At 61.1% G+C, this 57,671-nt stretch carries 43 protein-coding genes and 7 pseudogenes (2 of these 50 cut by a window edge); 26 read left to right on the plus strand and 24 right to left on the minus strand.

Annotation, left to right across the window (positions count from 1 at the left end; translation table 11 throughout):
• The 6 genes from JT360_RS06740 to JT360_RS06765 all read left to right on the plus strand — a co-directional run.
• A protein-coding gene (locus JT360_RS06740; protein ID WP_214470761.1) for an adenosine kinase crosses the window boundary here: on the plus strand, window positions 1-728 show its 3' portion. The gene continues 286 nt to the left of window position 1, outside the view; 728 of the gene's 1,014 nt are visible here — the last part of the coding sequence; the start codon falls outside the window, past its left edge; it ends in the stop codon at window positions 726-728.
• Between the two features lie 65 nt (window positions 729-793).
• Complete coding sequence (gene tdh, locus JT360_RS06745; protein ID WP_214470762.1) at window positions 794-1,828, plus strand: L-threonine 3-dehydrogenase; 1,035 nt, start codon at window positions 794-796, stop codon at window positions 1,826-1,828.
• A gap of 1,694 nt (window positions 1,829-3,522) precedes the next feature.
• Window positions 3,523-4,209: a response regulator gene (locus JT360_RS06750; RefSeq protein ID WP_024505585.1), complete on the plus strand. Its 687-nt coding sequence runs from the start codon at window positions 3,523-3,525 to the stop codon at window positions 4,207-4,209.
• A 26-nt stretch (window positions 4,210-4,235) separates the two neighbouring features.
• On the plus strand, window positions 4,236-5,702 hold the full coding sequence (locus tag JT360_RS06755; RefSeq protein WP_502703040.1) for a type II and III secretion system protein family protein: 1,467 nt from the start codon (window positions 4,236-4,238) through the stop codon (window positions 5,700-5,702).
• 12 nt (window positions 5,703-5,714) lie between these two features.
• Complete coding sequence (locus tag JT360_RS06760; RefSeq protein WP_127319504.1) at window positions 5,715-6,275, plus strand: CpaD family pilus assembly lipoprotein; 561 nt, start codon at window positions 5,715-5,717, stop codon at window positions 6,273-6,275.
• A gap of 82 nt (window positions 6,276-6,357) precedes the next feature.
• Complete coding sequence (locus JT360_RS06765) at window positions 6,358-8,229, plus strand: acyltransferase family protein (RefSeq protein WP_126080682.1); 1,872 nt, start codon at window positions 6,358-6,360, stop codon at window positions 8,227-8,229.
• A 483-nt stretch (window positions 8,230-8,712) separates the two neighbouring features.
• On the opposite strand, the gene JT360_RS06770 is transcribed toward JT360_RS06765, so the two are convergent.
• A complete protein-coding gene (locus JT360_RS06770) occupies window positions 8,713-9,852 on the minus strand; it encodes a porin (RefSeq protein WP_214470763.1) in 1,140 nt (379 codons plus the stop codon).
• A 682-nt stretch (window positions 9,853-10,534) separates the two neighbouring features.
• Here JT360_RS06770 and JT360_RS06775 point away from each other — a divergent pair.
• Complete coding sequence (locus tag JT360_RS06775) at window positions 10,535-10,891, plus strand: hypothetical protein (protein ID WP_024505577.1); 357 nt, start codon at window positions 10,535-10,537, stop codon at window positions 10,889-10,891.
• Between the two features lie 467 nt (window positions 10,892-11,358).
• A pseudogene (gene hemN, locus JT360_RS06780) lies at window positions 11,359-12,685 on the plus strand (oxygen-independent coproporphyrinogen III oxidase).
• A 234-nt stretch (window positions 12,686-12,919) separates the two neighbouring features.
• Here the strand turns inward: hemN and JT360_RS06785 are convergent.
• From JT360_RS06785 to JT360_RS06830, 10 genes and pseudogenes are all read right to left on the minus strand, one after another.
• Window positions 12,920-14,563 carry an MFS transporter gene (locus JT360_RS06785; protein WP_024505576.1) on the minus strand — a complete coding sequence of 548 codons (1,644 nt, stop codon included), beginning with the start codon at window positions 14,561-14,563 and terminating at the stop codon, window positions 12,920-12,922.
• A gap of 173 nt (window positions 14,564-14,736) precedes the next feature.
• Window positions 14,737-15,719, minus strand: a pseudogene (bioZ, locus tag JT360_RS06790) (3-oxopimeloyl-[acyl-carrier-protein] synthase BioZ).
• Window positions 15,716-16,981, minus strand: a complete 1,266-nt coding sequence (locus JT360_RS06795) for an adenosylmethionine--8-amino-7-oxononanoate transaminase (protein WP_127248564.1) — start codon at window positions 16,979-16,981, stop codon at window positions 15,716-15,718. Before JT360_RS06795 ends, bioZ begins: the two are co-directional and overlap by 4 nt.
• Complete coding sequence (bioD, locus tag JT360_RS06800) at window positions 16,981-17,616, minus strand: dethiobiotin synthase (RefSeq protein ID WP_214470764.1); 636 nt, start codon at window positions 17,614-17,616, stop codon at window positions 16,981-16,983. Before bioD ends, JT360_RS06795 begins: the two co-directional genes overlap by 1 nt.
• Window positions 17,613-18,752, minus strand: a complete 1,140-nt coding sequence (locus JT360_RS06805) for an 8-amino-7-oxononanoate synthase (protein ID WP_127319498.1) — start codon at window positions 18,750-18,752, stop codon at window positions 17,613-17,615. Before JT360_RS06805 ends, bioD begins: the two co-directional genes overlap by 4 nt.
• Window positions 18,749-19,717, minus strand: coding sequence for a biotin synthase BioB (gene bioB, locus JT360_RS06810; RefSeq protein WP_245463568.1), 969 nt, complete (start codon window positions 19,715-19,717; stop codon window positions 18,749-18,751). Before bioB ends, JT360_RS06805 begins: the two co-directional genes overlap by 4 nt.
• Before the next feature lie 174 nt (window positions 19,718-19,891).
• Window positions 19,892-20,773 carry a carboxylating nicotinate-nucleotide diphosphorylase gene (gene nadC, locus JT360_RS06815; RefSeq protein WP_024505570.1) on the minus strand — a complete coding sequence of 294 codons (882 nt, stop codon included), beginning with the start codon at window positions 20,771-20,773 and terminating at the stop codon, window positions 19,892-19,894.
• A gap of 1 nt (window position 20,774) precedes the next feature.
• A complete protein-coding gene (locus JT360_RS06820; RefSeq protein ID WP_127330663.1) occupies window positions 20,775-22,316 on the minus strand; it encodes an L-aspartate oxidase in 1,542 nt (513 codons plus the stop codon).
• Window positions 22,313-23,287, minus strand: a complete 975-nt coding sequence (nadA, locus tag JT360_RS06825) for a quinolinate synthase NadA (RefSeq protein WP_095486074.1) — start codon at window positions 23,285-23,287, stop codon at window positions 22,313-22,315. Before nadA ends, JT360_RS06820 begins: the two co-directional genes overlap by 4 nt.
• A gap of 62 nt (window positions 23,288-23,349) precedes the next feature.
• Window positions 23,350-24,312 (minus strand): NUDIX hydrolase, encoded by a 963-nt coding sequence (locus tag JT360_RS06830; protein ID WP_127319931.1) that lies wholly within the window; start codon window positions 24,310-24,312, stop codon window positions 23,350-23,352.
• A gap of 171 nt (window positions 24,313-24,483) precedes the next feature.
• Here JT360_RS06830 and panB point away from each other — a divergent pair, with 171 nt between their 5' ends.
• The 4 genes from panB to JT360_RS06850 all read left to right on the plus strand — a co-directional run bounded on the left by panB (window position 24,484) and on the right by JT360_RS06850 (window position 27,765).
• On the plus strand, window positions 24,484-25,320 hold the full coding sequence (gene panB / locus JT360_RS06835; protein ID WP_127319929.1) for a 3-methyl-2-oxobutanoate hydroxymethyltransferase: 837 nt from the start codon (window positions 24,484-24,486) through the stop codon (window positions 25,318-25,320).
• On the plus strand, window positions 25,317-26,225 hold the full coding sequence (panC, locus tag JT360_RS06840; RefSeq protein WP_024505565.1) for a pantoate--beta-alanine ligase: 909 nt from the start codon (window positions 25,317-25,319) through the stop codon (window positions 26,223-26,225). The genes panB and panC overlap by 4 nt, the downstream gene beginning before the upstream one ends.
• 95 nt (window positions 26,226-26,320) lie before the next feature.
• Complete coding sequence (locus JT360_RS06845) at window positions 26,321-27,040, plus strand: LuxR family transcriptional regulator (protein ID WP_024505564.1); 720 nt, start codon at window positions 26,321-26,323, stop codon at window positions 27,038-27,040.
• 92 nt (window positions 27,041-27,132) lie between these two features.
• Window positions 27,133-27,765 carry an acyl-homoserine-lactone synthase gene (locus JT360_RS06850; RefSeq protein WP_024505563.1) on the plus strand — a complete coding sequence of 211 codons (633 nt, stop codon included), beginning with the start codon at window positions 27,133-27,135 and terminating at the stop codon, window positions 27,763-27,765.
• A gap of 366 nt (window positions 27,766-28,131) precedes the next feature.
• Here the strand turns inward: JT360_RS06850 and JT360_RS33500 are convergent, their stop codons facing one another.
• Window positions 28,132-28,380, minus strand: coding sequence for a DUF6074 family protein (locus tag JT360_RS33500; protein ID WP_032899751.1), 249 nt, complete (start codon window positions 28,378-28,380; stop codon window positions 28,132-28,134).
• 599 nt (window positions 28,381-28,979) lie between these two features.
• On the opposite strand from JT360_RS33500, the gene JT360_RS06860 reads away from it, so the two are divergent.
• Window positions 28,980-29,450, plus strand: a complete 471-nt coding sequence (locus tag JT360_RS06860; RefSeq protein WP_245463567.1) for a Crp/Fnr family transcriptional regulator — start codon at window positions 28,980-28,982, stop codon at window positions 29,448-29,450.
• 295 nt (window positions 29,451-29,745) lie between these two features.
• Entirely contained in the window at window positions 29,746-29,985 is a 240-nt protein-coding gene (locus tag JT360_RS06865) for a hypothetical protein (protein WP_127319927.1), read from the plus strand.
• Window positions 29,986-30,174: 189 nt separating this feature from the next.
• On the opposite strand, the gene JT360_RS06870 is transcribed toward JT360_RS06865, so the two are convergent.
• Window positions 30,175-30,564 (minus strand): hypothetical protein, encoded by a 390-nt coding sequence (locus JT360_RS06870; protein ID WP_024505560.1) that lies wholly within the window; start codon window positions 30,562-30,564, stop codon window positions 30,175-30,177.
• 704 nt (window positions 30,565-31,268) lie between these two features.
• Here JT360_RS06870 and JT360_RS06875 point away from each other — a divergent pair.
• The 3 genes and pseudogenes from JT360_RS06875 to JT360_RS06890 form a co-directional block, all read left to right on the plus strand.
• Window positions 31,269-32,258 (plus strand): annotated as a pseudogene (locus tag JT360_RS06875) (cation:dicarboxylate symporter family transporter); the annotation flags it as partial.
• Window positions 32,259-33,676: 1,418 nt separating this feature from the next.
• Entirely contained in the window at window positions 33,677-34,678 is a 1,002-nt protein-coding gene (locus JT360_RS06885) for an ArdC family protein (RefSeq protein ID WP_127319925.1), read from the plus strand.
• 185 nt (window positions 34,679-34,863) lie between these two features.
• Window positions 34,864-36,232, plus strand: a protein-coding gene (locus JT360_RS06890; RefSeq protein WP_127382146.1) for an IS1182 family transposase whose coding sequence is annotated in 2 segments (ribosomal slippage) — window positions 34,864-35,784 and window positions 35,786-36,232 — 1,368 coding nt in all. Because the reading frame shifts where the segments join, the coding sequence is not laid out codon by codon here.
• A 156-nt stretch (window positions 36,233-36,388) separates the two neighbouring features.
• Here JT360_RS06890 and groL read toward each other — a convergent pair.
• From groL to JT360_RS06905, 3 genes and pseudogenes are all read right to left on the minus strand, one after another.
• Complete coding sequence (gene groL, locus JT360_RS06895; RefSeq protein ID WP_214470765.1) at window positions 36,389-38,044, minus strand: chaperonin GroEL; 1,656 nt, start codon at window positions 38,042-38,044, stop codon at window positions 36,389-36,391.
• A 65-nt stretch (window positions 38,045-38,109) separates the two neighbouring features.
• Window positions 38,110-38,403, minus strand: a pseudogene (gene groES / locus JT360_RS06900) (co-chaperone GroES); the annotation flags it as partial.
• Between the two features lie 63 nt (window positions 38,404-38,466).
• Complete coding sequence (locus JT360_RS06905; protein WP_063169239.1) at window positions 38,467-38,814, minus strand: hypothetical protein; 348 nt, start codon at window positions 38,812-38,814, stop codon at window positions 38,467-38,469.
• A 992-nt stretch (window positions 38,815-39,806) separates the two neighbouring features.
• Between JT360_RS06905 and JT360_RS06910 the strand changes: the two genes are divergently transcribed.
• The 4 genes from JT360_RS06910 (at window position 39,807) to JT360_RS06925 (ending at window position 41,792) form a co-directional block, all read left to right on the plus strand.
• Window positions 39,807-40,130, plus strand: a complete 324-nt coding sequence (locus tag JT360_RS06910) for a DUF736 domain-containing protein (RefSeq protein ID WP_127318499.1) — start codon at window positions 39,807-39,809, stop codon at window positions 40,128-40,130.
• A gap of 179 nt (window positions 40,131-40,309) precedes the next feature.
• Complete coding sequence (locus JT360_RS06915; protein WP_127318497.1) at window positions 40,310-40,579, plus strand: helix-turn-helix transcriptional regulator; 270 nt, start codon at window positions 40,310-40,312, stop codon at window positions 40,577-40,579.
• The gene (locus tag JT360_RS06920) at window positions 40,576-41,124 is read left to right on the plus strand and encodes a S26 family signal peptidase (RefSeq protein ID WP_127318495.1); all 549 of its coding nucleotides are present in this window, start codon (window positions 40,576-40,578) and stop codon (window positions 41,122-41,124) included. Before JT360_RS06915 ends, JT360_RS06920 begins: the two co-directional genes overlap by 4 nt.
• Complete coding sequence (locus tag JT360_RS06925) at window positions 41,112-41,792, plus strand: lytic transglycosylase domain-containing protein (RefSeq protein ID WP_127318493.1); 681 nt, start codon at window positions 41,112-41,114, stop codon at window positions 41,790-41,792. Before JT360_RS06920 ends, JT360_RS06925 begins: the two co-directional genes overlap by 13 nt.
• A gap of 59 nt (window positions 41,793-41,851) precedes the next feature.
• Here the strand turns inward: JT360_RS06925 and tnpC are convergent.
• The 4 genes and pseudogenes from tnpC to tnpA form a co-directional block, all read right to left on the minus strand.
• Window positions 41,852-43,380: pseudogene (gene tnpC, locus JT360_RS06930) on the minus strand (IS66 family transposase).
• Window positions 43,381-43,452: 72 nt separating this feature from the next.
• Window positions 43,453-43,806: an IS66 family insertion sequence element accessory protein TnpB gene (gene tnpB, locus JT360_RS06935; protein WP_127318491.1), complete on the minus strand. Its 354-nt coding sequence runs from the start codon at window positions 43,804-43,806 to the stop codon at window positions 43,453-43,455.
• Between the two features lie 31 nt (window positions 43,807-43,837).
• The gene (locus JT360_RS06940) at window positions 43,838-44,086 is read right to left on the minus strand and encodes a hypothetical protein (RefSeq protein ID WP_206523017.1); all 249 of its coding nucleotides are present in this window, start codon (window positions 44,084-44,086) and stop codon (window positions 43,838-43,840) included.
• Window positions 44,014-44,706: an IS66 family insertion sequence element accessory protein TnpA gene (tnpA, locus tag JT360_RS34040; protein ID WP_164762578.1), complete on the minus strand. Its 693-nt coding sequence runs from the start codon at window positions 44,704-44,706 to the stop codon at window positions 44,014-44,016. Before tnpA ends, JT360_RS06940 begins: the two co-directional genes overlap by 73 nt.
• Before the next feature lie 245 nt (window positions 44,707-44,951).
• Here tnpA and rlxS point away from each other — a divergent pair, with 245 nt between their 5' ends.
• From rlxS to JT360_RS06960, 3 genes are all read left to right on the plus strand, one after another.
• Window positions 44,952-46,922 (plus strand): relaxase/mobilization nuclease RlxS, encoded by a 1,971-nt coding sequence (gene rlxS, locus JT360_RS06950; protein ID WP_214470766.1) that lies wholly within the window; start codon window positions 44,952-44,954, stop codon window positions 46,920-46,922.
• Between the two features lie 355 nt (window positions 46,923-47,277).
• Window positions 47,278-48,264 (plus strand): AAA family ATPase, encoded by a 987-nt coding sequence (locus JT360_RS06955; protein WP_126057775.1) that lies wholly within the window; start codon window positions 47,278-47,280, stop codon window positions 48,262-48,264.
• A 75-nt stretch (window positions 48,265-48,339) separates the two neighbouring features.
• Window positions 48,340-50,454, plus strand: a complete 2,115-nt coding sequence (locus JT360_RS06960; protein WP_245463521.1) for a S8 family peptidase — start codon at window positions 48,340-48,342, stop codon at window positions 50,452-50,454.
• Window positions 50,455-50,686: 232 nt separating this feature from the next.
• On the opposite strand, the gene JT360_RS06965 is transcribed toward JT360_RS06960, so the two are convergent.
• The 4 genes from JT360_RS06965 to JT360_RS06980 form a co-directional block, all read right to left on the minus strand.
• Window positions 50,687-52,216 carry an E2 ligase fold family C protein gene (locus JT360_RS06965; RefSeq protein WP_127320520.1) on the minus strand — a complete coding sequence of 510 codons (1,530 nt, stop codon included), beginning with the start codon at window positions 52,214-52,216 and terminating at the stop codon, window positions 50,687-50,689.
• A 3-nt stretch (window positions 52,217-52,219) separates the two neighbouring features.
• Window positions 52,220-52,606: a Mov34/MPN/PAD-1 family protein gene (locus JT360_RS06970; protein ID WP_245454736.1), complete on the minus strand. Its 387-nt coding sequence runs from the start codon at window positions 52,604-52,606 to the stop codon at window positions 52,220-52,222.
• 98 nt (window positions 52,607-52,704) lie between these two features.
• Window positions 52,705-53,322: a putative metal-binding protein gene (locus JT360_RS06975; protein WP_126057778.1), complete on the minus strand. Its 618-nt coding sequence runs from the start codon at window positions 53,320-53,322 to the stop codon at window positions 52,705-52,707.
• Entirely contained in the window at window positions 53,315-53,611 is a 297-nt protein-coding gene (locus tag JT360_RS06980) for a DUF2604 domain-containing protein (RefSeq protein WP_126057779.1), read from the minus strand. The genes JT360_RS06975 and JT360_RS06980 overlap by 8 nt, the downstream gene beginning before the upstream one ends.
• A gap of 519 nt (window positions 53,612-54,130) precedes the next feature.
• On the opposite strand from JT360_RS06980, the pseudogene fni reads away from it, so the two are divergent.
• Window positions 54,131-55,054: pseudogene (gene fni, locus JT360_RS06990) on the plus strand (type 2 isopentenyl-diphosphate Delta-isomerase); the annotation flags it as partial.
• 515 nt (window positions 55,055-55,569) lie between these two features.
• A pseudogene (locus tag JT360_RS06995) lies at window positions 55,570-57,671 on the plus strand (S9 family peptidase); it runs 200 nt beyond the window's last position.

Below are 57,671 nucleotides of genomic sequence, written 5' to 3' on the forward strand. Positions count from 1 at the left end.
CGCAGGGCGTCGCCTTCGACACCACGCCGCTCAAGGGTGAGCCGCCGACGGCGCGCTCGATGATCTTCGTCACGCCCGACGGCGAGCGCTCGATGAACACCTATCTCGGCGCCTGCGTCGAGCTCGGACCGGAGGATGTCGAGGCCGACAAGGCGTCCGGCGCCAAGGTCACCTATTTCGAAGGCTATCTGTGGGACCCGCCGCGCGCCAAGGAGGCAATCCGCCAGACGGCGAAGCTGGCGCACGCGGCAGGCCGAGAAGTGTCGATGACACTGTCGGATTCGTTCTGCGTCGACCGCTACCGCGACGAATTCCTCGACCTGATGCGCTCGGGCACGGTCGACATCGTCTTTGCCAACAGCCACGAGATCAAGTCGCTCTACCAGACATCGTCGTTCGACGAGGCGCTGGCGCAGATCCGCAAGGATTGCCGGATCGCCGCCGTCACCCGCTCGGAAAAAGGCTCGGTGATCGTGCGCGGCGACGAGACCGTGGTGATCAAGGCGACCGCCATCAAGGAACTGGTCGACACGACGGGCGCCGGCGATCTCTATGCCGCCGGCTTCCTGCATGGCTACACGCAAGGCCGCGACCTGCAGACTTGCGGCGACCTTGGCTCACTGGCAGCCGGATTGGTGATCCAGCAGATCGGCCCCAGGCTCCGTCAGAATTTGCGCCGCGAGGCCGAGCAGGCGGGGCTGACCATTCCGGACGTTCAAACGAGTTAGTGGCCTACCTTCCCGTTGTGCAGGCTATCTCGCCAGAAGCGCAATCACGGAATAGGGAAATCCTGATGTCGAACATGATGAAGGCGCTTGTGAAGGCCAAGGCCGAACCGGGCATCTGGATGGAAGAGGTGCCGGTGCCGGAAATCGGCCCCAACGACGTGCTGATCAAGATCAAGAAGACGGCGATCTGCGGCACCGACGTGCACATCTACAATTGGGACCAGTGGGCGCAGAAGACGGTGCCGGTGCCGATGGTGACGGGCCATGAATTCGTCGGCACCGTTGCCGATTTCGGCGCAGCGGTCACCGAATACAAGGTCGGCCAGCGTGTATCGGGCGAAGGCCACATCGTCTGCGGCCATTGCCGCAACTGTCGCGCCGGGCGAGGGCATCTGTGCCGCAACACGCTCGGCGTCGGCGTCAACCGTCCCGGCGCTTTCGGTGAGTATCTGGCGATCCCGCAGCACAATGTCGTGCCGATCCCCGACGATGTGCCCGACGAGATCGCCGCGATCTTCGATCCGCTGGGCAATGCCGTTCACACCGCATTGTCATTTGATCTGGTCGGCGAGGATGTGCTGGTGACCGGCGCCGGGCCGATCGGCATCATGGGCGCGCTCGTCGCGCAATGCGTCGGCGCGCGCAAAGCGGTCATCACTGACATCAACCCGGTGCGGCTGGCGCTAGCCAAGAAACTCGGCGTCCAGCATGTCGTCGACGCCTCGAAGGAGAAGCTGCGCGACGTCATGCCGGTGCTCGGCATGACCGAGGGGTTCGACGTCGGGCTCGAAATGTCAGGCGCCGCCCCCGCTTTCCGCGATATGATCGACACCATGAACAATGGCGGCAAGATCGCCATTCTGGGCATCGCGCCGACCGGCTTCGAGATCGACTGGAACAAGGTCATCTTCAAGATGCTGCATCTCAAAGGCATCTACGGCCGCGAGATGTTCGAAACCTGGTACAAGATGATCGCGCTTGTGCAGGGTCCGCTGGATGTCTCCGGCCTGATCACCCACCGCATCGGCATCGACGATTTTCAGATCGGTTTCGATGCGATGAAGAGCGGCAGTTCCGGCAAGGTGGTGATGGACTGGTAGGGATTGCCTTGGCCGCTATTCAGGAAAAGCTGACGACAGCACCTCTGGTCCGCCGGACATTTTCCAACTAGGGGAACATGGCTGGGTGGAGAGCTATGGCTCCGCTACGTGCGCTCGCTAATCATACACGGCGACGTATCGCGGCCCACCCGGTGACGGTCGATGGGGCAATTCGCTTCAGTCGATGACGGAAACCCGGTGAACCGATGCTGAGGCCCCGACGCGATCGTCTATTTCCTATGATCTGCGATTGAGGTCGAGGTGTTGCCGCTTTCAGCGGGTAAGATGCGATAGACGACTTCCGGTACCCTTCCGGTCAGCGAAAAGGAAGGCAACGAGCCGCATTGCCTCAAGCAAAATGTTACCAATAGTGTCCTGTTCCAAAGGGGATGGACAGGTCGTGCCATTCCGGTTCGGGGGAAGGATGGCGCGGCTCAGCATGGCGACACGGTGAAGCGGCGATCGTGGAGCTTTATTGCGGCGTTGACAAGCGGCGCATTCTGGATGAGTTCGAGGCGGTAACCGGCTATTATTCGCAAGCGCGCGATCCGTCTTATGAACCGTCGTGAGCAGAGGCCGTCTGCGGGCAAGAGCCGCAGCCGCTGTTACGGCAGCGATGTCCGCGACGCGCTCATCGTGTTGTGGGAGGATTCGGAGCGGCTGGGTCCGCATCGACGCTCGCGGCGGCCAGCGCCGCCGGGCAGGAATGAGTTCGCAGTTCGCCGCTCGGTGCCAGCCCGCACCTTCGGCGATTGGAAAGATCCGCCGCCCGGCTTTGTTGAGCGCATTCGGGCACGTCTTCGTCAGGGAGCTTCGTGCAGACGATGGTGCTGACCGGATTGCCGCCGGCTGGACCGATTGCATTCCGCTCCGCACGCGCGACAGCGGCAATGTGATCATGGCGACCAAGCAGGCCCGCTCCCGGTTTCGCTGACCCTGTGCTGCTGTTTGCCGGCATCCGCCCGCACAGGAAGAGCTTGTAAAAGCGGTCAGTGCGGAAATCGAGGAGCCGTTGGTCGTCGATCTTCAGCCTGAACGCGGTCGTTTGCTGGTGCCGCAAATCGGCTGTTGCATGTACATCCCTGTCAGACGTCAGTTTTCCTCGCCTATTTTGGTGTCGAGCGCGAAGTGCTCCAACCAATTGCAAGGCTTTTTGGAAATGAGAGCGGCTTTGCGCAGGGCGCTCCGTTGTTAAGCATTCAAGCTACCAAGCCAATGACGCGCAGGTTCCACCAGGCTCGCCAGCCTTGAAGGACAGCGAAAAAAGCAGAGCACGACAGACACAACAGTGCATCAGGACGCCGCAGTCGTTGAAGATGGTGCGCTGCATCCATCCCGTGGATGCATTCGATCCAAATAATCGATTTGTTCAATCAGTTTCTCGAAAGCTAACCCTACCCTCTGTGGGAATCGGGCTCTGAGCCGCGACGCTGCCTTGCGAGCGCAGGGGCTGCACGTAGGAGAGATGATGCAACGAGAAATCGCACGCGGGTTGCTGGCCTCGTGGGTTCGCCGACCGGCGTATTTGAGCCCGTCAGTTGGTCCTCACCCGCGCCTATTGCCACCGAGCGACTTGCATGTCCCTCCGACTCGGACCAGTTCCGAGAGCTGCGACGAGTTGCGCGCCGTGTGCTCCGATCAGATGGCCGCCGGTGACGCGTTCGATGGGCCGTCCCTCTTCGAGAGGAGATGAAATGCGAACGCTGCTCGTGGATCATCATGCGGATCTTGCGCGCGCCATGCGACTTGCGCTCGGGGATGGCGGCTTCGTCGTTGATGTCGTTGGTACTCTGGAACTGGCTTCGAGTGCATTTTCTTGCGCCAGCTATGAAATTCTCCTGCTGGAATTGGCTCTGCCAGATGGCGATGGCTTGGGTTGGCTGAGGCAGTTGAGGACCCACGGGCATTCAGTTCCTGCCGTCATTATGAGCAGCCTTAACGATCTCGATAAGCGAATTGCGATCTTCAACGGAGGTGCGGACGACTTTCTGCTCAAACCCATCTCTACCGATGAGCTTATTGCCAGAATGAGAGCCATTCTGCGCCGGGCGACACAGATGACCGACCTGAGGCTCGTATTTGGCAATCTCGACTTTGATCCGGTCGCCCGCCAGGTTTTCGTTGATGGGCACCCAATGATGATCGCACGTCGCGAACTCTGTATTCTAGAGCACCTGCTTAACCGGGCAGGCCGCATCGTGCCCCGTGCGCAATTGGAAGATCACCTCTATTCATTCAACGACGACGTGTCTGCCAACGCGCTTGAAGTCGGAATTTATCGTTTACGGGGACATCTGACCAGATCAGGTGCAACGCCACGGATCAAGACCATCCGAGGCATTGGTTACATCCTAGAATTGACTGACGCCTCGTCCGCATAGTTTGTCGAATCGAAAGAAGATCTATTTTGCTGATCCTTCAACATCCTTGCCCTGCGCCCAATTGGCGGGCGATCGCCAACAAGGTTACAAGACCTGCAGTGCCCCGTTACCTGGGCCATCTCCTCTGCGCGCTTATTGTGACTTTCCCACTTGGTGTCGCGGCGCAAAACAAGCCGGACAAAGGCCCGCCGCATGCGGCTTCGAATAGCATCAACGCCACGCTGACCCTTTCCTCTTCGCTCGGGGAGACCGTTCATCTGCCCGCGCCAGCCACGACCATCTTTGTTGCTGACCCCACGATCGCGGATTTTCAGGCGCCATCGAGCAAAACAATCTTCGTCTTTGGCAAGAAATCGGGGCGGACCAGCCTATTCGCCTTGGATGGCAATGGCGAGCCTCTCGCCGAATTGCGTATCGTTGTCACGCAACCGATCGGGGATTTACGCGCCATGTTGCGGGAGCAGGTCGGCGACTATCCCATCCGCGTCAACTATACGCCGCGCGGCGCAATCCTTAGCGGGACGGCGCCCGACGCAGAGGTCGCCGACACCGCAAAAAGAGTCACTGAGCAATATCTGGGCGACGGAGCGCAAGTCGTCAACAACATCAAGGTCGCTGGATCCCTGCAAGTTAACCTCAGCGTGCGCGTAGCCGAAGTCTCACGCAGCGCCATGAAGTCACTCGGCGTCAACTTGTCCGCCTTCGGTCAAATCGGCAATTTCAAAGTGGGCGTTCTAAGCGGAAGCGCTGCAAGCGCTGGGTCTGGTTCAACCCAGGGTGGCGGTACAGCAGAAATCGGATTCGACAACGGTGCCGTCAACGTCAGCGCGGTTCTCGACGCGCTCGCCAAGGAGCATATAGCTTCCGTCCTGGCTGAGCCGAACCTCACCGCTATGTCGGGTGAAAAGGCCAGCTTTCTCGCGGGCGGCGAATTTCCCATTCCTGTCCTGCAGGAAAACAGGCAGGTATCGGTTGAATTCCGTCACTTCGGCGTCAGTCTGGAATTTGTGCCGACAGTTCTCAGCAACAATCAAATCAACATTCACGTAACGCCCGAAGTCAGTGAACTGTCGACGCAAGGTGCCGTGCAAATCAACGGAATTTCCGTGCCGGCAGTTTCCACGCGCCGAGCCGATACGGTCGTCGAACTCGCCAGCGGCCAGAGCTTCGCAATCGGCGGTCTAATCAGGCGGAACGTCAACAATGATGTCAGGGCCTTTCCCTGGCTCGGAGAACTGCCGATCCTGGGACCGCTTTTTCGCTCGACCTCGTTTCAAAAAGAGGAGTCAGAACTGGTCATTCTAGTTACGCCTTACATTGTAAGACCAGGCTCCAACCCAAACCAGATGAGCGCACCGACCGAGCGGGCGGCACCGGCTTTGAACGGAGGGGGCGCTCCGACGAATTCCGTGACAAGTCCCCCGCGAGACCGCGCTGCTATCCGTGCGGGCGCGCCAAGCGCCCAGGGCGGTCTCGGCTTCATCATCGAATAGTGTCATCCAAAGATGTTGCGTTTTATAATCCTCTTTGTCGCTCTGGCACCAAGCGTAAGTGGCTGCACAAGCACTACGCCAGTTGATGTCGAACCATCGGCACCAATGCTTGTCCGAGAGGAGACCACCGTCCTGAGGTTGCAAAGCCTGCGCGCTTCCGAACGGCAGCGTTTGCGTGTTTTCCTAGACAAGGCCAGTCGCGGCCGGTTCGATGCCATCCACCTCCTCATCAGCGGTTCGCCCCAGCTCAGCACAGGGGTAGCCCATCAGGCCAGGCAGTTGGCAATCGAAGAAGACAACATTCAATTGCGCGATCAACACGACGCCGGCTCAGTGCGAATTGAGGCGATTGTCTATCACGCCCGTCCGCCGGTCTGTCCCTCATATGGTGCCTTACCCAATGAAGAATCCTTCAAACAGCCGCTTGGTTGTTCGACAGGACATAACCTGGCCGTGATGGTCAACGATCCGCGCGATCTGCTCGACAATCAGGCCGTCAAGGCCGGCGATGGCGATCGTGCTTCTGTACCAGTTGCAACTTACAGAGCATTCGGGACGGATAAAGGTGGCTGATACCGCCCTTATCTCGGCAGCACTCCTACCGGAGATTGAAAGCTTCCAATCGCGTCCTGATTAAAATAAAAGGAACCGCTGGATGCAATATAGGCGCTATATCGAGGGCCTTAGGGCCGTTGCTGTACTTCCGGTCGTACTCTTTCATTTCGGAATTTCGGCGATCCCGGGTGGCTTTAGCGGGGTCGATATCTTCTTCGTCATCTCCGGCTACCTAACCAGCGGAAGCCTCCTGGATGACCTTGAACGCGGCCAATTTTCCATCGTCAACTTCTACTGGCGCCGTGCCCGGCGCATTCTGCCGGCGCTCGTCTTTGTGATGCTTCTCACCTGCATTGCGGCATTGTTCATTCTTCTGCCACCGGATCTGCGCGGATTCAGTCTTAGCATCATAGCTACCTCGACCTTCTGGTCGAACGTTTTCTTCTGGAAAACGTCAAGTTACTTCTCTATCGATGCCGCGCTTCTACCACTGTTGCACACTTGGCCGCTTTCCGTAGCGGAGCAGTACTACATCTTCGCACCAATCCTGATGTTCCTAATCTATCGCTACATCGGGAAGCGCTGGCTGACGACACTTCTTCCGATAATTCTCTGCAGCTTCGTAGTGGCGGTGATGGCGACATCGCTGGCACCCACCGCCGGATTCTATCTGCTGCCGACCCGAATCTGGGAACTCATGTTGGGCGCCCTGCTCATGCTCAAATGCCCCTCGCCGCTGGGCAACCGATTCCTGATGGAGTCGGTGGGGGTGGCCGGATTTGGCCTTCTCGCCATCGGGTTCTTCGCGATTTCGGCGAGTGATCCGTTCCCAGGCTACAACGCCTTGTATCCATGCATCGGAACGGCCCTTCTGATCTATGTTGGCCAAAATACCCCCTCGACGGTCGCCACCCGCATGCTCGAAGTCCGGCCGCTGGTCTGGATTGGGCTCATCTCGTATTCGTTGTATCTTGTTCACTGGCCTCTCAATGCGTTCGCGCACTATCTTTCGTTCCAAAAACTCGATCCGTTGATGACCGGTGCGATGTTGGTGGCAAGCCTCGCATTGGCTGCATTCTCCTGGAAGTTTGTAGAGCAGCCGTTTCGACAGAAGAGGGCCTTCACCTCCCCGGGGCCTATCTTCGCCTTTTCAGCGCTCGCGATCGTTGTCCTTTGTGCCGGCGGAGCGGCGGGGGCGCTCGGCAACGGCTTTCCGCAACGGTTTCCGGACTATGTCCAGCGGCGCATTTCCGTCGGGGACTGGAGGAATGGCATCTGTTTCAACGAGGGCACCAGCCGGATCGAAAGCTGGAATATGGAGGATTGCACGCGCACCAGCGGTTTTCCAACAACGGTTTTTTTGTGGGGCGACTCCTTCGCCGCGCACTATGTTTCCGGCTTGGGTGCTAACATAAATCGATTGCAGGCGAACATCGTTGAATATACGTACGCCAGCTGCGCGCCGATACTCTATTACTACCCTTACGATCGTCTTGATTGTGTCCGGTTCAATCGCAAGGCCTTGGACGTCATCTTGGAAGCGGACATCAAGACGGTTATCCTCAGCGGTAGATGGAGTGACTATGAGGTCAGAGGTTTCGACGGTCTTCAGCAAACAATCGCTACGCTTCGTGCCCTGGGCGTGCGCGTGTTTGTCATCGGCCAGTCTCCGCAGTTCCCAACTGACGTCCGGAAAATTGCGTTCTTCGCCAAGCGCCAAAATCTGGACGATACGTCCTGGCCGATCGCGATGGACCCCGACATCAACGAACGTGTGCGCTCATTTACCAAAGGCGCCACATTCATCGATCCGCTGAAATTCCTGTGCAGCGCAGGACGCTGCGCCTATTCCGATAGAGGAGAGTTTTTATATTTCGACTATGGTCATTTCTCTTCAGCCGGCGCCACACTGGCAATCTCGAAATACTGGCCGGCTTTTGGCAAGGACAATGCTCTTCCCAAGACGAAGTAGCGGCTCAGCGGCTGACAAGCACCAGTACGGGTCCCAGTGATAGCTCCTGCTTCCGCAGCAGCCGCGACGATGGAGCTGTTCAGGTTTAAGGCCCCCCGATAGTGACCTGGGATGGGTGCTGCCACGCGGCTCGGACTCAGCGTGCATTATCACGTAAATGTTGAGAGAATGAATGGCGCCGCGAAGGGCAATTCCAGCCGTCCAAAGCGACAGGCGTGTCGCGGCCTCGACATTGCAGTGGCGCTTACCTAACACGGCCTCACACTGCCCTCTAAACGGCCCCGAATTTGAACTGACGGCCCCTGGCCGGTTCATCGGGCAGGTCAAGGGCTAGGCTGTAGTACACAGGGCTCATCCCTTTCAGTTTCAAGTTGGTACGATGGGCCGTGGACGGTTGATGCAGACTTCAAGATGGCGAACGAAGCTCTCCATGCGTGCGTTGTCGAGGCAAGTGCCTTTGCCATGCTCGCGACTGGAGAGATTTCAAAATGAGCCTTGTAAGCGGAGAATGCCGCCGACGCTGTTCGGCTTGCTCGTGCCCTTGACGGCGGTAGGCTCGGCAGGGCCGAGGCCAGAGTTGCCGTAGTGGTCGTAATCGACCTCGGCTGTGACCGTGAAGCCGGGAACGACCATGTAGGCGACGTTTGCAGCCACACCAGAATCCTTGAGCTGATCACCCGAGACCTGAAGGTTGAACGAAGTTTTCTCGTCAAACTCGTAAGTGGCGCCCGCCCAGAAAGCCCACTGGCCGTTCCAGATTTTGTACGAGCCGCGCCCATGATTGGCAATTGCGCCGTTTGAGTCCTCGTTGAGACTGGCATTGGAACCGTAGCCGAAGAGTCCAAACAGCGACAGCTGGTTTGTGACAGCGACGTCGACGCGGATCTTGCCGGCAAAAGCTTCGTAATTGCTGTCATAAGCCGCGACGCCGGTGATCGAGCCCCAGCCTTGCGTGTATTTCAAGCCGGCGACAACGTGCGGAATATAGCTGTCGATAGTACCGGCTGAGCCCGATCCTTGTTCGAGCGAAATCACAGTCGAAATGCCGTTGCCGGCGTCGAAGTGGTACTGAGCCACGTTGGTGTCGAAGCCGGCCGACGGAACGAGCATACTATCGAGAACGTTGCCAGCGTAGCTTGCAAACGTATCGAAGGCCGACCCCTCCTTGCCAACTCGCAGGCCTCCCAGCTCGACCCAGGCAGAAGCCAGTGCGAGGCCGCTGTTGAAATCATAGTTCTGAGGACTGTCATGCGAGTTAGCGCTGTTGCCAAAATTCACGTGGGTTTCGGTATAGGTCGTCAACGCGCCGAGCTCGGTCTGCTGGCCGGTCCAAGTTTTGAACGTGAAGCGTGTGCTGTTTCGCCAAGTGCCTTGGTCCTCGCCAGTTCTCACGTCCGAGGTTCTTGCGCTGTCATACGATCGGACGTCACCCAGGCCGATATCGTAACGGACATAGCCGCCGATGCGCAGGCAGGTCTCGGTGTTGGGAATATAGGAATATCCCGAGCCGAGGACGTCGCAGATCTTGATGTACTCGGCCGGTTCCCGCTCGGCGCCAGCTGCTCGACCGACGGAAACGGTCATCAGAGCAGTTAAGCCCAGAAGAGGACTCTTGATGTACATGTCTAGATCTCCATGAAGGAATAAAAAGGATAGAGGCGAAAGAGCAAGCTTTTCCTCTAAATTTTGTGCGTGTTGTCTCCAATATGTGGACGCCAAAGCGCTTGACACGAGAGGTGAGCCAGCGTAAAAGCCGCATGTACTTATAATAGTGTTTTTTGCTAGGAGATTCATTATCGTTTACATGTGAAACACTCCGGTCGGACCGCTGCAGCTCTCCGAAATAGAGCAGCAAGCGACATGCCAACCTGAAGCGTAAATGCGGCCGACACCAAAATCGGGCCGACGCGCCTTCGTCTCGCTGGAATCACTTTTTTTGAGGGTCACTGCGAAAAGCAATGTGCGACACGGTTCGCCATGTTCGATATGTGACAGTCTCGTTTAACAGCGACGGCTTCCCGTCTGACCGCAACGCAGGCCGCGCCATGCGCTACCGAGAAGGATCACTGCGCGTACGCTCCGCAAGGGCTGCGCCAGGAACAGAGGGCGTGCACGTCCGAGGCGTCGCATGGTGGCCGCAGCACCTTTTCGCCGCTGTAAGTTCGCCGTGCAGGTACATTGCGCGGCCGGAAGCGAGAGGGAGCGCACCCTGAAACGGCTGCCTACGGCTCGCCTCGAGTAATTGGCGATGAACAGCATTCTCGAGAACTTAGTCTCGACGGAAAGAGCAACGAAAGGAAGCCGCTTGGACGAGCACGATCCGAAGGAAGAACCGATCGAGACCATTTTCCGCAACGGCACAATCACTGCCGTGGGTATCCTGCTTGCCTTTTCGCTCGGCTTCCTCACTCATTGGGCCGCGAACCCCTTGCCATGGCAACTCTACGATCTGTTCGCCGTAGTGCCGATCCTGCTCGGCATCGCACTGCAGATGAGAGCGCTGTCCATGCTGCTCGACATGAGTTCCTTGCGGCGCCCCATCTACGAACGCGCCAATCGCATTTTCATGGTCGGCCTCATCCAGACCGCGTGTGGCGTCGGCATGGCCATCTTGGTCGATCTTTTCGGGATATCGGTAGGGGGCACGCTGCCCGGCGCTTGACGACAAGCCACACCGCCGCTCTTCGCTCGAAGCGACGTCAAGCCGGGGAACCTTGTGCACCCCCTAGCGGCGTCCTCCTTTCATCAAATGAGCCGACGTCAGCTTTAGAGCGTCTCGGTGGCTAAAGCCGGTATGGTTTTTCGGCCGGCAGGGAAGGCCGCTGGCTGGACCTGGATGGCGTCTGAACGAGGCTTGACAGGTCCGTTGCGTCGGACATGAATTTCGCATTGCAAAGTTCTTCCGCAGACGCCTCAAGCACACTGCACTGGCGTCACGTACTCAGACGTTGAATGCGGCACCGCACCATCACCTCAGGCGCAACCATGGCACGCGCGCTCCCCGGCGTGGTTGACCCCATCCTGTCCAAACGAGACTGCGACATAAGCGGGACGCACTGACTTAGGTCAGAGACCAGGACGAGCGCGCAACGAAAGAATGATGGATCAGCGACGTGGGATGACAGCTCCTTGCACACCTCAATCCTGACAAAGTACCGGGACCCCCGGCCGCCTTGGTATACCATCTATCCGACTGTGCCAGACTTCTCTGCGGCAGTTGGTGCTGACGATTATGAGGAATGGCTGGGGGGCCTCCCGGCCGACGAATCGGTGTCGCTCTATTTCCACATTCCGTTTTGCCGATCCATGTGCTGGTATTGCGGCTTCCCTACCGCGGTCATCCGTCGCAACGGCCCGATCCTTAATTATTTAGCGGTGCTGCGTCAGGAGATCAGTTTGGTGTCGGAGCAAGTGCGGCAAGGGCTGCCGGTGAGCGATGTGCATTTCGGCGCGGAACGCCTCACCTTATCGGGCCAGCCGAGCACTTGGCGCTGATGGAATTTCTACGCCGCCACTTCGCTTTCAGCAAAACTGCTGCGATCGCCGTGGAGATCGATCCCCGAACGTTCACACCGGAAATGGCCGAAGCCCTGGCAGCTAACGGTGTCAACCGCGCGAGCATCGGCGTGCAGAGCTTTGATCCCGATGTGCAAAGGCGATCAATCGGATCCAGAGTAAGGTGCAGACGGCCGCTGCAGTCGAAAATCTCCGCCGGCATGGCGTTGGCCATATCAACTCCGACCTCATCTTCGGTCTATCGAAACAGACTGTGCAGTCCTGCATCCAGACCGCGATGGCTGCGGTCGCCATGCGCCCCAACCGGCTTGCGGTGTTCGGATACGCGTATATTCCTTCCGTGATAAAGAATCAGCGCCTAATCGAGCAGGCAGGTCTACCGGACGGTGATCTTCGCGCCGAACAGGCTGCAGCTGTCGCCGAGACACTGGTTGCCGCTGGCTACCGGGAGATCGGGCTCGATCATTTCGCTCCGCCGGACGACGAACTTGCGCTAGCGCAGAAGACCGGGCGCCTACGGCGTAATTCGCTGGGATACTCGGCCGATACTTGCAAAACCGTGATCGGCTTCGGCGCGTCGGCTATTGGCCGAGTCCGCGAGGGGTATGTTCAGAACGAAGTAACACGGGATTCTTACGCTCGGCACATCGCAAGTGGACGTCTGGCGACATCAAAGGGCCACCGTCTGACCGACGATGACCGGGTGCGCGCAGCGATCATCGAGCGACTGATGTGCGATTTGGAGGCCGACGTGCCGACCATCTGTGCCGCCCACGAAATCGAACCAGCTCGTTTTCTCGATTCAGTTGAGAGTTTGGTGACGCTGGCTGAGGAGGGGATCCTGGACGTCGAAAACGGCTTCATCCGCGTGCGGCCGGAGCACCGCTTTGTTGTTCGCGCCGTTGCTGCTGCATTCGATGCTTTTCTCGCGAATCGATGAGTTGAGGCCACGACGCCGAAAGGCATCAGACCTTGTTTGGCGCTCGTCGGCATGGGCTCTCGCAGAAGACTCCGCAAGCGTATGCAGGGGACTTCCACTTGACGCCGCGTTCACCATCATCTCGCCTGGGTGCGCGCGAAAGCGCACAACCCGGAGCACGCTGCTCTCGGTGTGAGGCTGTGCTCTGCAAAGCACCGGTGATCCACCCTGTCCCTGGACAGCAGCTTGATGGCGTCATCTTGGAGGACGAGAAAAGATTGTCGAGGTACGGGTACGAATTGCCTCGGTCGTCCGTTCAATCGAAAGCACTGTCTGCGGAGGCACCTCTCCTTCATGCAGTGACAGGAGATGCTGGGCGACTTCCTTATCTGCTGCGGTGAGTCGATGATTTAGGCGGAGAAAGTCCATCCAGGTGGGGGTGCGGAATGTCTCCGTCCAAAGTGACGGTGTTTGCAGATTTCGCTGGAGCGTCCAGTTTCGTGCACCGGCACGGCTCTGGACGTGTCGCCGCGTGCGCATGGAGCCCAGAAAGGCCTCGATATTTTCCTCCGATATCAAATACTCGACCTTGGCCACGATAGGGCCACTTCTGGGTTTCAGATCGAGAGCCACGTCCGGCGGATGAAAAACTGAACTTTCTTGGTCGGTTTCTTCCCAGGGACGGACCGGCAACACGATCCCCGCTGCTGCAACCAGCAACAGAGCGCCTGCGGCGCCCTCCAATGCTGAGGTCAAGGAATAGTTTTGCGCGACAGAACCCCAGATCCAGCTGCCAGCAGCCATACCGCCTGCGCTCAAGGCGTAGTAAATGGAGAGCGTGCGGCCTACAACCCACCTTGGGCTTGCCAACTGCACCGACACGTCAATGCCCGTCCAGGTGATAAGCCAACCCGCTCCGCCGAGCGCCAGCGAAATGGCCGCCACAGGAACCGACGATGTAAGGGCAAGGGAGAGGCAACAGACTGCACAAGCCACAGAGGCGAAGGCCACCAGCCTGTTTTGAGACGTGACCTTCCTCAAGAAGCCGTTGCCCATGCCCGCGATGAAAGCACCCATGCCGAAGCCGGCCAATAAGATACCGTAGACAATTGGCCCACTCTTCAACTGATCCCGGACCACGAGGGGGAGCAACGCCAGAATGGAGATGCTTGCCAATCCGAAAAGAGCGGCTCGGGCGGTCGCTGCCCTGATCTCCAAAGACATCGCCGTAAAGCGCACTCCGTCATGAATTGCCGTCGTCATTCTCTCACGAGGGAGAGGCGAAGAGCGGACCTCCCATTTGGTGCGCCATATCGCGCTTATGGGCGCCAGATCACTCACCGCAGCCAAGGCGAAAGCGGCCAGCGGCCCAAAGACGGCCAGGATCACGCCCCCCAAGGCCGGACCAACGCTGCGCACAATGTTGTATCCGACGGACATAAGCGTCACTGCGGCCGGAATGTCGCGTTTGTGAAGGATATCGCCGACCGAAGCGTGCCAAGCCGGATCATTCAAGGCAAAGCCGCAGCCGGCCAGGAAACCTAACCCGAGAATCAGCCAAGGACTGACAAATCCCAGACCCACAGAAATCATCAGCGTCGTCGACGCCGATGCTATCAGGCAGTGTCCCGCAAACATCACCCACCGGCGGCTGAAGTTGTCGGCAATGGCTCCGGCGAAAACTGAGAGGAAGAACACCGGCAATGTGGATGCGGCCTGGACGAGTGCCACCATGAGGTCGGACGCTGAAATCGTTGCCATAAGCCAACTGATGGCGACCGTTTGCACTAGCCAACCGAGGCTCGAAATCTGGGTGGCCGCCCAAATTGAGCGAAACACCTTGTTTCGAAATGGGGCGAGCGTCTTTGAAACGGGCGGTTGAGGATTTTCGCTCTGCATGAGGTATTGCTGGCCTTCGATGAGCGCTGCGATTTGAGCAAGCGGGTCGATACTTAGACATCGCGGAGCACCGCACGGAACCCAGCTCTATGGAGCTTGCCGGCGACTATTTACGTATTGAGCCATTCTCATAGTCTCATTCATGAGCAGTCCTGTGCGCAAGCATTGCTTTGCTAAATTCCCACCACAAGCGCGCCGCCGCTGAGACCCGCACCCGCTGCCGCCAAGAGGACTTTCTCGCCAGGCCGAAACGGCTGCGCCCGATGGGCCAGCGACATGAGAGCGGGATCGTCGCGGCGGAAGAGTTGCCATATTCGGCGATCGTCTTGACGATCGAGTGATCAGCGATGCCGAGGTTCCTGCCGACCGCGTCGAAAATGCGCGCATTGGCCTGATGCGGCACGAAACGATTGAGGTCTTGCGGCCTCAGTCGGGCAGCAGTGAGCGCATCTCTCGAGCAGGCGGTCATCATCTCCACGGCCTTGCTGAATACTTCACGGCCGTCAGTGATCGTCATCCGTGTCTGCGCGAGGTCGAGGTCGGCATGGAACGGAGTGTTGCTTCCCCCGGCGGGAATCTGGATTAGCCCGTAGCGCGAGCCGTCGGAATCCACCGAAGCGCCGAGAATGCCTCGATCCGGGTCATCGCAAGGACTGATCACCATGGCGCCGGCGGCATCGGCAAACAGCACGGCGCTGGCGCGCTCGGCCAAATTGATGCGGTGGCTGAGGATGTTGGCGGCGATGACAAGGCTCGCTTTGCCGTGCAGGCGGGTGAACCCGTCGGCGAACATCAGCGCATAGATGAAGCCGGCGCAGGCGCCGGTCAGGTCGATCGCTCCGGCGCGGCCTAGCCCCAGCCGATGTGCGACCAGCGGCGCGCTTGGCGGCAGAAGGTGATCGGGCGTCGACGTGGCGAGCAAGAGTAGACCGACGTCGCCGCGGTCGATACCGGCATTGGTCAGCGCCATGTCGCCGGCAGAGGCGGCAAGGCCCGACAGCGTGTCTTCGTCTGTTGCCCAGAAGCGCGAGCGAATTCCGGTGCGCCGCTCGATCCAGCCGGGCTCAAGCCCGAGCCGGTCTTCGATTTCCGGGTTCTCGACCTTGCGCGCCGGCGCATGATGGCCGAAGCCGAGAACGCGCGACGATAGGTTCATGGCCGCGAGCCGAAGCGTTCGCCGGCCTCCTCTATCGCGTCATAGAGCCCGTCCAATTCGTCGCTGGTGATGCAATAGGGCGGCAGAAGATAGAGGACATTGCCGAGCGGGCGCACCAACAGGCCGCGCTCAAGGAAAAAAGCGCGCAGTTTTGGCCCGATCTCGGCCAGATAACCGGCTGAGCCGGTGCGTAGGTCGAGTGCCGCGATGGTGCCGGTTGTCCGGCAGTCGGTGAAATATGGATTGTCCCGGAAGCGTTGCAGCCCCGCGGCCTGCCTCGCGCTCAAGACCGCGATCCGCTCGGCCACCGGCTCGTCACGCCAGATCTCGACATTGGCAAGTGCTGCCGCGCAGGCGATCGGATTGGCGGTGTAGGAGCTCGAATGGAAAAACGTCTTCTTGCGATCCTCCGAAAAGTGAGCGTGGAAGATGGCATCGGTGGCGATCGTGGCGGCCAGCGGGATGGTACCACCGGTCAGACCTTTCGACGTGCACAAGATGTCCGGCGAGACGGACGCCTGTTCGCAGGCAAACATGGTTCCGGTGCGCCCCCAGCCGGTCATCACTTCATCGGCGATCAGCAGCGTGCCGGAGGCTTCGGCGATCCTCTTCAATTCGGCAAGAACCCAGGCCGGATACATCAGCATGCCGCCGGCGCCAAGCACCAGCGGCTCGACGATCAGCGCGGCTGCGCGCCGGTCGCTGCTAACGGCCTCGAACCGATCCAGCGTTTCCTGCTCGCGCCCGGCGGCCGGGAAGGGGATGGCGTCGACCTCGAACAGCAAAGGATCATAGGCGGCGTTGAAGACGCCGCGGGCGCCGACGCTCATCGCCCCGATCGTGTCGCCATGATAGCTGTGCTCCATGACGGCGATGCGCGAACGCGGCGCGCCGATGTTGCGGAAATAGCCGAGCGCCATCTTCAGCGCGACTTCGACTGAGGTCGAGCCACTGTCGGAATAGAACACCCGGTCGAGGCCGGCGGGTGCGATGCCGACAAGCGCCTCGGCCAGCCGTTCGGCCGGCTCGTGGGTGAAGCCCGCGAAGATGATCTGGTCGAGGCTCGACGCGGTCGTCTCGATGGCCTTCATGATGCGGGGGTGGCGATGGCCATGGGTGACGACCCACCAGGAAGAAATCGCATCGAGGATGCGGAAGCCGTCGGCCTTGTGGAGATAGGCGCCTTCAGTCAGCACGATTTCAGGGACCGAGGGCTCTAGCGCGTGCTGCGTGAACGGATGCCAGACTCGAGACTCCGCCATCAGTCGCCTCCGGCAATCATGGCCAGGTCGAAGCCGGAAATCATTGCATCTCTCAACGTTTCACCCGTCAGCGGACCGAGGTGCGGCAGCCTACCCAGCTGCGGCACGCCGCCGAATTCCACGATTGTCCTTTGTGTATCGGCCGCCTCTTCGCCAATGAAGGCAATGCCGATGAGCGGGATGGAGCGGGCTCTCAGGGCCTCGATCGACAACAGCGTATGATTGATGGTGCCAAGCGCGGTGCGGGCGCACAGTATGACCGGCAGCCGCCATTGTTCAAATATGTCAATGAACCTTGTCTGTCGATTGAGCGGCACCATCAGCCCGCCGGCGCCTTCGATGACGAGCGGTGTCGGCAGGACCGGAAATGAAAGATCGTCGGCCTCGATCGCGACGCCGTCGATTTCGGCTGATCGATGCGGCGACAGCGGCATCGTCAGTCGATAGACTTCGGGCAGCACGCGTCCGTCGGGCAAGCCGGAAAGCCGGGCGACGACCTCGCTGTCGGTCTCCTCGTTGAGGCCCGATTGCACCGGCTTCCAGTAGAAGCCGTCGAGCAGCCCGGCAAGTCCGGCCGAAAACACTGTCTTGCCAATTCCAGTGTCTGTTCCGGTGACGACGATGCGTTTGGTCATGCTGTGGCCAACACTCCGACGAGAGCCTCGACCATGGCGGAAATGTCGGCTTCGTCGACGTTGAGAGTCAGCGAAATGCGCAGGCGCGACGTACCCTCAGGCACTGTCGGCGGGCGAATGCCGCGTATGTCGAAGCCGCGTGCCTGCAGTCCTGCCGCCACCGCCATGGTGCGGCTGTTATCGCCGATCACAAGCGGCTGGATCTGCGAACCGCTGGGCATCACGCCGCAGCGTTCGGCCAATTGCCGGCTCGCGAAAGCGACACGCTCGTGCAACTGAGCACGACGCATAGGCTCGTCAGACAGAATAGTCAGCGCCTCACGTGCCGCGACTGCCATCAGCGGCGATGGTGCGGTCGCATAGATGAATGGCCGGCACCGGTTGATAAGATAGTCGCACAGTGTTCGCGGTCCGGTAACGAGCGCGCCGGATGCGCCAAGCGCCTTGCCGCATGTGTGGAGCGTGACGATGTTGTCGCGGCCTTCATACGCGGCGGCCAGTCCCCGGCCGTCCGGTCCCCAGACGCCGGTGGCATGCGCTTCATCGACGACGATGAATGCCTGGTACCGATCAGCCAGCGCGACCAGGCTCTCCACCGGCGCACGGTCGCCATCCATGCTGTAAAGGCTTTCTAAGGCGATCCACACCCGCCCCATGCCGCCTTCGGCGCGCCAGCGGGTGATTGCGTCCTCGACAGCGTCGACGTCGTTGTGCGCGGCCAGCTTGAACTCAGCGCGCCCGACCTGGGCACCCTCATGCATGCTGGCATGAGCGAGCTCGTCGAGGACCAGCAGGTCGCCTTTCTGCGGCAGGGCCGTCAGCAGAGCGAAGTTGGCGATATAGCCGCTGCCGAAGAACAGTGCACGCTCGGCTCCGAAAAATGCCGCTGCGTCCGCCTCCAGTTGCTCATGTTCCGGTGCATTGCCGCGCAACAGCCGCGATCCGGTGGCGCCCACTGGCGTGCCCCGCGCAATCGCCGTCGAAACCGCATCGCCCAGTCTTTTGGAGGCGGCAAGTCCGATATAGTCGTTCGACGAGAAGTCGAGCCCGGCGCGCGGTGCGAGCGTCCGCAACCGGTCCTTGCGCCCCAGTCCCCGCAAGGTTGCGTCATAGCGGGCAAGAATTGCCTCCTTCATTGCGTGGCGAGTTCCATAGGCTCAATGCCGAGGCGCCGGAACAGAAGGGTATCCTTGTCCTCGCCGGGATTTCCCGCCGTCAGCAGCGTGTCGCCGACAAAGATCGAATTGGCCCCGGCAAAGAAGCACAGCGCCTGCGTTTCGTCGCTCATCGCCGTCCTGCCGGCGGACAGCCTTACATAGGATTTCGGCATCATCACCCGCGCGAGCGCAACGATGCGGACGAAATCGATCGGATCGATGGCGTCGGCCGCGGCAAGCGGCGTGCCTTCGATGGGAATAAGCATGTTGATCGGCACGCTTTCCGGCGGCTCAGGCAGGTTCGCGAGCGTGACCAGCATGTCGATGCGATCGGTCTTTTCTTCTCCCATCCCGACAATGCCGCCGCAGCAGACTTTCATCCCAACCGCGCGCACGTGCCCAAGCGTTTCCAGCCGGTCGGCAAAAGTCCTGGTTGAAATAACCTCGCCATAGTAGCGCTCAGAGGTATCGATGTTGTGGTTATAGTAGTCGAGACCGGCCTGCTTCAGGCGAGCAGCTTGCTCAAGATCGAGCATGCCGAGCGTCATGCAGGTCTCCATGCCGAGGGCCTTGACGTCCTCAATCATGGCGACCACAACGTCCATGTCGCGCTCCTTGGGACTTCGCCACGCCGCGCCCATGCAATAGCGCGTTGCGCCGCCATCACGCGCCTTGGCCGCTTCGTCGATGACATGCTTGACGTCCACCAGCTTCGACGCCTTCACACCGGTTTCGTAATGCGCAGACTGGCTGCAATAGCCGCAATCTTCGGGGCACCCGCCGGTCTTGATGCTAAGGAGCCGCGACAGCTGCACTCGGTTTCGATCGAAGTTCTGGCGGTGGATCGTCTGAGCCAGGAACAGCAGATCGTTGAATGGCATGCCGTAGATGGCCTCGGCCTCTTTGCGGTTCCATCGCGGAGGCGTTCCATCGACCGATTGCATGGTCTGGTTCACGTCGAACTCCGAGTTCATTCCAATCGTCATCGTCAAACCTTTGTTTGCTAGTCCGGTACGCCTTCTTGGCTTTGGGGCGCACTCGCTAAAGGCGAGCTGCGGCACGTCTTTCCAGCACCTCCTACGCCTGCCGAGCTGATGTTGCTCCTCACGCCGTAATCCTCAGTTCAAGTGCTTGCAGATGTTCTGGTGGTCCGGCATGTCCAGGCCGATGTCGAGGATCGGGGCGCTGTGCGTCAGCCAACCCATGGAGATGAGATCGACACCGGTCGCCGCAATCGCCGCCGCCGTTTTCGGCATCACCCGACCGGACGCCTCGGTGATCGTACGGCCATCCACTATAGAAACCGCGCGGGCAAGATCCTCGACCGACATATTGTCGAGCAGCACCGCGTCAACACCAATCGCGAGCGCTGCATCGAGCTGCTTCAGCGTGTCGACCTCGACCTCGACCTTCACCATATGCCCTGCTGCGGCGCGCGCCCGCTCTATTGCTGTGCGGATATCGCCGGCGATCGCGATGTGGTTGTCCTTTATGAGCACGCCGTCATCGAGGCCGAACCGGTGATTGGCACCGCCGCCGACGCGCACGGCGTATTTCTCCAATGCCCGCAGCCCGGGCGTCGTCTTTCGCGTCGATACAATCCTCGCCTTGTGACCGCGCACGGCCTCAACCATGGCCGCTGTGGCAGTGGCAATGCCGCTCAGCCGGCATAAGAAATTGAGGGCCGTGCGTTCGGCCGTGAGCAGGCCTCGTGCGGGTCCGGACAATCTTGCAATGGTTTCCCCGGCCCCAACCTCGCTGCCATCAGGGCGCCAGATCTGGATGTTGATCGCCGGTTCCACGAGAAGGAAGGCATACGAGACCAGATCGAGCCCGGCAACGACGCCCGCCTGCCTCGCTTTGAGCACCAACGTGGCAGTGCAATCATACGGGATAACCGCATCGGTGGTCAGGTCGCCGGATCTGCCCAGGTCTTCGAGGAGCGCAACGCGCACAATCGGTTCGATCAGGGTCGCGGGGAGGGGGGAGAATGAAGTCATATCAAGTGCTCCGTATGGTAGCCCGGCAATCGAGTGCGGCCGCGGCCCGCATTGCGCTGTGCAGTGTGAGCCGTGATGGGCGCACGTTGGCATCGTGGAGCGGGAAATCGGACCGACAGTGCGCGCCTCGACTCTCTTCCCGCCTCAGGGCCGCCGCGGCGATCATCAGTGAGACCAAAGCCGGACCAGAGGCAGCGACACTATTGGCTGCGATCGGCAGCAGGGTCGCCACCGCTTCGCGCATTGCCTCGCCGTCGCGGATGATACCCAGGGCGGCGGAGACAATCGGGCGGACCACGGAAGCGTCTGGTCGTGGAGGGACGAATGTGGAGCATCTGCGCGGTCGCCGGGTATACGACGTGCCGGCAACGCTTTCGGCAACCCAGCTCGCGGTGACCGCCGCTTCGGTGAGCGAGTTGCTGGCCAGGCGGTTGGCGCCGTGCAGGCCGGTACAGGCCACCTCACCGCAGGCCCACAATCCCTCGATGGAGCTGCGGCCGGCGCTGTCTACGGCGACGCCGCCCATGTGATAATGTGCCGCCGGGCGCACCGGGATCACGTCGGTCGCGGGGTCGATTCCTGCGCTCCGGCACAATTCGGCGATGCCTGGAAAACGCTTGCCAAATCTCGGGCCGAGACTTTGCCGTGCGTCCAGGAATACGCGGCGTCCAACGGCAAGCTGGTGCCAAATGGCGCGCGCTACGACGTCGCGAGGCGCAAGTTCACCGCCAGGTGTGTCGGCGAGGAAGCGCTCTCCTCGCTCATCGATGAGCACCGCGCCTTCGCCACGCACGGCTTCGCTCACCAGCGGCATCGGCCGGCGCGGACCGTCGAGCGCAGTTGGATGGAACTGTATGAATTCCAAGTCGGCGAGTTCCGCCCCCGCCCATGCGGCGAGCGCCAGCCCGTGACCCCATGAGCCAGCGGGGTTTGTCGTGTCGCAAAACAGCCCGCCGACGCCGCCGGTCGCCAGCACCGCGCGACGCGTGGGCAGAGCGAGCGCGCCGGCTCGTCCTGCTGCGACCACGGCGATGACCGACCCGTCCTGCACGACCAGCCGGCGGACCTCCACATTTTCGATAATGGTGATCGAGGCTGTACGCCGAACCGCGGCGACGAGCGCGCGCACCAACTCGCGACCGGTGGCGTCGCCGGCTGCATGCACAATCCGCCGTCGCGAGTGTGCCGCCTCGAGCCCAAGTCGCAACGCGCGGTCAGGGTGCTGGTCGAAGTCGACGCCGAACCTTTGGATCGTCCTAATCGCTTCGGGTGCAGCTCGTACCACTCGCCGCACCGTGGCCTCATCGCAGAGTCCGTCGCCGGCAGCTATCGTGTCGCAAAGGTGAAAATCTGGGCCGTCGTCGCCCCCGAGACTTGCCGCAAGACCGCCCTGGGCAAGTTCACTGCAGGCTCCGGTTCCAAGCGGCGCGTTGGTCAAAAGCACGACCGGTTCCGGCGCCAGATGAAGCGCCGTCATCAGGCCGGCAATGCCGCCGCCGATGACGACCGGCGCCCCGGCGATGTCGCGAACCTCCAGACTCATAGGGAAAGCATGCGCTCGACCGCGCGGCGGGCGGGGCCGGCAATTTCGGGATCAATCCGGACCTCATGCCGGTTCTGCTCGAGTGCGGCGCGAATGTTAGCCAGGTTGATGCGCTTCATGTGCGGGCACAGATTGCATGGGCGAACGAACTCGACGTCGGGATGCGCGACCGCGACGTTGTCGCTCATCGAACATTCGGTCAGAAGGACGACACGCGTCGGTTTCTCACGCTCGACATAATCCGACATCGCCGCGGTCGAGCCGGAGAACTCCGCCTCCGCGACAACGTCTGGTGGGCATTCTGGATGGGCCAGCACGATGACGCCTGGATGGGCATCGCGCAGTTCCCGGATGTCTGCTGCGGTGAAGCGCTCATGCACCTCGCAATGGCCTTTCCAGGCGATGATCTCTACGTCTGTATCGGCTGCCACGTTCCTCGCCAGATATTCGTCCGGGAGCATCAGCACACGCGCCACGCCAAGCGATTCCACCACCGCCTTGGCGTTGCCGGACGTGCAGCAGATGTCGGACTCCGCTTTTACGGCGGCGGAAGTGTTGACGTAAGTAACAACGGGGACCCCCGGATACCGCAGCCGCATTAGCCGCACGTCGTTTGCCGTGATCGATTCGGCCAGCGAGCAGCCGGCGCGGAGATCCGGGATGAGCACGGTCTTGTTCGGATTGAGCAGTTTTGCCGTCTCGGCCATGAAATGAACGCCGGCAACCACGATGATGTCGGCGTCGACCGTCACCGCCTTGTGGGCCAACGCCAGGCTGTCGCCGACGATGTCTGCCACGCAATGAAAAATTTCGGGCGTCTGGTAATTGTGCGCCAGCACCACCGCATTGCGCTCACGCTTCAGCGCTAAGATGGCTTCAATATCGCCGGCGAACGCGGGCCATTCAACGGGTGGGATCACCCGCCGGACACGCTCATACAGGGACGCAGCCATAGGTAACGCCCCAGTCATTGGCGCCTCGATTATATTCGGTTTGACAATAAGGGAATATATCTACCTTGACTATAAGTATGTCAAGCCCGCGCCAGCGGTAATTTTGTCCCGGCGATAGCCCTGTCGTCGAGGACGGCATGCCGGAAGCGATAAAGCTTCGCCGGTCGGCCGCCCGTGTCGAGGGAGGTCTCCCCGGTCTCCTCAACAAGTTCCTGCTGCTCGACCAATCTCCGGAAGTTCGGCTTGTTGATCAGCCTGCCAGCCAAAGCTTCCACGGTTCGCTGCAGTTGCAGCAGCGTGAAGGAAGGCCGCATAAGCTCGAACACGACCGGCCGGTATTTGATCTTCGAACGCAGCCGCGCGATCCCGGTTGCCAGAATACGTCGGTGGTCAGCGACCATTGGTTTGCCAGCCGCGGCCGCAATCGCGTCCCTGCCGCCACCGGCCTCCTCAATCAGAGCAGCTTCATAGAGCAACTCGTAGCGTTGGAGCGTGAGTTCCTCGTTCCAATGGCGGTCGTCGAAGCCGAAGGCTATCGCAGCGCGCTGCCGGCGCTCGCGTTGAGTGGTCGGCTCGCTGGCGCCGCCGGCCCACTCAATCAGGCGGGGCCGCAATCTATCGAGCAGCACAGGCGGCGTGCCGAAGCGGTGGTCCTCCCAGGGAAAATATTCGTACCAACTTTGCCAGCCGCACGCGGCCGAGTTCGTTGCCTGTTCCTTCCTGGTCAATGCGAGATAGCTGATTGAGATGACGCGATGGTGGCGCTCAGTGCCGATGCGATCGCGATCGGCGAAGGTGTAGAGTTGCTCGATGTATCCAAGTGCATGGCCGGTCTGCTGCTCCACCCACCCCCTCAAACCCGACTGCAGTGATCGATGCTCAAGGGCAAAAGGTCCAGAAGGGAGGGTGTCCGCATGACCGACTGTGAGGACACAGGGCTCACTGTCGTTTACGGCGACCACGACGGCAGTCAGGTCCACTTTAGCTTCGTCAGCTTTGACGGCGGCTTTGCCTTTCTTGGTTCTTCTTGTCTGAGGATCCATGTTTGCGAAAGCGGGTTGGCCCAACGGAGCGCCTTAATCGATTGAATGTAACCTTGGCAGCCAGCACGTCAACACCGGAGTACTCAAGCGCTGTTTTTAGCTCTTCGCAGTCGCACAAAAATATGCCAAACGCGACACCCGCTGTTGGTAACGTAAGGGAAGGGGCCTCGGTTGAGCGCGGCTGGTGAGATAAAAGGGATGACTCCTCCAGATATTCGATCGCGAAAAGGCCAGACGCCACTTGTATGCTTGACGGCCTACACCACGCCGGTCGCGAGGCTGCTCGATCGCCACTGCGACATCGTTCTTGTCGGCGACAGCGTCGGCATGGTGCTGCACGGCCTGTCGTCGACGCTGGGGGTCACGCTCGACATGATGATCATGCACGGACAGGCCGTTCGCCGCGGCCTTGAACACGCGCTGATGGTCGTCGACCTGCCCTTCGGTTCCTACGAGGAAAGCCCAGAGCACGCTTTCGGCAACGCTGCGCGCGTGATGGGTGAGACCGGTTGTTCAGCGGTAAAGATCGAGGGCGGCGAGACCATCGCGGAAACCATCCGCTTCCTTACCGCGCGCGGCGTACCTGTCATGGCCCATGTGGGCCTGACGCCGCAGGCGGTAAACACGTTTGGAGGCTATCGTGTGCAGGGCCGGGGAGCCGATGCAGAGCGGATCAGGCGCGACGCCAGGGCGGTAACCGAAGCGGGCGCCTTCTCCTTGGTGCTGGAAAAGATACCGGAGCAGCTTGCACGGCAGATAACCGCCGATATCGACATACCCACAATCGGCATCGGTGCCTCGCCAGCTTGCGACGGCCAGATTCTGGTGAGCCACGATATGCTCGGGCTCTTCACCTCATTTCGGCCGAAGTTCGTCAAACGCTATGCCGAGCTCGGTGAGCAGGCTGAGGCGGCAATCGCCGCTTACGCCACCGATGTGCGGAACCGGCACTTTCCGGCGGTCGAACATCTCTATGTCAACGCCTTGAAGGCCGGTGACTTCACATGAGCGTGCCGATCGCTCGGACCGTGAGCGAGCTGCGCGGCGTCGTTGCGCAATGGCGTCGCTCGGGTGCCACGATCGGTATTGTGCCGACCATGGGAGCCTTGCACGACGGGCATCTGAGCCTCGTGCGGAAGGCGCTCGAAAGGGCCGAGCGGGTGATCGTGACGCTGTTCGTAAACCCCAAGCAGTTCAACAGCCCCGCCGACCTGATTGCCTACCCTCGGACGGAAAGCGACGATGCTGCCAAGCTCGCTCTGCTGGGCACGCATCTGCTCTATGTGCCGGACACAGAGGAAATGTACCAGGTGGGCTTCGCCACGGCCGTTTCAGTGTCCGGCATCAGCGAATGCCTTTGCGGCGCATTCCGGCCCGGCCATTTCAATGGCGTGGCGACGGTCGTGGCCAAGCTCTTCCTGCAGGCCGGCGCTGACTTCGCCTTTTTTGGCGAAAAGGATTTTCAGCAACTTCAGCTTGTCAGGCGCTTGGTCCGGGATCTCGACATTCCGATCACTATTGTGCCCTGTCCGACAGTCCGCGAAGCCGATGGTCTTGCGCTATCGTCGCGTAACGTGCGGCTCTCCCCAGCCCAACGCGCCATTGCCCCAAAACTAGCATCGGTCCTGCTCGATACGGCCGAGCGGCTTGCACGCGGCTCCCCCATCCTGCCTACGCTTGATGAAGCGCGTGCAGCAATTCTGGCTGCCGGCTATCGCGAGCTCGAATACCTGGAGCTTCGCGGAGAAACAGACCTGCAATCGTTAGCAAGCCTTGACCGACCGGCACGCTTGCTTGCTGCGGCTTGGCTTGGCGACACGCGGCTCATCGATAACGTCGCAATATCACCCATTGGTAGTTGGTCAGGTGGGCGGAGCTCTCTCCAATCGGAAGCAGCACAGCAATTGCGGTGATGACGGCGGCGCGTCTGCCCTGCAGGGACAGGCCATCATTTAGAATCACGTCTCCGTCGACTTCCAGCAACCTCCGCGAGGTACGCTAAGCGCAGATGCATCGCGTATTTGAAACCTTGGTCGAGCAACTCTCTGCAAGCGTCGATGCCGTCGATCTCCATGAGGCAATGGCGTCCGCCGCAGCCGGGTTCGACTTTCCGCTCTTCGCTTATTTCACCTACCCATCCGCTTCCGGCGACAGGCCACGATTTATCTCGAATTATCCATCATCATGGACATCACATTACCTGCAACAGCGCTACCACAGCGTGGATCCCGTGATCCTGCGGGGACTGCGGGGCTGGGATACCTTCGACTGGGGTGTGGACCGCGATCACCGTTATTTGCCGACCTCTCAGCAGGAAGTCCTGGAAAAAGCAGCTGAGTTCGGCATTCGCGGCGGACTGACCATGTCGATGCATGATCATCGCGGCCGGTTCGCCGCACTGACCTTCGCCTCCAACGAGGCGCATCCGCCATTTCTGAGGTCGCTGACGCGCTACGAAAAAGCAATGCAACTGGTTGCGATCAACGTTCATATCCATGCCCGGCGCAGGCTCGCCGAAGATTGCGTGGTAGATGGCATAACGCTCACCCGGCGGGAGTTCGAGTGCCTGAAATGGGCGGCGTGCGGCAAGTCGGCCTGGGATATCAGCCAGATTCTCGGTGTCTCGAAACGCACCGTGACCTTCCATCAGGAAAACGCCAAGGCGAAGCTTGGCGTGCGAACCATCAACCAGGCCGTAGTGCGGATGGCTGCTCGGGCGAGATCCTGATCCTCTCCAAGTCTAGCTGTAAAGGTCTACAGGCTGCATTCATGACGGCTTTGCCCTTCGATTGCGTGGACACATCCCGCACGGAGACGACAATGATGCAGCTGATAACACCCGACTGCTACGCCGAGTTTGCGAGCGAACTCAAGGAAATGCACGGACTTAGGTATCGGGTTTTCAAGAAGCGGCTCGATTGGGAAGTGCAGACCGAAGGCGAAATGGAAACGGACCCGTTTGACAGCCTGAACCCCGTCTACCTGCTTCTCAAGGGGTCCGATTGGCGAACTTGCGGCTGCGTCCGCCTTTTGCCGACCACCGGACCGACAATGTTGCGCGATACGTTTCCGACGCTGCTGGATGAGATGGTGGTCCCTGCGAGTGCCGATGTCTGGGAGAGTAGTCGTTTCGCGCTCGATCTCCCTGCGACAGCGCCGAAGGCAGCTGGCGGCCTGGCCCAAGCAACCTACGAGCTCTTCGCGGGGATCATCGAATTCGGCTTGGCCAACAATCTCTCCGGGATCGTAACGGTGACAGATACGCGCATCGAAAGGATCCTTCGTCTCGCGACCTGGCCGTTGTCACGTATCGGACAGCCCAAGCAGGTCGGCAACACCGAGGCAGTCGCCGGCTTCCTCGATATTTCCTACGCCAGTCTCTTGCGCATCCGCTGGAGGGGACGCCTCAACGGGCCGGTGTTGTGGCAACCAGTTCTCATCCAATCGGCATAGCGCCTGCGGATGCTCAGCCGTGACTTGAGTTAAGTCTGCTCACGGCCGCCACCGCCGCCGTGAGGGTGAGCGGACCCGCCCCCACGAGCTTTCGACTGTTCCGGTCGATTGGCTCGCGCGGCCGGACTTTGGATTTCCGTAGGCGCAACCCGGAGTCCAGCGTGAGCACGCCAAAATGGCGCCCCTCCGCTTCGTCCAAAGAAGCCAACGTGGCTTCTGAGGTCGTCTTAGAATATTGGACCGGCCGCCGTGAGCGATCGCAACCTCAAACCTTTGCCGGTATGCCGGTTTGGCCGGACCGTCGGCCAGTCGGAGCAGTCCCCTGATAAGGACCCGAGCTGACGCGCGGTCCAACAGCGCCCGAGCCTATGCTTTGTGCATTACCGTTCGGTTGGCCATGTCGTCCAAGACCGCATGAAGAAGGCTTCCAACCTCCTGCGCAGCGAGCTCTGGCGCAATTCCTACATCGGACAATTGAATGAGCATTTTCTTGGCAGAACAGCGCCAGAACGCACTCGCCGCCTCGCCGTTCTTGGTCTCGAGGGCCTGGGCGATACTTTCGACCAATATACGTCGCCGATGCAGCGGAAATACGCAAATGTTTGATTCATGCATCAATCACCTCACAGATTCAGTTCCACAAAGAAAAACACCGGCGTCTTCAAAAGAGCCCCGCTAGCGCGGTGACGGTTCGCGGCGACATGACGAGTTCCACTTCCCCATCGACAAGCCATTGGGAGATGAGCCGCCGGACCGCATATCCGGGACCGCACATAAGGTGAACCACCATTGCTCATCCGGCTGCATTTTCCTGGGCCGTTCGACGAGGCGTTCCAGCCGAATTGACGTCCAATGACTTGATCTCTGAAAGGGCAGGGCGGTACGAATCACCCGATTGTTCCGCTGCTTACATTCCTGCGAGCTTGTGTATGAACGATTAAAGCGTGCCCGAGCCGTTCTTGGTGGCCGCCGAAGAAGGGAATCATGTCATCCGCTGCCTATCGTAGGCGGCGCGACTTCTAGCATGACTGCACTGCCCCGACAGGGCTTTGCAATCGCGCGTTTCGAAGCCTATGCTTTGGCATCGGCCGGCATTTACTTCGGTGCAGCCGACAGTAAGACGTACGCGCTCTTGCCCCGTTGGAAGAGAGCCTTGCCCGATCCCTCTTTCGCGACCAGGTGCTGAAGCCCTCACCCCGCAGGACTTCGCGCTTTTGCGACCATCGCTGCATCACGTCGAACCGGGCATCAAGGACAAGTTGGAGGTCGCGCATCAGCCGATCAAGAACGTATATTTTCCCGAGAGGGGCATCGCGTCGGTGGTCGCCACCATGACCGGCGGGCGGCAAGGTGAAGTCGGCATTGTCGGCGATGACGGGATGAAAGGAATTGCCGTCATTCTCGGAAAGGAAAGCACTACCTGGCGCCTGCCGGTTGAAAACCTTCGCCCTGCGATTAGCCCGTCGCTTCGCACCTCAGTGCTGGACTATGCCCACGCGTTCCTCATCCAATCATGCCGGACGGCACTGGTCAATGGCCACTCCAAGATCGAAGAACGGCTGGCCCGCTGGCAGCTGATGGTCCACGACCGTGCGGAAGGAGATAAGATCCTCCCGACGCATGAATTTCTGGCGACCATGCTCGCGCCCACCGCCCGGGGTCACCACGGCCCTGCAAATGCTTGAGTATCGAGGACTGGTGCACGCCAAGCGCGGCGAGATCACGATCGTGCCGGATTGATAAAGCTCACACATGGCGCTTATGACAAGGAGGAGCAGCGTTATTTCGGCCTGGCCGCTGCCTGAAGCATGTCGGGTTGAAACGGGTTCAGCCGACGTCTCCTTGCCCTTCACCAGGTCGCCCAAAAGCATCAGCGGTTTTGAACGAATCGCAGCGATTGTCCGCAATCGGACATAGGCTTGAAGGCGGTCGAATTCGTGCCATAAGTCGGGTTGGTCAGGGTTCAGGGAGGAATTCGTCATGACCAATTCGTTTCACACCGTCACCGTCGAAAAAGCCGCCGAAGCCTATGTCCTTTCCAGGGGAAGGGTCCGCTTTCTCTCCATGGCGCAGGCGATCCGCACCATCCGAACACTAATGCCGGCATGCAAGGCCACCGAACGCGAGTTGGAGGAACTGTTGGCGGCCGCTTCCTTCGTTCATGCGTGCCCCTTCGACACAAAAACAGCCGATGGTGTAGAACCACGGCTGCATTCCTAAGAGGGCATGCCGCGCCATGCAGACTGTCAGAGGGCATTCGTCAGATGGTAGTCCGCTAACTTAACTGCAGAGTCTAAAGGACGTGTTCCAGCATTGCGAACTCACCGATCGCTTTGTTGCAAAGCTGCCAGCAAGCGATCGCCTCGTCCATCCGTTTGCACCATCTCATCACAGACATCATCGGCGATGCTACCTGTCCAGCATATGTCCAGCATTTCGCAAGGCGGCCAGAAGGAGCCTCGCATAGCCTGTGACATCGATCTGGGCCTGCATCGAAAGGGGCATGCTGGTCCAGTTCTCCAACGGTGCAATGAAAGGTGAGAAGGTGCCATTGACAAGGCAACAACAGCTAACAAGGCCCTCTCGGTCCAATGCCACCACACCGATCTTGTCGCCTGGATATCCAATGGCTGCGACTCGCTGGACCTCCAGGTCACCGTCCACCCGCACGTCAAAAAGAAGGCTACCACGGCTCCTCGTGGCTATCTCAGCCGCCTTCTCATCAAAGCTTGAAGAGAGCAAGCGGACGCTTTCCACCGCCATCTGGAAAATCACCAAATCCAGTTCATTCACGGCCATATGGGCATTTCCGCGCAATGGGTGGTGATTGCAATGACACATACTGCTTGTTCACAGATGTCGGTCACGAACGATCATTCGTCGGGTTCCGGTTCCGACCAACGGTGTCGCCACCTGATCGTGCTGCGGTTCGAACCTTCCTAACGCGAGCCGAGCGCGCTATGAGGTTGGAGTCTAGGTCTCGGACCTTGCCTCGCGGCTTGCTCATCTTTGGCAGACCCGCTGCAACGCCGCGCGATGGCGCAAACGCCAGATGACGCTGATCCATCGCTTGATCGTGAACTGAGCTTCTGAACACCATTGGGACAGCAGGGTGGAAGGGCTTGACCAACGCCGCCCCCGTTTTCCAAGAGGACCCGTCCTCGATTGAATCTTTCGAGCCCCGTGCGGCGCGCAGCCAAATGATGACCATCTGGACCCTGCTCGCAGACCGCAAGGCAAAGAGGGAACCTTCCAGGCAGCCAAGCTGCGCCGACGCAAAGAGCGACCTTTGGAATTCCCAAGAATTGAGCCTTCCATAGTTGCAACAGGCAACCACTGCACGAGTGTGGGAGAGCGAATCGCAAGCATTGCGTGAGGTCCTGCGCGTTTTCCCCTCTTTGCTATTTGGCACATCGTTTGCGCCGAAGTGGGCGCAGCGTTCGACCGGAGCACTGCATGGGAGAGGGAGGAGCCCCACCCCGATCCGGTCAAGGAGAGAGACGGTGTTGGTTCCAAGAGTTCCCCGCGCGATCGCAGCGCCCCGCAAGCGCCATTTTGCCCGGACCTACGTGCAGGTACTTGCCGCCATAATCCTGGGTGCCGCAATCGGCTATTTCCATTTGGAGACCGGCCACAGCCTGAAGCCGCTCGGCGATGCCTTCGTCGAGGTCGTCAAGATAATCACCGTACCTGTCATCTTCCTGACAATAGCGACCGGCATTGCCGGCATGAGCGATCTGCAGAAGGTCGGCCGAGTTGCCGCCAAGGCGATGGTCTATTTTCTCACCTTCTCGACGCTCGCTTTTGTTGTCGGGCTGATTGTCACGAATATCGTTCAGCCTGGCGCCGGCCTCAACATCGATCCGGCCTCGCTCGATGTCGAAGCCGTTAAGGGCTATGTGGCCACGGCTCACGAGCAGTCCGTGACCAGCTTCCTGATGAACATCATCCCGTCAACGATTGCCAGTGCCTTCGCGGAAGGCGACATCCTGCAAGTCTTGTTCCTCTCGGTCCTGTTCCTCTCGGTCCTGTTCGGCGCGGTCTGCCGCTACAACGGCCGCTCGCTCTTCTCTCTCGTCCGATACATCAAGGACGAGCTGCTGCTCGCAATGTCCTCCTCAGAGGCCGCGCTGGCCTCGCTCATGGAGAAGATGGAAAAGGCCGGCGCCACGCATTCGGTCGTGGGTCTCATTCCATTCAATCTGGACGGCACGAATATGATGCTCGCCGCCCTTTTCATCGCCCAAGCGACGAAAACTGATCTCCCGATCGGCTGCCGGATCCTCATGCTGTTTGTCGCATTGTTCCCTTCGAACGGAACAACCCGCATTACCGGTGCAGGCCTCGTCACAATGGCTGCAACGCTCTTTCTTGTTCCGGCCGCACCGGTCACCTCCGTGGGGCTTATTCTTGGCGTTGATCAGCTTATGTCCGAATGCCACGCGCTGACGGTTTTTCTCCGCAGCGTAGCGGCAACGCTGGCTGTCACCCGGTCCGGGGCGAGCGGGATAAACGACGATTCGGGGAGCGCCTCACTAGCGGACCGTTCAGCGCTCTGGCGGTGGACGGTCAAGTCGCCCGGCGTGGTGAACACAATTCCCCGTGCGAACGACGCTCAGCTATTGGGGTGGACCCGATGGCGCAAAGCCGTATTTGAGAAACCGCCAGATCGCACCGGCACTTTTGCGCCTGTAGCAACTGCGGGGCACGATTCAAAACTGACCCATTTTACACCAAAAAGGCGGGCCGTTGCTGCCACGCCGTCCATGGATTGGAGACTCATGTCTAAGCCGACTGCCATCACTGTCGCAGCTCTTCTTTTACTCCTCGCCTTGCTGGCGAGCCAATATAGCGCGAACCTGCACCGGCAGGCGTGGTCGACCGACAGGCAAAAGTGGAGCGGCGCATTCGACAACTATCTCCTTCGCCAATCGCCGGCAACCCGCAAGGCGATGCCGTTCTGGTCATATTCAATGACTACCACAACTGTCCGCATTGCAGACTGGCTGATATCAACTACCAAAAAGCCTTCAAGCATGAACCCAATCTGAAGCTTGTGATCAAACAGTTCCCGGTCCTGGGACCGGATTCCCAATTCCCAGCCTTCGCCGCACTCGCCTCGAGAAAACAGGGAAAGTTCGACGAATTCCACCGCGCCCTTATGATTTCCCCCAGTTGAAGGGTCACTCTCAAGATCGCAGCGCGTGTAGGCCTTGACGTTGAGCAGCTCAAGCGGGAATGCAAGATCCGGCCATCGCAGATGAAATGCACGCGTCCGCGCACTCGCGAAAGGTCTGCACTTAGACGGTACGCCCGCGTTGGTGGTCGGCGATATAGTGGCCGCCGGACCTTGTGGACATGGCCAGCTTGCAACGCTTGCATCGCCGATGCGCGCTCAAAGCGTGCTGGCTCTCGTGCGGGGCAGCATCTGTAGATCGGCCACGCTGTTGTTGCCGGAGCGTGCCGTTTGTGGCAGCTGGCTTGCTGTCGCTCCTCGTAATCTTGTTGCGGTCATCCAGCTGCCGTGGGCGCCAACAACAATCCTGAGCGCCCGCGCCTGAAGTCGCTGGCCGGGTGCTCGTGAACCGAGCCCGCTTTTCTTCGGCAAGCTCAGGCGGTCTTGGCCCTGCGGCATCGCCCCCTGGCGCGGGGCAGCCTTCGGCTGCTGACGGTCGCCGGCCTGTCGGCCGGCGTCTTTCTATTGTGGCCTTCCCCCTGGCGCAGGGTGGGCAGCACTCCCTTCTAGGCCCGCCGCGGCGTCCCGCAACCCTTCGCTTGTCGCTTTCGGGTCCTCCACTCCGTTCCGGTCCTGCTGATGCAGTCTGCCTCCGACGGCGGGCCTTTCCGGTCGCTTTTGCCGCCCACCCCGCTTCCGGGGAGGGCGCGCGATTGTAGAGCGGAGGACATCACGATGCGTGCAAACAACAAACGTTGCGGCAGCCGACAGGCTGGCGCAGACAGTGGCGGGCGCACCGGCGCCAGCCTTTATCAGGAAATCACCGACCGCATCATTGCCGAACTGGAGCGCGGCACCGTGCCATGGGTCAAGCCGTGGGGCAGGGCAAGGACAGGCCTCGGCCTGCCGCGGAATGCGGCCACCCAGCGCCGATATTCCGGCATCAATATCCTGATCCTGTGGGGCGCGGTCATCGAGCGTGGTTTCCCCAGCCAGAACTGGCTCACCTTCCGGCAGGCGCTTTCGCTTGGCGGCAATGTCAGAAAGGGCGAGCACGGCACCACCATCGTTCACGCTGACCGCTTTGTTCCCAAGAACGAAAAGCAACGCGCCGACACCGATGGCGACGAACCGCAGGCGGTGCCCTTCCTGAAGCGCTTCACCGTCTTCAATGTCGCGCAGTGCGATAATCTGCCCGAACATCTTTACGACGCCGGCGAGCCTCTGCCTGAGCGCGAGATTGTCCCGCAGGCCGAGGCGCTCATTCATGCAACCGGCGCTGATTTTCGCATCGGCGGCGAGCGCGCCTTCTACATGCCCGGCAGCGACACCATACAGGTGCCGCCGCAGCCGGCTTTCTTCCACCAGATCGACTATTACCGGACCTGCTTTCACGAGCTTGGCCACTGGACCGGCCACCCGAGGCGACTCGCGCGCGACCTGTCCGGCTCCTTCGGGTCCAACACCTATGCGCGCGAGGAACTCGTCGCCGAAATCGCATCAGCCTTCATCTGCAGCAGTCTCGGCATCGAGCCGACCGTGCGCCATGCCGACTACATCGGCTCATGGCTGACGGTTTTGCGCGAGGACAACCGCGCCATCTTCCGCGCCGCAAGCCATGCCTCGAAAGCCGCCGATTTCCTGCTTGGCCGCAATGTCGATGTCGAAGGTGAGGCACATGCCGAAACCGCCTATGGGACCGCGCAATCCTCACACGCGACCGCCTTGCGCCTCTGATGACGCAAAGCCGCGCGCAACCAACTCGACAGTTCTTTTGAGGTTGCCCTAACACCGATGGCCGGCGTTGGCGTGGATCGTTCATCGGACCGAGGTTCGCAAAAAAAGAGGGCGGCATTGATGCCGCCCTCTCAGACTGCTGACAAACCCCTGGCATTTGCTGGGGGTTTTTGATTCACTGGGTCATGTTGAAGCGACCCGCCCCTGAACAGACCGCGCTCGAGATGGTGACGCTGGATCAGTTGGTTCCTGCCGATCACCTTTTGCGCAAGATCGACCGTGTGATCGATTTCACCTTCATCCACGATCTGACCGCGCCGCTGTATTGCCCCGACAATGGCCGCCCGCCGCTCGACCCGACCTTGATGTTCAAGGCGCTGTTCATCGGCTACCTGTTTGGCGTTCGCTCGGAGCGGCAGCTGGTGCGCGAGATCGAGGTCAATGTCGCCTATCGTTGGTTCCTGCGACTGAAGCTGACGGACAAGGTGTTCGACGCCTCGACGTTGAGCCAGAACCGGCGGCGGCGTTACGACGACACCAGCGTGTCGCAGGCGATCTTCGACCGCATTGTTGAGCAGGCGATCCGGGCGGGCTTGGTCGACGGCACGGTGCTGTACACCGACTCCACCCATCTGAAGGCCAACGCCAACAAGGGCAAATACGATCTTGCCATGATCGCCAAGTCGCGGGCCGACTATTGGGCCGACCTCGATCGTGCGATCGACACCGAACGGGCGCTGCATGGCCAGAAGCCGCTGAAGCAGAAGGAGCGGCGGCCTGCGGTTAAGGAGACCAAGGTCTCGCGCACCGACCCCGACAGCGGCTACATGGTACGCGAGGGCAAGCCGAAGGGCTTTTTCTATCTCGACCATCGCACGGTGGATGCGGCGCACGCCATCATCACCGACACGCACACGACGGCGATCGTCCACGATTCGACCGTCTACCTGTCGAGGCTCGATCGGCAGGTGCAGCGCTTCGGCTTTGATGTCGGCGCCGTCGGGCTGGACGCCGGCTATGCCACGGCAGGCATCGCCAAAGGACTGGAGGATCGGGCAATCCGCGGTGTCACCGGTTATCGTCGCCCCAGACCGCCCAAGCCCGGCCATGATGGGTCCGTCCTCCTTCACCCATGAGCCGGCGGCTGATGGCTATCGCTGCCTACAGGGCCAGATGCTGGCCTACGCCACCACCGACCGCAATGGCTACCGCCACTACAAGAGTGACCCGGCTATCTGCCGCGACTGCCCGCTGCTTGCCTCCTGCACCAGCAATGCCAAGGCCCAACGCACCATCATCCGCCATGCCTGGGCCGATGCGAAGGAGCGCACCGACGCCAACCGGCTGACCGCATGGGGCAAGGCTATCTACCGCCGCCGCAAGGAGACCGTCGAGCGCTCCTTCGCCGACGCCAAGCAACTGCATGGTCACCGCTATGCGCGGTTCCGAAGTCTCACCAAGGTCGCCTGCCAGTGCCTGATCGCCGCCGCCGCCCAGAACATCAAAAAGATCGCCCTTTGCCTGTGCCCGAAACCCAAGCCGGCCCGCGCATGAGGCTCAATGCCTCTTGTCAAAATCTCCTGACACAAACAGTCCAAGACACTTCAATCACATAACAAAAAACCCCGCCGAAAATCGACGGGGTTTGTCAGCAGTCTGAGAGGGCGGCATTGATGCCGCCCTCTCGTTGCGAAAGCTGCCAGAGCTGGATTAGAAATCCATGCCGCCCATGCCGCCCATGCCGCCGCCGCCCATGCCGCCAGGCATGCCGCCGCCAGCCGACTCCTTCTTCGGAGCCTCCGCGATCATGGCTTCGGTGGTGACGAGCAGGCCGGCGACCGAGGCCGCGTCCTGCAGAGCCGTGCGCACAACCTTGACCGGATCGACGATACCCAGGGCGATCATGTCGCCATATTCGCCGGTCTGGGCGTTGTAGCCGAAGGTCGCGCCCTTGTTCTCAAGGATCTTGCCGGCAACGATCGAGGCTTCCGCACCGGCGTTCGAGGCGATCTGGCGGGCCGGAGCCTGCAGTGCACGACGCACGATGTTGATGCCGGCGGCCTGGTCGGCGTTGACGCCGGTGGCCTTGATGTTGGCCGAAGCGCGCAGCAGCGCGACGCCGCCGCCTGCAACGATGCCTTCTTCGACGGCCGCGCGGGTCGCGTTGAGGGCGTCATCGACGCGGTCCTTCTTTTCCTTGACTTCGACTTCCGTCGCACCGCCGACGCGGATCACCGCAACGCCGCCCGCCAGCTTCGCGAGACGTTCCTGCAGCTTCTCCTTGTCGTAGTCCGAGGTGGTCTCTTCGATCTGCTGCTTGATCTGGGCGACGCGGCCCTGGATCTCGGCCTTCTTGCCGGCGCCGTCGACGATGGTGGTGTTCTCCTTGGAGATCGACACCTTCTTGGCGCGGCCGAGCATGTTGAGGCCGACGTTCTCGAGCTTGATGCCGAGGTCTTCCGAGATGACCTGGCCACCGGTGAGGATGGCGATGTCTTCCAGCATGGCCTTGCGGCGATCACCGAAGCCCGGCGCCTTGACGGCGGCGATCTTCAGGCCGCCACGCAGCTTGTTGACGACCAGCGTGGCCAGAGCCTCGCCTTCGACGTCTTCCGAGATGATGAGCAGCGGCTTCGAGGTCTGCACGACGGCTTCGAGGACCGGCAGCATCGCCTGCAGGTTGGAGAGCTTCTTCTCGTGGAGCAGGATGTAGACGTCCTCGAGCTCGGCAACCATCTTGTCGGCGTTGGTGACGAAGTAGGGCGAGAGATAGCCGCGGTCGAACTGCATGCCTTCGACGACTTCGAGTTCGGTCTCGGCGGTCTTGGCTTCCTCAACCGTGATGACGCCTTCGTTGCCGACCTTCTGCATCGCTTCCGCGATCATCTTGCCGACTGACTCGTCGCCATTGGCCGAGATCGTGCCGACCTGGGCAACTTCCTCGGAGGTCTTGATCTTCTTGGCGTTCTTGATCAGGGTCGCAACGACGTCGGTTACCGCGAGGTCGATGCCGCGCTTCAGGTCCATCGGGTTCATGCCGGCGGCAACCGCCTTGTGGCCTTCCTGGACGATCGACTGTGCCAGAACGGTTGCGGTCGTGGTGCCGTCGCCGGCGATGTCGTTGGTCTTCGAAGCAACTTCGCGGACCATCTGCGCGCCCATGTTCTCGAACTTGTCCTCAAGCTCAATTTCCTTGGCGACGGTGACGCCGTCCTTGGTGATGCGCGGGGCGCCGAACGACTTGTCGATGACCACGTTGCGGCCCTTGGGGCCGAGCGTGACCTTCACCGCGTCGGCGAGAATGTTGACGCCGCGCAGCATGCGCTCGCGGGCATCGCGGGAGAATTTTACGTCTTTGGCAGCCATTTTTAGCTCCTGGCAGGGGCTTCAATCGAGCCCGGGAATTCAGTTGACGAAAGGGCCTGATATGAGCCGATGATGCCCATGATGTCGGATTCCTTCATGATCAGAAGGTCTTCGCCATTGAGCTTGACTTCGGTGCCCGACCACTTGCCGAACAGGATGCGGTCGCCGGCCTTGACGTCCAGTGGGACGAGCTTGCCAGCTTCGTCGCGGGCGCCGGAGCCGACGGCGATGATCTCGCCTTCCTGCGGCTTTTCCTTTGCCGTATCCGGGATGATGATCCCGCCAGCGGTCTTGGATTCGGATTCGACCCGGCGAACGACCACGCGGTCATGCAGCGGGCGGAACTTCGACTTTGCCATTTTCGGATTTTTCCCTGGTGCGGATGTTGAGGGGTTTTTGTTAGCACTCGCGATGGACGAGTGCTAACGCGATAGTGAGGTAGGCTGTAAGCGGGCACTCGTCAAGACGGACGAGGGCAGGCGAGGAGCTCTGGCCCCCTCCCCGGTGGAACCCAACGCATACGCGGCATCCGCGTTGATGGCTGCGAGCCCCACATTTCCATTGAATTCGGCGTCATGACGCCAACTTGCTCGCGCCGCTTCCAAGTCGTCAGTCGTGCTGCCGTCAGCACGAACATAGGGCTGCGCTTCACTTCCCGTCGAAGCCGCGGCAAGCAGCGTCGCCGTCAGCACGCTCCTTTGCAGATGCTTGCCAAAGGTGGACAGTGAGCGCACCTGCGCCGGGCTGTTGGTGCGAACGTAAGACGTCATTGACAACTCCTTTTTGCAAGTCGAGCCCTTCTCCAGAAGAAGTCCGCATCGCGTTGAAGACGAGCTGCGAAAAAGAGAAAGATGGGTTTGATAGCTGCGGCCCCAACGGTCCCTTCAGATTTGAGATCACTTCCGCCGCGAGTGGCTGAAGCTCCTCGCAACGTCACAATCGAATCTGCTGCCAAGCCTCCAGGAAAGGAGAGCATTGCTCATCTCGCGCTTGTGCATGCAGTCAACCTTCGATCCGTGTTGCCACATCTCAAGAGCAAATGCGGTGCCAAAGCTCACTGGGAAGTGAACGCATGGCTCTCCCTGAAAACCTCACAAATCCAGCATGGTCAATTGTGCGGAACCCGACATGCGTCTTCTGCCACTGTCAGCTTTCGGACAGGCATGACGCGTTTCGCGCCGACCACCGGTCGATCGGTTTTGGGGCCGGTCTGTTCGCCTCATAAGAGCGCGTCACATTGCGTAGCGGTTTCCCGAGCGCCGCCACATGACACTGGACCTGCAGGTAGCACCGGCTTCTCATCCAGCCTTACTTTGGCCCCTTCGCGTATCAAATTCCCGCTGGCGAGCCCTGCTTTCATAGATCGCACCATGCCGGATGTCTGCTCTGGCGCCCGACCCGCTGGCCCGATCTCGATCCGGCATAAGGGCGCAGCATCTTTGCAGGCCGTTTCATCCCGGCGTCCTGCTTGGCTGACAGACCGCACTTGGCGAGCGGTCTCCATGCTCTCTCCAAGGACCATCCCTGCGGCTGGCTTGTCGACCTATGGGCGGGTCCGGCCGCCCGAAACCCTCGCGCCATCAGCTTTTTTCCCCGCCGCCTGCGGCGGCTTCCTCGCGCCGCTTCGCTCACAAAAAAGCTGCCCGCTCGGGTCCTTCACTGTCGCTGCGGCCCTGTCGGATTCAGGCGGCCCTGACGCGCCCATTACGGTGCGCCATCGCAGGGGATGGTCCCCGGCGAAACCACAAAAGGAGACTTCGAAATGACCGCGATCGGTTACGTCAACAAGCAGGAAAACGGCGCCTACAAGGGCCAGCTCAAGACGCTCAGCGTCCGCGCCGACATCGATATCGCCCCCAACCAGGCCAAGAGCGCCGATAACCATCCCGACTTCCGGGTGCTGACGCAAGGGGTCGAAGTTGGCGCCGGCTGGATCCGCACCGGCGAGACTTCTGGCAAGGATTATGTGAGCCTGTCGATTGCAGCGCCGGAGTTCGGACCGCGCAAGCTCTACGCCAATCTTGGCCGCGCCGCCGGCCAGGACGATGACGACACCTACGCCATCATCTGGAACCCGGCCGACTGATCGGCCGACATAGAGCCTCGCGCCGCAGCCCGGCGCGGGGCTCATTCCCAGGAGTTCCACCCAAACCCCGTCCGCCCTAAAGGGCGGCGAAAACTCTCCCCCGACTCTTCGCCCGTCCCCGAGACGATCTCCCTCGCCCATCCTCGCCCTCGCTTGTCCGAAGCGAAACGAGGATCATCATGGAAGACGAAAACGAACGCGCGGCCCGCGCGAAAAAGGGCAGCCCGTTTCTCAGCACAGCCCAAGCCGCCTTCTATATCGGGCTCTCCCAGCGCACGCTCGAAAAGATGCGGCTCAAGGGCGGCGGCCCGAAATTCCGCAAGCACGGCCGATATGTCCGCTATCACATAGATGAACTCGACCATTGGTCGAAAGGACACCCGCAGCACTCCACTGCCGGCGATGGCGAGGCCGGTTCCGGCCAGGGCGGCAAGGGAGGCCGTTCATGAGCCGGCGCCCTTCCATCCATCTGATCGGCAGCCGCCTGCGGCGTGTTCGAGCCCGTAAGACGGTCGCCTTGGCCGCGGCCGGTCTCGGTCTTTTGGGCTTCACGGCGCTGGCAAAACCCACCCCTTGGCTGGTCTGGAACGCCTCGGCCAGCGCGCCGATCGGCCTTTACCGCATCGCTGCGGGAGCGCTGGCGCGTGGCGATCTCGTGCTCGTGCGCCCGCCTGAATACGCGGCGTATCTCGCCGCCGAGCGCAGCTATCTGCCTCGCAATGTGCCGCTGGCAAAACGTCTTGCAGCGCTGCCGGACGATAATGTCTGCGCCTTCAATGACGCCATCATCATCGGCGGCGACATCGTCGCGCGCCGGCTCAAAATCGATGCCGAAGGCCGACCTTTGCCATGGTGGAACGGCTGCCGAGCGCTCGGCGACAACGAGGTTTTCCTGCTCGGCAGCGACAAAAACCGCTCCTTCGACAGCCGCTATTTCGGGCCTGTTCCCACTCAAAATGTCATCGGGAGGCTCGTACCACTATGGACCGAGTGACCCTCCTCTTGTTGGGCATGATCGCCATTGCGCCATGCGCCTGTTCCGCCTCGACCGGCGCTGAGACGGTCGCCATTTCCCAAAGTCCGCAGCTGCGAAAGTGGCAGACGTTGGTATCGGAAGCAAGCCGGCGCTTCCATATTCCCCAAGCCTGGATCTATGCCGTCATGGCTGCCGAAAGCGGCGGCAAGACGATGCGCGACGGCCGCCCCATCACCTCCCCCGCTGGCGCCATGGGCCTCATGCAGGTGATGCCCGGCACCTATGAGGAGATGCGGGTCGAACACGGCCTTGGGCCTAACCCGCACGATCCGCGCGACAATATCCTGGCCGGCACGGCCTATCTCAGCGCCATGTATGACCGCTTCGGATTTCCTGGCCTGTTTGGCGCCTACAATGCCGGTCCCGAGCGCTACGACGAGCATTTGAAGCGTGGCAAACCGCTGCCAGAAGAGACCGTTGAGTACCTCGACCAACTCAAGGCGGCCGGAGTTTCGGCGGCCGACATCGAGACGTTCGAAAGCAAACCTGTCGCTCCAAAGGCGCAAATCGCTCCTCTCGGACGGTCGCTGTTCTTCATCCATGACGGTGTTCACGCCGGCGTAAACGGCGATCTCTTCGTGCCGCTCGGCAAGGACGGCGCGCAGCCGAGGGAGCCGGTGCGTTAGCCATGGGCGGACGGGGCGCGTCTGGCGGGGCTGGTAAGCGTCCGGTTCTTGCACGTCGCTCAGCTCTTGACAGGATTTGCCGCTTTCCAGTTCCACGGCAGCAATTCGTCGAGGCGGTTGATGGGGGTCCGTCAACCATGCGCGAGAGCACATCATGAAGATAGGCGTAGGGTTCGACGCCATTGAGCTTGCAGGTTTCGACCAGCGAGCACAGCACCGCCCATCGATGACCGCCGCCGTCGCTACCCGCGAAGAGGTGGTTCTTGCGGCCAAGACTGACCGGCCGGATCGCGCGCTCGACCGGATTGGTGTCGAGCTCGGTGCGACCGTCGTGCAGGAAGCGCGTCAGCCCCTCCCAGCGCGACAGCGCGTAACGGATCGCTTCGGCGAGCGTGCTGCGCCCTGGCAAGAGCGGAAGCTGCGCTTCGAGCCAGACCCGCATGGCATCGACGATTGGTTTCGAACGGATGCGCCGAGATGCCAACCGATGCGGGGGCGACTGACCGCGAACGTCGGCTTCGACGGCATAGAGTTGGCCGATCCGGCGCAAGGCCTCCACCGCGATCGGTCCGTTGGTCGCCTGAGCCACGTCATAGAATTTGCGCCGGGTATGCGCCCAACAGGCAGCAAGAACGATGTCTCCCTTGCCGGTGAGTTGCTCGAAACCGGCATAGCCATCGACATGCAGCACGCCCTTGAAGTGCTCGAGATGCGAGGCCGGGCGTTCTGCCTTGCGGTCCGGCGCAAACATATAGATCGCCGCCGGCGGCTCCGGTCCAGCCCAGGCGCGTTGCTCGCGGGCGTAGACCCACAGCCGCCCCGTCTTGGTGCGCCCACGACCGGGATCGAGCACCGGCACCGGCGTATCGTCGGCAAAGAGATGGTTGGAAGCGAACACGCTCTTGGCGAGGCGTTCGTGCAGGGCTTCGAGCCACCAGCAGGCGCCGCCAACCCATCCAGCGAGCGTCGAGCGCGGAAGATCGACACCATTGCGGGCGAAGATCTGCGACTGCCGATAGAGCGGCGTATGATCGCAGTACTTGCTCACCAGCACCTGCGCGAGCAGCGCTGGCGTGGCCAGGCCGCCGCCGATCAGCCGCTCCGGTGCCGGCGCTTGCACCACCGTCTCGCAGGTCCGGCAAGCATATTTCGGACGCGTGGTGCGGATCACGCGAAGCTGCGCTGGCACCCAATCCAGCATCTCACTCACGTTTTTGCCAATGGCATGCAGGGTGCCGCCGCAACACGTGCAGACTGTGCCGCCGACATCAAGCAGGACGTCCTCGCGCGGCAGATGATCAGGCAGCGATCTGCGATGGGACGACCGCTCCGCCGACGGTTTGACTTCGAACGGACGGCTCTCCTGGATGCGAGCAACATCGGCGTCGAGGTCTTCCAGCGCGAGCACAAGCTGGTCGGGGGCAAGCTGCTCGGAACTGCGGCCGAACTGCGCTCGCTGGAGCTTTTTGATGATCGACTGAAGTCGCTCAATCTCCCCGTCGCGGCTCTCGACCGCAGCCGCCATGTCGCGCACGAGACGCTGCAAAAGCTGCGGGTCGGAAGGCAGATTTTCGAGATCGATCAACATGATCGAATCTATCATAAACAGCCTAAAAACCCAAGCTTTCCGGGCTTTTCCGCGACAATCGACGAGGCGATTTCAGCCCGCCAGCATCGGTCGCCAGAAGCGTTCCGGCGTGCGCCAGTCGATCCCCTCGATGAGCATCGCCAGTTGCGCTGGCGACAGTGTCACCGAGCCGCCTGGCTCAGCCAGGCGCGGCCACATGAACTGTCCGCGGTCCATGCGCTTGGTGAACAGGCACAGCCCCGTTTCATCCCAAAAAAGGATTTTCAAAAGCGAGGCATTCTTGCCGCGGAAGACGAACAGATGTCCCGAGAACGGATCCTTCTTCAGGTGTTCCTGGATCAGCGTCGCGAGGCCATCGAGGCCCTTTCGCATGTCGGTGTGACCCAAGGCCAGATGCACTTTCACGCCGGCCGGAACGACAATCATGACGCCTTCTCCTTACCAGTGAGCTGCCGCTTCACGGCGGCCGTGGTCGCGCCCGCCGGCGCGAACACGCGCCGTCCATATCCAGTTCCATTGCCACCATTCCGTCCGGCGGCTGCACGAGATCGCGCAACGCCGCGAGTGCCGGCAACTCGTTCGCCGCGCCGTCGGCGAGCGCGACCATCGCCAGTTGCGGCGCCTTGCGGGCAGTCAGGCCGAACTCTTCGCGCCAGCGGAAGGCCATGCTGGTGGCAATGCCGTGGCGGCGACAGACCTGCGCCACGGCGACGCCAGCCTCTCGGTCTCCGCGACGATCGCCCGCTTCTGCTCGTTGGTGAAGGTGCGCCGGTTCGAGCGACCGTCCGCAGCCCCAGGCGTCAAGCGGTATTTGCGCCGTACGCAATTAGCAGCGCTGCTTAATTGGGCCCGGGTACTCGGATGAAGAAGCGACCGCCAGTCCATTTCAGTGCCGGATTCCTCGAACCGATCGCGCCATCTGCGCAGCGCGTGCGGCGAAAGATCGAGCGCCGCCGCATACTCGGCGAGCCCCATGCCGCTCCAATTCATCGCCTCCACATGCATTCCCCAGAACGCATGCAGCGCAAGCGGACCGCGGTCCGTGCGCGCGCCGTAGCGGCGGCGAGGTGGCGCGTTTTGCTTCCGCCGAGGCGCATTCCTGGCGCGCTTCTTCTGCTTCTCCGCGTACAATTCCCGCAGATATTCCGCACGTTTACGCAGGTCTTTCGGCGTCAGCAGGTGGCGCGCCCAACGCTCGAAGGTCACCGTCGAAAGCTTGTGCCGGCGGCAATATTCCTCCGCCTCCAGAGAGCTGCGAAACCAGCTGCCGACATGCGTGCGCCAGTAGGGGTTGTCAGCCTTGTCCCAGGAGCGGCGGGGCGCCATCGCAGATCATCCTCCTCGACAAGAAGGAACCCGACATGACGCGAGATTGCACTACCTCAGATATGTGCAGGGACCGGACGCTTACCGGGGCTGGGGGGCTGGGCGCGTAAGGCAAGATAAAGGCACCGCCTCCAGGAGGCGGCTAAGTCTTTGTCTGCACATCGTTTTTCCAGGAGGCTGCCGCCGGTGCCAAGAGGGTTTGACGTGTAAGTGTCTGATTTTGCTTGATATGTCTGGGAGGTCGCATGGCAGATGACGAGTTCAGGCCGAAGCTCGGCAAAATCGGGTCGCGCGGCTCGAAGGCAGGCAAACGCTATGCCGGTCAAGTCCGGGCAGCCGTCAACCGAGCCGGCGGCCAGCCCCAGCCCGGCGGTCGCTTCACGGGCAGCCGGACAGGGCGTGGCGGGGCGGCTGCGGAGCTGCTGAAATCGCGCGACCGGTATGCCGCCTTCCGCCAGCGCCGGGTGATCGTCAAGGCGCGGATCGTCAAGCTCGCCGGCAAGGGCGCGGACGGGGCGCGTGCCCATCTACGCTATCTTCAGCGCGACGGCGTCACCCGAGAAGGTGCGCCTGGCGAGCTCTACGGCGCCGACAGCGACCGCGTCGACGGCAAGGCGTTCATCGATCGCGCGGACGGCGACCGCCACCAATTCCGCTTCATCGTCGCTGCCGAAGACGGCATCGAGTATGAAGACCTGAAGCCGCTGACGCGGCGGCTCATGGCGCAGATGCAGGAAGACCTCGGCACGAAGCTCGACTGGGTCGCGGTTGATCACTTCAATACCGGCCATCCCCATAGCCACATCATCGTCCGAGGCAGGGACGACCGTGGCGAGAACCTGGTCATCGCGCGCGAATATATCTCATCTGGCATCCGCGAGCGGGCGGCCGAGCTGGTCAGCCTCGATCTCGGTCCGCGAACCGACCGCGAGATTGAGCTTCGCCTGCGCCGGGAAATGGAGCAGGAACGCTTCACCAGCATCGACCGTCGGCTGCTCAGCATGCGTGATGATGACGGCCTGGTCTCGCCGGACGGTCCCGACGCCATTCGTCAGACGCTGCACCAGGGACGGCTGCGCAAGCTCGAGCGGATGGGTCTGGCCGCGGAGGTCGGCGCTGGTTCCTGGCGCCTCGACGATGAGCTCGAAGCCACGCTGCGCCGCGCCGGCGAACGCGGCGACATCATCAAGACCATGCACCGCGAACTGGCCGGCAAGGGGCTTGCCCGCAGTGCCGCCGACTGGGTGATCCACGATCGAGCCGGCGAGCCCGTCCAGTCTCTCGTCGGTCGGGTTGTCGCGCGTGGACTGGCCGACGAGATCAATGACCGCCATTACATGATCGTGGACGCCGTCGACGGTAAGAGCCATTGGATCGACATCGGTAGAGGCGAGGCGATGGAAACGATGCCTAATGGCTGCATCGTGCGTGTCGCGCCAAGGAACACCGAGCCGAGGCAGGTCGATCGTACCATCGCCGAAATCGCCGCCGCGCATGGCGGCCGCTACGACGTCGATATGCACCTGAAGCATGACCCATCCGCCACCGAGAGCTTTGCGCGAACGCATGTGCGGCGGCTGGAGGCGATCCGCCGCGCGACCGGCGGCGTCGAGCGAGAGCCGAACGGCACCTGGCTCATCGCGCCGGACCATCTCGATCGCGTCGCGAATTATGAGGGCCAGCGGGCCAGGGCCGAGCCTGTCGTTGCCGACAAGCTCTCCTCAATGGCGCTGGAGCGACAGGTCAGCTTCAACGGCGCCACCTGGCTCGACCGGGAGCTGGTTGCCGATAGACCCGAGCCTTTGCACGGATCCGGCTTCGGCCGCGACGTGAGAGAGGCGCAAGCTCGCCGGCGGCAGTGGCTGATCGCGCAAGGCCTCGCGCATGAAGAACAGGATGGGATCGTCTATCGAGCCAACATGCTTTCGATCCTGCGCCAGCGAGAACTGAACCGTGTTGCTGGCCAACTGTCGGAGGAACTTGGCCTGCCCTATGCCGAAGCGCGATCCGGAGGACGAGTAGAGGGTACGCTCCGCCGCTCCGTCGAGCTTGCCAGCGGAAAATGTGCCGTCGTTGAGAAGTCGCGCGAATTCACGCTGGTGCCATGGCGGCCGGTGCTTGAGCGCCATGTGGGCAAGGAGGTCTCCGGTGTCGTGAGTGGGGAGGGGATTTCATGGACCGTCGGCCGGCAAAGGAGCGGACCTGGTGTTTCGTGAGATGGTGTACAGCTTTTTAGCCAGCGGCGCGGGCAGCCATGCGACCCCGCGTAGACCTTATGGCCGCAGCCCGCAATCGGTCGCATGGACCTGCCAGGCGGGGCGGCTTTGGAGCGTTCGGACCCGACACGCTGCGTGAGTGGCCAGACTTCGAGCGCTCGAAGATGGCGGACTGTTGTCTGCTGGCCGGCGTTATTCCGGCTGGCCTATGACCGCGGCGCAACAGTTCACCGCTGAAGTTGCCACGGGCGAACATCGACAAGAGAAAAAACACCATTGCGCGATACAAATCGCCGTTGAAAGCGTTTAGGTTGCATGCGCTTCGCCAAGTAAACGGATACCCCAGAAGAGAGCCATGACCACGGCCCGCCATATCGTGACGCTGCTTAAAAGCCACATTGCCGGCGACGAGGATCGTTTCCTCTCTATCGCGATGCAGCTTGCTGCGCATGAGGCACGTCAAGGCCATGGTAAGCTTGCTCAGGAGCTCAAGGATCTGGTCGACGCAGCCAAGAGCAGGGACGCCCGGATTGTCAAGAGCAGTCGGCCGGTTCCCCTTTTTCAGCCAAAGGGCGAGCTCGCAGGGCTCCTGCATGTGCGCTATCCGGACCTGCGACTGACCGACATGATTTTGCCGGACAGTCTGCGCTCGCGCCTGCACCGCGTGCTGGGAGAGCAGCGCCAACAAGCAAGCTTGCGCGAGCACGGGCTTGTTCCCCGTCGCAAACTGCTTCTGGTCGGCCCGCCAGGATCAGGCAAGACGATGACCGCATCGGCATTGGCCGGGGAGCTTCATCTGCCCCTTTTCACGATCGTCCTCGATGGTTTGATCACCAAGTTCATGGGAGAGACTGCCGGAAAGCTGCGGCTTGTTTTTGATGCAATGCAGGCGACGCGGGGCGTCTACTTCTTTGACGAATTCGATGCCATCGGCGCGCGTCGAGGCGAACGCCAGGATGTTGGCGAGATTCGGCGCGTGCTGAATTCGTTTCTGCAGTTTCTCGAGCAAGACGACAGCCACAGCCTGATTATTGCGGCAACAAATCATCCCGAGCTGCTCGACAGAGCTTTGTTCCGCCGTTTCGACGATGTCATCGAATACGCCGTGCCCGATCGGCCGATTATAGAGGCGCTGCTTCGGGCTCGACTCGACCGCTTCGACACCAGAGGGCTTGCCTGGAACGAGGCGATCTCTCAGGCAGAGAGACTGTCGCAGGCCGAGATCACGCGCGCGGCCGACGACGCTGCAAAAACCATCATATTGCGGGGGGGGAAGCGGATCACCTCGGAAGCGCTCATCGACGCTCTGAAGGAACGCCGGCAGGCGTCGCTGTTTGAGTAGCGACAGCACAGATCATAATGGCAGACGATTTTCCGCGCGACCGCGCCCATATCCACCTTCGCCATCACAGCGTCGGTGTTCCTGCCGCAAAGCGCGCAAGCCTATTATTTGCGGAAAGTCGAGGCGTATCGAGACGTTGATACTGACCGCGGCAGACCGCGCAACGAGCCGCTCGTCTCCCGCATGGAGACAGTCAGGCTGGCGACTGCACGATCGTTGTTTACCGACCACGACGACCTCTTCCCCCAGGCCGCTGACGAGCAGGTGTGGTGGGAAGTCTGGCTGCGCGACGGTCGCCGCGAGAACTTCGAGCACATTGCCGAAGCCCTGAACATCACTTTGCGCACGCATGCGGTCAGGTTTCCGGAGCGGGTGGTCATGCTGGCCCTCGCCAGCACGGCAATGCTCGACCGCATGATTGCGCACAGCGATGTCGTCGCCGAGCTGCGGCGCGCGAAGGATACGCCGTCCTTCTTCCTGGGCCTTGGCGGCGCGGAGCAAAGGGACTGGAGCGACGAGCTTCTCGGGCGCGTCAGACCGCCTCAATCCGATATTGCGGTCTGCATTCTCGACAGCGGCGTGCGTCGCACCCACCCGTTGATCGAACCCGCACTTGCCGTTGAAGACTGGCACACCGTCAAACCGGCATGGGGCAGCGACGACACACCTGCGTGGAGCGGCCACGGGACGCGAATGGCAGGTGTCGGCCTGTACGGTGATCTGGTCCCGCTCCTGGTCGGAGGCGATCCAGTTCCATTGCCCTTTCGGCTGGAGAGTGTTCGTATCCTTCCGCCAGAAGACGAGGCAAACGATCCAGAACTCTATGGCGCGATCACCGCGGAAGCGATCGCCCGCGCCGAGGTGCAGGCGCCGGAGCGCCGCCGCGCGATCGCAATGGCTGTGACAAGCGCCAGTCCGGCGCGTGGAAGGCCCACATCGTGGTCTGCCGCTATCGACCAACTCTGTTTCGAAGAGGAACAGCGACGCTTGATCGTTCTCTCTGCCGGCAACATCGGCGATGACCTCATGCCGGCCGAGCATTTGACGCGCAACGATCTGGAAGCAGTCGATGATCCTTCTCAGGCCTGGAATGCGCTGACGGTCGGCGCTTTCACAGAAAAGGTCGATATCATTGACACCGACTTTTCGGGCTACGCTCCGATCGCGCCGGTCGGCGAGCTCTCGCCGCGCAGTCGCACTTCGGTCGTTTGGGACAGGCAGTGGCCGGTGAAGCCCGAGGTCGTCTTCGAAGGCGGCAATCTCGCCCATGACGGTGTGTTGCCCGGCGAGCCGATCGACGATCTGCAGATATTGACCACTTTCTGTCGACCCGAACTGCGCCACTCCACCACCCTCGGAGATACGAGCGCGGCAACGGCCCATGCCGCACGGATGGCGGGACTAATTCTATCAGCGCGCCCCGAGCTGTGGCCTGAATCGGTTCGCGCCCTGATCGTCCACTCGGCCGAATGGACTCCGGCGATGCGCGCACGCATCGATGCGTGCAACGGAGCGAAGGGCGAGATCCAGGCGCTCGTGCGGCGCTATGGTTACGGCGTGCCAGATCTTGGGCGCGCGCTTCTGTCAACGGTGAACGACCTCACGCTTATCGTTGAAGATGAGCTTCAGCCTTTCCAGCGCGAGGGCGGCGCGGCTGCCAAAACGCGTGACATGAAGCTGCATCGCCTGCCTTGGCCGAAGGAGCAGCTCGCGGCGCTCGGCGCTGCCCAGGTCGAGCTCCGCGTCACGCTGTCCTATTTCATCGAACCCAACCCCGGTGAACGCGGATGGACCCGCCGGCATCGTTACGCGTCCCATGGTCTTCGGTTCAGAGTAAAGTCAGCGACCGAGACAGTCGACGAATTCCGAGCCCGCATCAATCAGGCCGCTCGGGACGAGGAGGAAGGGGCGCCTGCTGGAGGCGGAGAAGAGTGGCTGCTCGGCACCTTCCGCGATCGCGGCTCGTTGCACGCCGATTTCTGGTCGGGCAGCGCCGCCGATCTCGCCGAGCGTGACGCGATCGGCGTGTTCCCGGTCGGGGGCTGGTGGAAGGAGAAGCCTTACCTGGAACGCGTCGACGCTCTGGCTCGGTACGCCCTGATTGTGACGATTCGGGCGCCTGGGGTCGATGTTGACATCTTCACACCCGTCGAAGCAGCCCTGACTGTCGAGACGTCGGTCGAGACCTGATGCAGCACTGTCCAAACCGGCCAACAACGGAGGTTTGACCAGCCTCTGGTGCCATGGCGGCTGGTGCTGGATCATCACGTCGGCACGGGATCATGCGCGGAGGACGATAGGCCGGCAAAGGAGCGGGCCAAGCGTGTCATAATGGCGCCCATGGTCACGCCCACAAGCCGCGCCCCCTGCGTCTACGGAGAGGTGCGCGTCTGCTTAGGCGGCCGAGACATCGCTTACCTGATCAACGCGCTCCGTATTTGCGCCTGTAAGCGGCAATGAAATCGTCGTCGCTACAGATGCAGCGGCCGCTGGAGTCCTTGGCCTTCGGATCGTGCAAGTGAGAGCCAAGGGGGCGCAGAAGATTCACCCGAGTGCTCGTCGTCGGGCTCATGGGAAACCCCGCACTATGCTTGACCAAATCCGCGGCAAGCATAATCCCGGCAAGCACCGACTGAAAGGCCATCGGAACCACAGTTCGAACGCGGCGACTTCCTTCGCTAAGCTGGAACACCAGACCGCCGCAGATAGCCTGCTGATAAAAGGAGCGCAGGGGCTGGCCGACAAACGGGGCTAGCGGTTCAAACGGCACAGCCATCGCTGTAGCCACGCGAACTACAAAGTCGTTGGGAACTCCGGCATTTGTCTGCAGGAGCGTTTTCACCTGCTCGTGTGCTTCCGGTATTCCGAGTTCCTCGGCAATCAGCTGGTGCTCGTCCTTGGATTTTCCGGATGGCAGGTACATGCAACAAAGGCAAGCCTGGCCGTCATCGAAACCATGCCGGGAGATACCGAGATCGTGCTCCTGCGTCCAAGCGTTTGCGATCCATCGCGGCAGTGCACCTTGGACAGCCAGACGGTCGGCGGCGGTGTCAAGCGCCACACCCACTTGGTCTAAGACCCAATTGCCCCGGCGCGCAACATATTCTGCCCACGTCAGAGGGTGCGCCTCGACCTCAAGGCCAGTCGATCTAAGGGCGGTGGCTGCAAGAACCGCCTTGGACATACCAATCTCCGCCTGGCCGGCCAATGCGTAGCGCTGCAGGTTTGAGAGTTCGATCGCTTCGTGATCGATTACATGCAGACGACCCTTGAGATCGGGTTGTCTCGCTAGCGCCCAAAGCGAGCCATGGCCTATCGCACCGAGCCCAACGAGGTGGGTTTCGCCAAGGTCGACTGGGAAGTCGATCGGGCCAGCCTCCCCGGCTTTGGTCTTGTCGTAGCTGCATAGCGAGAGGTCGATGGTTTCGTCCAACTCGGCGCCGGTCAACTGGGCGGCGAAGATAGTTCGAAAGACGTTGGCGGCGCCGAAGCAACTGGCGGCGCCAGCTCCAAAAGGCAGCAGACTTGGGCCAGAGCCCACCGGGTCCGTACGCGACAGCTTTGCCGCCCAACCGTCCGATCCCACGAAAAAGATCGGGCACCGGAGTGATGGGCGCGTTACCCCTGCAACGACGCAGACGGTGGCAGACTTGCCGGAACGCCGGATGCCGACTTTTGGATTGATCGACTTTGCCAAGCGCTCCAGCGCTTGGGCTTGAGAGCTCGCCGCGCTGTCCAGCGGGAGTATCGCCAGAACCGGGTAGAGCCTAGCGAGCAATCTCACCGCAAGATCTAGTGTCGCCTGGCCTTCGGCGCAGGAAGCGGCCTGATGGTCGAAGGCGACTGCCACGACCTGCTTTTCAAGAGCTGCTTTGAAGTCTCCCAGATGAAAATCGGCCAGGACCTGAGATGCCGCCGTGGCGGCACGATCGATGAAGTTAGCGAATGCCATTGTTCAACTCGATATCATGATCATTCGCGACAGTGCCGCGGGAGGGAGCGCATTCCATTTGGCCTTTTCGTCAAGCCGATAGGCGGCGACCCGAGCAAAATCGAAAGGCTCGCGGGCGAAATTCGGCACTACCAGCGACAGACACCCAACCGTGGTAGCAACCGCATAAGCGTCGTCCGTCGTCGAATGGTAGGCGCGGCCCGGATGGCTGTGAATCTGGGCCAAGAGTTTCAGGCCGCTTTTGTAGAGCCAGACATTGAGCCGGTGCAGTTCTTCGGCCGCAACGATCACGCAAACGCCATCGTTTGTCCGAATGTGACGCTGCGCCGGGATAACCGTCTCTGTTACGGCAAAGTGCCGGTCTTGCTGAACGCCGACCCAGAGCGCCATCCCCTCATTGCCTTCGCGACCAACTGAGCGCAGATGCCCATGCGTGGTCGAGATGCAGCCGCGCGGGAGAGTCACGATCGTTACATCTCTCAAACCAGTCATTCTTGTATCGCCTGAGGGGATACCACCATTCCTACGATTGCCGGTGGGAGTTGAATCTGCAACTGCTCTATAGGAATGATTCCGTACTTGATGATCTTGTCCAGGATGAAGGCCAAACAGCCTTCGCCAGAACCCCGATGAAGTAGCCATGGATCACCTGAATGGGCTGGATTGTCGTGGTATTCCCGGACGCCCGCCATGCACAGGAATGGTTCGTCCTCGGGACTGTTGGCCTGGATGAAGTCCGTCAGCGGCACGGCGTTCTGCTGGATGAGAGCTCCTATCATCTCCGGCGGCGTTCCGGGCAGCGGCGGACGTCTAAGCATTTTCAGGTATAGATCTTTCCGGGCAATCGGATGACGCGTAAACGGATCGACGAAGACCACGGACGGTGGTCTTAAGTCGTAGTCGGTGAAGTCGACCTCGCTCGCTGCGCTGATCACCCGTGGTTTTAACTTGAGGCTTGCGAAAATGAAGAAAGCGCGCGGAAAGGTCGCCTCGATCAAGAAGCAGCCCTGAGCCCGATAGACATCAGCATATGGCCGGAACCGGCCGATCTCCCGATCAAACTTCGCTCGGGAGACCTCCGGATCCACACTTTGGGGTTTAGGCACCTGCGACGCCCGCCTTCAGGCTGAGGAACAGGGTCACAGTATTCGGGAAACCGAAATCGCCAAGCTTCTTGTCGACGTCGAGCAAGTTGCCGGCCTCATCCTTCAATTCCCAATTCTCGGCTGGTTGGGCGACATTCTGCGTGTTCTCAAGGGCTTTGGTACGAATGACGTGAAGCGGCTGGTTGGGATTGGCTTCGACCTGCGTGGGCTGGCCGTTCACCACCATCGTGATCTCGATCTTGCCCGGCCCGCCGCCGTGATTATCGCCCTTACCCGAATCCTTCGACATTGTCCTACTCCTGTGGCTTGCCAACCGTCCCACGCCCTGGCGCCCACCTGCGAGTGAGACCGGCGGTCTTCAATCGTTCACCCGGCGCCACGGCCGCGAGTACGCGAAAGACAGGGGATAAGCTACCGAATCGGTGCTTGCCTTCTTTTATGGGTGACTTGAGCCGCAAGTAAATGGTCTCAAATTGCTCCTCACAACTATAATCGATTAGAGCAATGCGAAAATATTGGCGACACGCCTATTCATCTGCTCTCTCACTCGCCTGCTCCGTGCTTGGCAAGGGGAGCTTTGACTGCGTCACGCGTCCCCCAATCCTGCAACGCATTCACCCGAGCCTGCGCGACACCAGCGCCCGAAAAAACGCTGATCGTGGCGTTCTATCGCGAACTGGCGCTGCTGTTCTGGCTAGACGATTGCAACGACGTTGGCCTGATCGCGCCGGAGCAGCTCGCCGCCGTGGAGCAGGCGCTGGGGCACGGCGTACCGTGCGTTCTCTCCGGATTCGAGGGCTGCGCTCAGCTGCGCGCTTCGCTGGTGCTGGATCGGCGAACGGCGCCGGCCACGGTGGCCGCTGGCTGGGAGTACATCCATTTCGAACACTGCGCACTGCCCGAGTTGGACCTGACGCAGATCGACCTGCGCGCCTCGCTGCTGGGCAAGGCTATGCGCGCGCCGCTGCTGATCAGCTCTATGGCCGGCGGCATGCCACGGGCCGAGGCCATCAACCGGCATTTGAGCGAGGCAGCGCAAGCCTTGCAGATCGCCATGTGCGGTTCGCAGCGTGTGAGCCTGCAATCCCGTAACTCCCAGGGGCTAACGCGCGCGCTGCGCCGCCTGGCGCCAGACATTCCCTTGCTGGCCAATATCGGCGCCGCGCAACTGCGGGAGGCCGACGGCCTGGACCTGGCGCGTCGCGCGGTGGACGCGCTGGAGGCCGATGGGCTCATCGTCCATCTCAATCCGCTGCAGGAAGCGGTACAGCCGGGAGGGCGACCGCGACTGGCGCGGCGTCCTGGCGCTGATCGCTGGCGCCGCGCGCATCGTGGGCGTGCCGATCGTGGCCAAGGAAGTGGGGGCGGCCTGTCCGCCTCGGTGGCCTGTGCGCTCGTCGAGGCGGGCGTGGCGGTAATCGATGTCGCCGGCGCCGGCGGCACCAGTTGGGCCGCAGTGGAGGGCGAGCGCGCCCGCAATGCCGCCGACCGTGCAGTGGCGATGTCATTCGCCAATTGGGGGATTCCCACCCTGACCAGCGTGCAGGCGGTGCGTCGGGCGCTGCCAACGGTGAAGCTGATCGCGTCGGGCGGGATCCGCGATGGCGTCGACGTGGCCAAGGCCATCCGCCTGGGCGCGGACATCGCCGGGCAGGCGGCCAGCGTGCTGGGCGCGGCGACAGTGTCCACCGAGGCCGTTGTCGCGCATTTCGAGATCGTCATCCGCCAGTTGTTGGGTCACCATCAAACCAATTTGACGCCCCGGGACAATATCGTCCGGCATTGTCCGGTGTGCGACGATGTTGGGGATGCGACATAGGCGGATTGCCGTGTATTAAACCGCTTTTCCTTTGGCACGCATATTGCGCCCTATCGGTAAACCTCGTCATGGGCCGGCGGCAATCGCTCGGAGATTGTCGAAATAGCACAATCTGCCGGGGTGACATCCGGCCCGACTAGAGCAGGACCTTTCAGATGATGCAGAAAAGCAAGCGGCCATACTCGCGGGGAAATAGTCGCGTCAGGGCTGCATGGACGCTCTTTCCTGGTTGTTTCGGCGACGGACGCCAACTCTTCAATCGGCACCCGAACCAGTGCCTGGATGTCCAAGGAGCGCCCCTGTTGCGCGTGCCTGGCTGCACCCGCGTGCTGGCTCTCCTCCAAGGCGACGCTCGGCGCTGCTGCAGACCGGCGACGAGAACCCAACTTCAAAATTAGCATTCCGAAAACCGAAAGAAGTGAACAGGTATGTCCAGGATCGGCGCTTTGACGCGCGCGGCATGGCGATCGGCAACTCAGACGCTGGCCAAGGGTTCGAAAAGTTTACACCCGACGCTAGCGCCGGCCGATTTCAAGCGCGCACTTACGATCAACGATCGATATGGCGGGCTCACTGTCAATGTCCCCAAAATGCCTTTCTGGCTGACCGGGGGTGAAGCCTTCGTCTACCGCCGGACTAGCCACGGCGAGCAGCAGTTCATGCAGGTCGATGCTGCCACGGGTTTCAAGCGGCCCGCTTTCGATCAGGCGCGTCTGGCGGCAGCGCTAAACAAGGTGAGCCATGAGAGCTATCAAGCCGGCAATCTTCCGTTCGACCGTTTCGAACTGAGTGAGGATGGTCGCAGGCTCGACTTCCAGATTGAAGACACCCGGTGGAGCTGCGACCTTGCAAGCTATGACTGTACCAGCACCACATTCGATGCAAGGAAAGGGGACCGTAGGGAGCTCAGCCACCGCTACACGCCGCCAGCGGAGAACAACCCCGACAAGAGCAACGCGTCGCCCGACGGCAAATGGATCGCCTATATCAAGAACTGCAACGTTTTCCTGCGCAGCGAGGACGGATTGCAGGATGTTCCTCTGAGCCGGGACGGAGCCGAAGGCAATTGCTACGTCTTTTCGACGCTGAGCTGGTCGCCGGACTCGCGCCACCTCGCCGCTTACCTTGTTCGCCCCGGCTATAGGCGAGAGGTCCGCTACCTCAATTCATCGACGGACCAGTTGGAGCGGGAATATTCAACAATATTCTATCCCAGGCCGGGCGATGTCCTTCCGCTGCCCCAGCCAGTCCTGTTCGACATTGCCGGCCGGCGCCAGATCGTGATTGACGGTGCCCTCTTCTCGAACGTCTTCGAACTTTCCCCTCTCCGGTGGTGGGCGGACAGCCGCGGCTTCACTTTCGAATATAACCAGCGCGGGCATCAGCTCTATCGCTTGGTCGAGGTAGACGCCGCCTCGGGCCGCGGGCGCTCCCTGATCGATGAGACCAGCGAGACATTCGTGGATTATTTGCCGCTGGGGCATGGCCAGGAGGATGCCGGAAAAATCTTCCGTTACGATGTCGATGACGGGAAGGAGATCATCTGGGCATCAGAGCGCGACGGGTATGAGCATTTGTATCTTTTCAACGGCCGGACAGGCGCGCTCGAAAACCAGATCACCCGAGGTGAGTGGGTCGTCCGGAGGGTCAACCATGTCGATCCGGTGAAGCGTCAGATCTGGTTCGAGGCGAGCGGGATGAACTCGCAGGAGGACCCCTATTGGGTCCATGCTTACCGCATCGGCTTTGACGGCAAGGGACTGACTGCACTGACGCCCGAACCGGCCAACCACCATATCGAGTTCTCGCCTGACAGGCGCTATTATGTCGATCTCTGGTCACGCATCGATCTGCCCCCGCGCATGGCACTCTACCGCGCCAGCGACAATGCCAAGCTCCAGCAGATCGAGACGGCCGACATTTCCGAGCTCGTCGCCGCAGGCTGGCAGCCGCCGCTCAGTTTCCATTCCAAGGGGCGCGACGGCAAAACTGACATCTGGGGCGTGCTCCACCTCCAACTTCGACCCGACGAAGAAATACCCGGTTGTGGAGAATATCTATGCTGGACCCCACGGCTCCTTCGTCCCAAAATCCTTCTCGCGGTGGACAGAGCCGCTCACGCAGCTGGGCTTCGTCGTTGCTCAGATCGACGGCATGGGCACCAACAACCGCTCCCGCGCCTTCCATGATGTTGCTTGGAAGAATCTGAAGGACGCAGGATTTCCCGATCGCATTCTGTGGCACAAGGCGGCGGCCGCGCAATATCCATGGTACGACATATCCAACGTCGGCATTTTTGGCGCATCCGCCGGCGGCCAGAGTGCAGTCAGCGCGCTGCTCTTTCACCCCGATTTCTACAAGGTCGCCGTCGCCAAAAACGGCTGCTTCGACAACAGGATAGACAAGACCTGGTGGAATGAACTGTGGATGGGGTGGCCGGTCGGCATTGAATATTCGCAATCCTCCGCCGTTGACAATGCTCACAGGCTGCAGGGCAAGCTGATGATCGCGGTCGGCGAAATGGATGATA

Source organism: Mesorhizobium sp. dw_380 (genome assembly GCF_018588885.1).
Taxonomy (GTDB): domain Bacteria; phylum Pseudomonadota; class Alphaproteobacteria; order Rhizobiales; family Rhizobiaceae; genus Mesorhizobium.

Excerpts from the sequence above, each read along its gene's own strand:
- panC (WP_024505565.1), top strand. The coding sequence starts at position 25,317 with ATGAGCGTGCCGATCGCTCGGACCGTGAGCGAGCTGCGCGGCGTCGTT.
- JT360_RS06870 (WP_024505560.1), bottom strand. The coding sequence starts at position 30,564 with ATGGCCGTGAATGAACTGGATTTGGTGATTTTCCAGATGGCGGTGGAA.
- tdh (WP_214470762.1), top strand. The coding sequence starts at position 794 with ATGTCGAACATGATGAAGGCGCTTGTGAAGGCCAAGGCCGAACCGGGC.
- nadC (WP_024505570.1), bottom strand. The coding sequence starts at position 20,773 with ATGACTTCATTCTCCCCCCTCCCCGCGACCCTGATCGAACCGATTGTG.
- JT360_RS06750 (WP_024505585.1), top strand. The coding sequence starts at position 3,523 with ATGCGAACGCTGCTCGTGGATCATCATGCGGATCTTGCGCGCGCCATG.
- JT360_RS06820 (WP_127330663.1), bottom strand. The coding sequence starts at position 22,316 with ATGAGTCTGGAGGTTCGCGACATCGCCGGGGCGCCGGTCGTCATCGGC.
- JT360_RS06785 (WP_024505576.1), bottom strand. The coding sequence starts at position 14,563 with ATGCAGAGCGAAAATCCTCAACCGCCCGTTTCAAAGACGCTCGCCCCA.
- JT360_RS06920 (WP_127318495.1), top strand. The coding sequence starts at position 40,576 with ATGAGCCGGCGCCCTTCCATCCATCTGATCGGCAGCCGCCTGCGGCGT.
- JT360_RS06865 (WP_127319927.1), top strand. The coding sequence starts at position 29,746 with ATGACCAATTCGTTTCACACCGTCACCGTCGAAAAAGCCGCCGAAGCC.
- JT360_RS06770 (WP_214470763.1), bottom strand. The coding sequence starts at position 9,852 with ATGTACATCAAGAGTCCTCTTCTGGGCTTAACTGCTCTGATGACCGTT.
- tnpB (WP_127318491.1), bottom strand. The coding sequence starts at position 43,806 with ATGATTGTCGTTCCGGCCGGCGTGAAAGTGCATCTGGCCTTGGGTCAC.
- tnpA (WP_164762578.1), bottom strand. The coding sequence starts at position 44,706 with ATGGCGCCCCGCCGCTCCTGGGACAAGGCTGACAACCCCTACTGGCGC.
- JT360_RS06955 (WP_126057775.1), top strand. The coding sequence starts at position 47,278 with ATGACCACGGCCCGCCATATCGTGACGCTGCTTAAAAGCCACATTGCC.
- JT360_RS06925 (WP_127318493.1), top strand. The coding sequence starts at position 41,112 with ATGGACCGAGTGACCCTCCTCTTGTTGGGCATGATCGCCATTGCGCCA.
- JT360_RS06885 (WP_127319925.1), top strand. The coding sequence starts at position 33,677 with ATGCGTGCAAACAACAAACGTTGCGGCAGCCGACAGGCTGGCGCAGAC.
- groL (WP_214470765.1), bottom strand. The coding sequence starts at position 38,044 with ATGGCTGCCAAAGACGTAAAATTCTCCCGCGATGCCCGCGAGCGCATG.
- JT360_RS06845 (WP_024505564.1), top strand. The coding sequence starts at position 26,321 with ATGCATCGCGTATTTGAAACCTTGGTCGAGCAACTCTCTGCAAGCGTC.
- JT360_RS06850 (WP_024505563.1), top strand. The coding sequence starts at position 27,133 with ATGATGCAGCTGATAACACCCGACTGCTACGCCGAGTTTGCGAGCGAA.
- JT360_RS06980 (WP_126057779.1), bottom strand. The coding sequence starts at position 53,611 with ATGTCGAAGGATTCGGGTAAGGGCGATAATCACGGCGGCGGGCCGGGC.
- JT360_RS06965 (WP_127320520.1), bottom strand. The coding sequence starts at position 52,216 with ATGGCATTCGCTAACTTCATCGATCGTGCCGCCACGGCGGCATCTCAG.
- rlxS (WP_214470766.1), top strand. The coding sequence starts at position 44,952 with ATGGCAGATGACGAGTTCAGGCCGAAGCTCGGCAAAATCGGGTCGCGC.
- JT360_RS06765 (WP_126080682.1), top strand. The coding sequence starts at position 6,358 with ATGCAATATAGGCGCTATATCGAGGGCCTTAGGGCCGTTGCTGTACTT.
- JT360_RS33500 (WP_032899751.1), bottom strand. The coding sequence starts at position 28,380 with ATGCATGAATCAAACATTTGCGTATTTCCGCTGCATCGGCGACGTATA.
- JT360_RS06910 (WP_127318499.1), top strand. The coding sequence starts at position 39,807 with ATGACCGCGATCGGTTACGTCAACAAGCAGGAAAACGGCGCCTACAAG.
- nadA (WP_095486074.1), bottom strand. The coding sequence starts at position 23,287 with ATGACTGGGGCGTTACCTATGGCTGCGTCCCTGTATGAGCGTGTCCGG.
- JT360_RS06760 (WP_127319504.1), top strand. The coding sequence starts at position 5,715 with ATGTTGCGTTTTATAATCCTCTTTGTCGCTCTGGCACCAAGCGTAAGT.
- JT360_RS06915 (WP_127318497.1), top strand. The coding sequence starts at position 40,310 with ATGGAAGACGAAAACGAACGCGCGGCCCGCGCGAAAAAGGGCAGCCCG.
- JT360_RS06905 (WP_063169239.1), bottom strand. The coding sequence starts at position 38,814 with ATGACGTCTTACGTTCGCACCAACAGCCCGGCGCAGGTGCGCTCACTG.
- JT360_RS06830 (WP_127319931.1), bottom strand. The coding sequence starts at position 24,312 with ATGGATCCTCAGACAAGAAGAACCAAGAAAGGCAAAGCCGCCGTCAAA.
- JT360_RS06795 (WP_127248564.1), bottom strand. The coding sequence starts at position 16,981 with ATGGCGGAGTCTCGAGTCTGGCATCCGTTCACGCAGCACGCGCTAGAG.
- bioD (WP_214470764.1), bottom strand. The coding sequence starts at position 17,616 with ATGACCAAACGCATCGTCGTCACCGGAACAGACACTGGAATTGGCAAG.
- bioB (WP_245463568.1), bottom strand. The coding sequence starts at position 19,717 with ATGCAATCGGTCGATGGAACGCCTCCGCGATGGAACCGCAAAGAGGCC.
- JT360_RS06970 (WP_245454736.1), bottom strand. The coding sequence starts at position 52,606 with ATGGCGCTCTGGGTCGGCGTTCAGCAAGACCGGCACTTTGCCGTAACA.
- JT360_RS06805 (WP_127319498.1), bottom strand. The coding sequence starts at position 18,752 with ATGAAGGAGGCAATTCTTGCCCGCTATGACGCAACCTTGCGGGGACTG.